We start from the raw sequence: 57,671 nt of genomic DNA on the forward strand, positions 1-57,671 counted from the left end.
TCTTTTTCCAGTCCATCCACAAAAATACTGCCTAACACTTTCTTTCTAAAACTCCTAGGCTAAGTGCGTTTAACCTAGTTTAAACTCATCTCCCAATAATGAAAAAATTACCGATGCCGAGCTTTTGACTATCTATTTTTACTGCCGTCGCTACGAAAATAAGCATAAAAAAAGCGAAATTTATGACTATGCAACTCGTTACATGAAGTCTTATTTTCCTCAATTGCCTAATTATGCCAATTTTAACACACGCATAAATGCACTCCATCACCTGATGTTAGCCCTGCTGCCAATTATGCTCCAACATATTGAAGAACAAGGCATTGTAAAAAATATTAGCCAAGAAATCGCCCTTGTCGACGCTTTTCCTATCATGCTTTGCTCTGGAAAACGTTCCGCAAAAATCGCGCGAGAAATTTCTGACAAAAGTTTTTGTGCCACTAAAAACATCTATTACTACGGCGTAAAAATGCACATGGTTGCTCGTCGAGTACCTCATTCAATCCCCTTAATGGATTTTATCAATATTACACCCGCCTCAGAAAATGACCTTATTAGCTTTAAGCCTATCCTGCCAAAACTCACAGGAAAGGCTATATTTGCTGATAAAGCATACTGTGATACGGAACTTAATAAGCAAATTCTCCAACAGCAGGATGCTTACATTTTCACCCCAGTTAAGTTGGTAAAAGGACAAAGTCAAACCCAAAGACACTTCAAAAAAGCCGCTGATGACTTATTTTCAACCGCTGTTTCCAGGGTAAGACAACCTATTGAGTCCTTATTTAATTGGATAAACGAAAAAACAGGGTTGCAAAATGCCTCCAAAGTCAGAGCAACAAACGGACTTTTTGTGCACATCTTTGGCGCATTAGCCACATCGCTATTTCACTATATTTTCTAACCCAATATTCGCATTATGAAGTAAAGTGTTGGTTGTGAGCAACCAACACCACAAATTAGGTAATAAAGTCTTGGTTGTGAGCAACCAACACTACGAATTAAGTAATAAAGTCTTGGTTGTGAGCAACCAGCACCACGAATTTAGCCTCCACTCACAGGGGGAATCAATACAATTTCATCGTTGGAATGGAGCAGTTGGGTATCGTCGGCATAGTCGGTATTGACAGCTACGCGCAGGGAAGCCAGTTTTTGAAAATCGGGGAATTGACCGACCAAATGGCTTTTCAAATCAGCCACCGTTGCTTCTTCGGACAGTTGTAAGGTCAGTTCGAGTTGGCCAATAATCTCCTTGGCAATCCCAAACGCTAATACAGTTATTTTCATATTCAAGTTTTATTCCTAACGTAATTGCTCAATGACTCGTTTCAAACTCTCCAAATTGTGGGCAGGAGCGTGTAAATCTAAATGGGGCAAAACCGCTTTTAACGCTTTCACTTCGGGGCGAAAATCGGGCGAACCCGCCAAAGGATTTAACCAAATCACCCGCCTCGCCTTTCGTCGAATTCGTTCCATATTTTTGGCCAAATCTTCCCCATCTCCTGTATCCATGCCATCGCTGACAATTAGGACAATCGTCCGTGAATTTAGCTTTCGCATCGCGTATTCGTCCACAAATTGCCGCAGCATGGTTCCAATATCCGTCCCACCCGACCAATTGGGAACGCGTTCCGAGAGGTTTTCAAGGGCTTGGGTATAGTCCATTTCCTTTAAATCCTCCGTAATTCGTACCAATTTTGTACTAAACACAAAGGTTTCGATGGACTGATACAACGTCTGAAAGGCATACATAAATTGCACCCAAAAGCGACTGTACAAATCCATTGATTTACTTACGTCACAAAGCAGCACCAAACGGATTTTATTTCGGGCGGGTTTTCGGTGAAAAAGGTCGATGATTTCCTCTCCTTTTCGAAAATTATTCCGCAAAACACGCCGTAAATCCAACTGCCCGCCATTTTTGGTAATTTCGTACCGTCGGCTCATGGTTTTGGCCATCCGCTGTACCATTTGGCGCACCAAACGGCGGGCTTCGTGGAGGTCTTCATCGGTGTAAGAGCCAAAATCTTTCAACGTCAGAGGTTCTCCCAAACTATACGACGCCAACTCTTCCGTCTGCGATTGTTTATTGCCGTTTAGCCAATTTTTGAGCGCCTCAAAAGCCGCTTCTCCATTTTGTTTCGGCTTCTTCTTTTTCTGTTCGCTTTCTTTGGCCTCGTCCTTAATTTTCGAATCAACTGCCTTGGCAAGTTCTTTCCAATATTTTGTATATAATTCGTCAAATTCCCGTAGTTGCTTTCGGTTTTGGGGAAAGACGCTCCGCATCGCCAAGTAAAATTGGTCTTCTTCTCCCAACTGAATTTCGGCCAATGCTTTCAGGGCATCGGCTTCGCGGTCGGGACCGACGGGTAAGCCTTTTCCCCTCAAAAAGCGGCTAAAAGCCACCACGTGGGCCGACAGCTCAACTTGACGCTGAATGAGGTTATCTTTCATAAATTCGGCGGAACATATCTCGGGGTAATTCACCAAAACGCCCTTCCGTGAGCATCGGATTGAGTTGATACGTCACGACGGCGTCCGCATTGTCGAGGTCTTCACCAAAAAGTTCTCGTTCCATGTTGGCCGTATATTGTCGTTTGGTTTGAATGAGTTTGGCATCCAGCGGCTTACCCCATGCTTCATTATCTCCCAAAACCAATTGAATTTTTCGCCAATCGTCGTAAAAATATTCTTGCAACAGCGGAATCACCTGAAAACGAAACAGTTCACACAACTCCTCAAAAGTCTGTACGTTCAGAAAATACGCATGGCCGATGACGTGATCACGGTCGTGCAAGAACTCTATCCGTTCGTTGAGCGTCGTCAAAAGCTTCCCCACATTGGTATTTTCAATCACCTTTTCGCTAAGGGCACTCACATCGGGCAAACATTCGTTAAAATAAAAACGACGACGTAGGGCGGTGTCCAACAAAGCAATCGAACGGTCGGCGGTATTCATCGTCCCGACAATGTACAAGTTGGCAGGCACCCCAAATTTTTCTTGCGAATACGGCAACGTAAGCCAAAGCTCATCGGCGGCCCCCAATCGTTTTGAAGGCTCAATGAGCGTAATCAATTCTCCGAGCACTTTTGAGACGTTGGCACGGTTGATTTCATCCATCACCATAAGTACAACAGGCGCTTGAGCAAATCGTTTTTGACGGCTCTCGGCGGTGTCAGCAATACAGCCTTCAAAACTTTGGTAATCGGCAGCCCGCAATGCCTCCAAACATGCTTCGTAAAAAACGCCTTTCCGAACTTTATACGTGATTTTATCACCAATTGTTTCGGGTCGAATCCCTTCCACAAACTCCTCATAACCAAACGATTGATGAAACGTCACTATCTTATGCGCATACAACTGACACAACCGCTGCACTTCGTAGGTTTTCCCCGTCCCTGGCGCTCCGTAGTAAATGTAATTGAGGGGAATGGCGGGGCGCTCTTTTCGCTTTTGGTACGTTTCGGTTGGTTCTGCAACCACTCGCGCCATTGACGTATTTTTAGCAAACAATTCCGAACGAAACGCCTCATCCTCAGCCGCTTGATAAACTGCTTTATTATGCAATTCACGATGAGTAGTTGTAGTGGCGATTTGCTTTAAATCTTGCAACGAATCAATCCAATACTGAACAATAGAATCGTTTTGGAGCAAATGTTTGTCTTGAAACTTGATTTTGCCCAACCAATAATCTGCATTCCCTTTTTCCTCGAACGTTATATTTCCTAGTTGAAGAGCGGGTTTCGAGAAGTACTCTTTCTTAAAAAGTAAGCTTAACGAAACATTTTTTTCCTTTCCGCTAACTTGTAAGGCTATGTAATTATTTAAGTTAGCCGTGATTTTTTGGTTTTTTCCGCTTACTGTAAACGCAATTTGAGGTGAGTTTTTGGGAATATCCAAACTCCTTATCATTTCATTCAGTAAGGAAAAAAAAAGCCGCACCGCATCATCTTGGTGTATGCGCTTGATTTGCTTTACGACAATTTCTCGCTCCGTTAAGGTACTTTGCATGTTATGTATTGAATTCTTACCCATTTCTTTCTCCAACCTAAGAAAAGGCTATGTATCTACTGTGAAAAAGTCTTAGTGTTCTATGTGTTTACTTTCAATATTTTACCCTATTCTTTCTCCCTGCAAATTACAAAAGTCTCGAAATTTTGTCTAATGTGATGGTTTTATGAAGCAAATGTTAAAATAAACCCTGTATGAGTCCGTTAAGGTATGCGAACGAAAGTTCTTATGTACAATTAGTCTCAATCCCGCTTGTAAACTTACTGGCGGGATTTTTGTTTTCGTTGATGGTATCTCATCAGTAACTGGTTATAACGTACCTAAAACCTAAAAATCCGCAGGAAGTAGTTCTTTTAGCACCTGATTGATAGAAAATGATGAAGTCAAATCATCTTCTTCCAATTCGGCCATATCGAGGGTAAAAATGTTTGTGCCAGGGGCACGCCAAAGTCGGTCCAACAACAACGACAGGTGTTCGGAGGTGCCATCGCTATGCAAAATACAGGCGTCAGCTTCAAGAGAGGCAATCCACGTTTTCCGCCATTCGTCAGCTTCTTGTTCGGGCGATAAATTTTCGAGCCTAAACAGGACGAAATGAGGTAAAAGCTGCGTTAAAGCAAGCAATACATTTTCTTTGTAAATTGAGATGCCAATAAAGTTGATGATATGACGCATAAAATACTTGTTTTTGTTGGTTTGTGGGGCTTGTTTAGCATCCTGACCGTAAATGTAATAGCTCAAACAATAAAAAAAGACCGCTTTATTGCCAACCAAGGCGTAGTGACTTGGGTCGAAACCGTTGAAATTAAAGACATGGACACCCCCATTATCGTGGAAGCCATGGCCGAATCGCTGCAAAAAAAAGGATTTATTCAGTTGGAAAGTAACAGAACAAACAATGTATTAACGGGCACACTCTTTCATGCTCCATCGCTTGGTCTGGCAAAGGCGACTTTTCGCGTAGATATTTTATACGAAAGCTACATTGTCTCGGTAACAGCCATTACATTACTGCCTTCTACCCCCATCGAAAAACTCATTTTAACACCTCAAAAACAGTTTGTTGGGGCATTTTCGCCCATCATTTCAACGCTGGATGAAGAGCTACTTCAAACGTTTAGCATTACGTTTTAGGCAAATAAAAACCCCGATAACTGACGCTATCGGGGTTTTTTGGTGACGAAGGCGAGATTCGAACTCGCACAGGCTAACGCCCACTACCCCCTCAAAGTAGCGTGTCTACCAATTCCACCACTTCGCCGTTCCCGTTGTTTGGGGATGCAAAAGTAGTGGTCTAAAATGATAATTGCAAATAGTTTTTTCAAAGAAATTTATTTTTTCAAATCAATTTCTTTCCCTCCCCAAAAGTTGCTCAAGTAAGAAGAGTCGCTTATATTGGGCTAAAATGAACCTTTTTTCCTCCATGCAACGTCGTAATTTCCTCCAAACCATTGCCGCTACTCCCGCCCTAATTCCTTCTTTGTCAAACCGTAATAAACCCACACTCAAACCTGCTCGACTCAAAGCGGGCGATACCGTGGGACTCGTTTGTCCAGCGGCTCCTGCTTACAGCAAACAAACGGTGCAAGTCATCGTCGAGTCCATGCAAGCCTTGGGTTTGAAGGTAAAATTTGGGAAACGAATGTGGGAAAGGTACGGTTACTTGGCAGGAAAAGATGCCGACCGAGCAGCAGACCTCAACGAGATGTTTGCCGACTCCTCGGTACAAGCGATTATTTGTGTGCATGGTGGCTGGGGTTGTGCCCGATTGTTGCCTTTGCTAGACTATGATACCATCAAGAAAAACCCCAAAGTGTTGTTAGGTTATTCCGACGTGACCGCCCTGCTGTTGGGCATCTATAGCCAAACGGGCTTGGTTACATTTCATGGGCCAGTGGGGGCAGTTAGTTGGAATGAATTTACCGTAGGGTACCTTAAAAAAGTCCTCATAGAAGGCGAAGCTGTGCGTTACGAAAACCCAAAAGGAGTGGGCGATAACCTCACGCAAGTCGCCGACCGAATTGACACCATCGTTGCAGGAAAGGCCAAAGGTCGATTATTGGGGGGAAACCTAACGGTCTTGAGTCATTTGTTAGGCTCTCCTTACGTGCCCGACTGGAAAGGAAGCCTATTTTTCTGCGAAGACGTGGACGAAGCCCCCTACCGCGTTGACCGAATGCTTACCCAACTCAAATTGAGTGGTATTTTAAACGACATGAATGGGTTTATTTTTGGTAAATGTTCGGAGTGCGAACCAGGCAACGGAAGCTATGGCTCACTCACGCTCGAAGACCTGTGGCTTGACCACATCCAACCTGCCCAAAAACCTGCCTTTTCGGGCTCGATGATTGGACACATTCGCCAAAAATTCACTATTCCCGTTGGCATTGAAGCCGAAATGGACGCCGCTACGGGAGTCATTCAGTTTTTAGAAAAAGCCGTGGTCTAACAAACATTTCTTATGCCGACAGGTAAGTACAGGATAAGTAAACAATTGCATTACAAAAAATTTGCTAGCCAACCCATTCTATGTCAAGCTATTTTTTATAAACCAACACCTTGAGGTACGCAACCGATTCGGAGCTATGGCAAGCCTTTAAAAATGGCGATAGAGCCGCTTTTACCCAACTTTACAACCTTCATATCGAAGATTTGTTGAGTTATGGTTACCGGGTCACGTCCGATAGGCAGCTAATCAAAGACAGCATCCAAGACCTTTTTTTACACCTTTGGCGTAGTCGTCAGAACTTAGCCGACACCGATAGTATCAAGTTTTACCTTTACCGCTCGCTTCGAAACAGAATTGTACGTAATAGCGAAAAAAACAACCATTCCCCCATTGATTCCGCAGGGTTATTTGAAAATATCATTGGAGAATTGTCTTTTGAGGACGATTTGATTGCCAATGAGCAACTTAGCGAACAGCATCAACGGCTCAAACGCGCCATTCACCAACTTCCTCGTCGGCAGCAAGAAATCATCCAGCTCCGCTATTACCACGATTTCGGTTTAGATGAAATTGGTGACATGATGCACATCAACCCCCAATCGGTTCGGAACCTCCTCCACCGAGCCATCACCGAACTACGTGAATGTTTTTCGGCTTGAAAAAGGCGTATTTTGGGATTGAAAAAAAATAAATAAAAATATTTCAAGAAAAATGAGTACAAAACCAAAGTGTTCCGATTTAGGGGATTGAATGAAGAACTTATGAACACATCATACGCTTCCTACACCATTGAAGATTTTATCGCTGATGATTATTTCATTCAGTCGGTAAAACACCCTGCCCCAGCGTCTGACGCTTTTTGGGCAGATTTTTTAGCGAAGCATCCTTCACAGCAAGAAAATGTCCGTCGGGCACGACTTGGGGTGGAACAACTTTCCGTAGCGGCAAAGCACGAAGTACCGTTCCAAGAAACCCCTGCAATATGGTCACAAATCGCTGAGGAACTGGAAGAACCGCCAAAACGTATAGTTGAAATCGTTCTAAATTTTTGGAAACCAGCGCTTGCCGCGGCTTCCGTTATTATTGCACTTGGTTTGGGATGGGGATGGTACAAAAGTGCTCCTAAAGGCAAATATGAGCAACTCATTTCAGCCGCAAAAAGTCCACTTGAAGAGGTAGCGAATACCACCTCTACGAACCTGACAGTTAATATGCCCGACGGGAGTCACGCTATCCTGAAACCCGAAAGTAAACTCAGTTATACCAAATCATTCACAGGCAATATCCGCGAAGTATATCTTTCGGGAGAAGCATTTTTTGACGTAATCAAAAACCCCAACAAGCCCTTTTTTGTTTACGCCAATGGACTGATTACCAAAGTATTGGGCACAAGTTTTTGGGTAAAAGCCTACGAGGCAGACAAACAAGTGACCGTACTGGTAAAAACAGGAAGAGTCTCGGTTTTTGCCCAAAAAAATACCCAAAATCCTGACCCCGAAACCAATGGGCTGGTTTTAACGCCTAATCAGCAGGTCGTTTTTGGCAAAGCAGACGAACGATTGACCCGTAAATTGATTGAGAGGCCCGTAATTTTGTTATCGCCCCAAGAACTTAAACAATTCTCGTTTACGAATGCATCTGTCACCGATATTTTCACCGCGTTAGAGAAAGCCTACGGCGTTGACATTGTGATTGACGAAGAATTGATGGCCAACTGTACCCTTACCACAACCTTGTCCAACGAAACCCTTTTCGAGAAACTAGATATCATTTGTGAAGCACTTGAAGCCACCTACAAAGTAGTTGATGCTCAGGTTATTATCACAAGCAAAGGCTGTAACTAAACCAACTATCCGCTTATTTCAAACCCTTATCGCATGAATATAAAACTTGACTTAGTACACTAAAAAAGCCGATAACGATTCCAGCGTTACCGGCTTTCAAAAGCCCTTTTGATGGTCTTCCAAACCACATCCGATTCCAGCGGATGTGAAAGGGTTGTTTTTGCTTTTCCAAATCACAAAAACCTTAGTAAACTAATGAAGAAAAGATTACAAATCCAAAAAAACCTGATTCGCCTTATGAAGTTCTCGCTAATACAATGCTGCATTGCGATGATTTTTGTGGGTGTCTCGCTCGCACGAGATGTGGTAGCTCAAGAATTATTGAGCCGTAAAATCAGCATTCAAATCGACAACCAAAGCATGTCCTCGGCGCTGGTTCTGATTGAAAAACAGGCAAATGTCAAATTTACCTACCGTCCTAAAATTGTTGAATCAACACAGAAAATTTCGTTGAATGCCACCAACGAGCCCCTTTCTCAGTTGCTAGACAGGCTATTTATTCCGTACAAAATCAAGTACAAAGTCATCAGTAATCAAATCATCTTGTCCAGGCTATCGGCCTCCGCTTCCAGTGAACTCAATCCACCCATCGAAGAGAAAAACTTCGAGCCCAACCCGTCATTAGAAGCGCTTGCTGATATTTCGGTTTCAGGGACGGTCGTGGATGACAAAGGCGGGGTACTTCCTGGCGTAAATATCTTTATAAAAGGTACGCAGAAAGGCGCCACTACCGACGAAAACGGTAAGTTTTCGATTGCCGTGCCCAATGCGCAAGCCGTATTGGTATTTAGTTTTGTAGGTTACAAACCCCAAGAAGTGATAGTAGGAAACCGTTCTTCCATCAATATCACGCTTTTGACCGACGAAAAAGCCTTGGGCGAAGTCGTGGTCGTAGGGTACGGTTCTCAACGTAAACAAGACATTACGTCGGCCATTTCGGTCATCAACATGAAAGACATCGGTGAACAACCTGCCAACAACATGAACCAGATGATTCAGGGACGTGCTGCGGGGGTCGTTGTCAAACAAAAAAGTGGTACTCCTGGCGGTGCTTTTGAAGTGCGTGTGCGGGGTATCGGTTCATTGGGTGCTGGTAGCGACCCACTGTACGTTATCGACGGATTTGCGGTGGGTACGTCGGTTGGCCAAAACCTTAACCCCAACGACATTGAAAGTATTTCTATCCTAAAAGATGCTGCCTCTACCGCGATTTACGGAGCGCGTGGTTCAAACGGGGTAGTACTTATTACCACCAAAAATGCCAAAGAAGGCAAAGTTGACGTCAATCTTTCGCTTGATTACGGCGTCCAAAACGTTCCCTCAACGCGTCGCGTAAAAATGCTCAACGGGGTAGAATTTGCCCAATTTAAGAAAGAAGTATTTGAAGATGGCATCCGCTATTTTCAGAACAGAGAGCCAACACTGGAAGAAGTACCCATTGGCTTTCGTTATCCTGAACAAACCAAGTATTCGACCGATTGGTTTGGGGCTATCATGCACAACAACGCACCTTATACTGATGCCAACTTAACCATTTCATCGGGCAAAGGGCCGCTCCGCTCCATGCTTTCTGTAGGTTATTATAAAGAAGAAGGTACCATTACCAAAACCAACTACGACCGTTTGTCATTGCGTAGTAATATCGGTGGTCAGGTCAATAAATTCCTCAACGTGGGCGTGAACGTCAACGGGAGTTATACCAAACAAAACCTTGCCAATACCGACGGCCGTAGCGCATTGGTGGGAGGGGCTTTGTTGATGGACCCGCGCGAACCTATTTACAATACCGATGGCTCGCTTCGTCCGTACATTGGCGGGGTAGATGGCGTTTTTGGCTTCCCTAACCCATTATTTGTGTTGAAAAATGTTCTTCGCCGACGCAACATCGCCGACATTTTGACCAGTGCCTTTGCCGAAGTTTCAATCATGAAAAACCTCAAATTTCGGACGTCTGCCAACATAAAACTCAATTATAACACCTTTAAAGAATACGTACCTTCTACCATCGGTTTGTCGGTGGCATCGGGTACGGCGGGAGCTCCCCCGCGCATTGCAACCGCACAAGAAGTGGTAGAACAATTGCAAAACTTATCTTTTGACCAGCTTCTGACGTATTCACCCCAAATTGGAAACAACCAAACCCTTGAAGCCATGGCTGGTTTTACAAGCCAACGCGAAATTTTACGCGGAACGGCGGGTAGTGCCAACACTTTTCCTGATGATTTGGTGCAGTATTTGGGCGCAGGCTCCATCCGAGCATCAAACTCTTACGAGAACGGTTGGTCGCTGCTTGCTTACTTTGCCCGGGTCAACTATGCCTTCAAAGATAAATACCTATTATCAGCCTCATTCCGTCGTGAAGGAAGCTCTCGTTTTGGTGCTCAAAACAAATACGGAGACTTCCCTGCGGCTTCGGTGGGCTGGCGCTTGTCGGAAGAGTCGTTTATGCCTAAATTCTCTTGGCTGAGCGACGTAAAACTACGGGCAAGCTGGGGAGTAACGGGTAATAACAACATCGGTAACTACCCAAGTTTGGCCTTCGTAGGTGCCAACAACTATATTTTAGGCAATGCTTTTGCCCCTGGGAAGGTGATTAGCTCTTTTGCTAACTCTGGCTTAAAATGGGAAAAATCAAACCAATTGGACATCGGTTTGGATATTGCTACCTTCAATAACAAGTTGCTGTTCACCTTTGAGTATTATAACAAACTCACCAACGACATGTTGTTGCCAGTGTCTATCCCTGCTGTTTCGGGCTTTACAACGAGTTTGGATAACATCGGAAAAGTACGCAACCGTGGCGTAGAAATTGGGGTGGATTTTCGCACCAGCCTTGGTGCTGTTAATTTTCGCACCAACGGTAACATCACCTTCAACCGCAGCCAAATCCTAGCCATCAAAGGCGTCAACGACATGCTATGGTACGGTAGCTTCTACGGCGGCTACAACGTACAAAAAGTAGGTCGCCCCATCGGGATGATTTATGGCTACAAAAAGATGGGCATTTTCAATACCCAAGCCGAAATCGACGGATGGGCAAAACAAGACGGCGTTATTCCTGGTGGGATGAAGTTTGCCGATACCAACGGCGACGGCGTCATTACGTACGATACGCAAGACATGGTGGAAATTGGCAATCCTAACCCTGCCTTCACATGGGCATGGACTGGCGCAGCAGATTACCGCAGCTTCGACTTAAACGTATTGTTTGTAGGTGCTTATGACTTTGACATTTATCGCAACATCGAAGCATCAACGATGAACATGGACGGCGTATTCAACGTGTTGGACAAAGCCAAAGACCGCTGGCGCTCACCATCAAACCCAGGCTCTAATCCTGACGCCAAAAACTCACAAGGGGGTACCAACTACTTCAAATGGTCACGCGAGAGTAGCGAACGTTATGTCTATGACGGAACATATACGTGGCTAAAAAGTGTCACCTTGGGTTATACATTACCTAAGTTTAAGTCGGTGCTAAGTGGCGCACGGGTATTTGTGACGGCCAACAACTTGCTTTTGTTCTCTAAATATCCAGGCAACAACCCCGACGCTGGAGTACGCGGTGGAACCGAACTCAACAACGACGATGAGTCATATCCAGTGCCAAGAACGTGGGCAGTAGGCGCTAAGTTTAACTTCTAATCTTCACGACAATGAAAAAAATAACTTCTTTCTGTATTCTCTTTCTTGGTTTGGTGCAATGGTCGTGTAAAGATGATTTTTTGGTAACCACTGACCCTACCCGCATCGGAACGGACATTTTTTACAAAACCCAACCGCAGTTTGAACAAGCCCTCAACGGGGTGTACGGCCAATTGCAAGGGATTACAAGCACAGCTTACATTTTTCAGGAATTTACGTCGGACAATACCACGCTCGATTTCAACCCCCTCGACCGTGGGGGAGCTGCGGGTTGGGAAGCGTTTGAGTTTTCGACCGTCAACCCTGGCAATGGTGAAATCGCCAACTTGTGGAATATCCACTACGCTGCGATGTACAACATCAATTATGCGTTGGAAAAACTAGAACCAGCGACGATTGATGCCACAGCGAAAAAGGAAATCGAAGGGCAACTCAAGTTTATCAGGGCTTACCATTATTTTAACCTAACCCGCTATTTTGGGGATGTCATTTTGGCAACTAAAACCCTTAGCAACCCCAACGAAGCGTTTGATTTGGTTCGTACTCCGCAGGCAGATGTTTATAAGCAAATTGAGGCCGACCTTAAAGACGCTGTCAACCTCCTTCCTGTTAAATATCCAGCAACTGGGTTAGGACGTGTAACAAAAGGAGCAGCATTGAGTTTATTGGGCAAAGTTTATTTGACACTCAAACGCTACCCAGAAGCAGTTAGTACCTTGAAACAAGTGGTGCCGTTGGGTTATTCACTTTATGCCAACTACAAAGACAACTTTGACCCTGCCAAGAAAAACGGCGTTGAGTCCGTCTTTGAGGTGCAATACCAAGGTGGTAACGACTTGGGTGAGCAAAGTAACTTTGTGTATGTGTTTGCGCCGCGTTTGTCGCAAGGTGCGGTTACTGGTTTTGCCAATACGGCTCCAAGTGGTCGGAATATCCCTACCAACGACATGATTGCAGCCTACGAAACGGGTGACTTACGCAAAGACATTTCGCTTCAGTTGGGCTATACCCTCAATAACGCCTTCGTCGCCATTCCGTTTGTCAACAAATACCGTTATCCGCACACCATCACAGGGCGCTCGGACAACAACTGGCCTATTTTGCGCTATTCGGATGTGTTGCTGATGTTGGCCGAATCTATCAACGAAGCCACAGGCCCTGACGCTGAGGCGCTGGGCTACCTCAACCAAGTGCGTAAACGCGCAGGATTGGGCGAATTAACGGGGCTAACAAAAGACACTTTCCGAGCAGCCGTTCTCAAAGAGCGCCGTGTGGAATTGGCTTTTGAAAACCACCGCTGGTTTGACCTCCAACGCACCAAAACTCCCGCCGAATTGGCCGCTTTTATGAACGCTTATGCCGCCAAAGAAAAAGCCAACCCGACCGTATCGCGTGGAGGAATTGCTTTCAACGCGTTGGACTATGTATATAGCGATTTCGAGTATTATTTCCCGATTCCAGCACCACAAATTTTGATCAACTCAAAACTAACTCAAAACCCTGGTTATCAGTAGAAATTGATGTGCAGGTGGTTTCTCACCAAGTGTGCAGGTGGTTTCTCAAAACCACCGCAGAGGTTTCTCAAAACCTCGTTTTCGGCTCACAATGACTCGAACATTAAGTTTTGAGAAACCAAACTCCAACTATCAGATTTGAGAATCTGATAACACGTAGTGCAGGTGGTTTCTCAAAACCACCCCAAGCATCAGATTGAAGAATCTGATAGACATAGTGATTAGAATTTTGTAGTCTTTGAGTTTTTAAGTAGTACATAATTACTCCCCCACCGTATGTTGGGAAAACCCTTCATCGGTGGGGAAGTACTCAGGTTCCACCCCCTCTTTTCTAAATTAATATCGTGCAAGAAACAACAGAAACCTTCTGGCTTTGGCTTTTTTTAGGACGACTACACCCCTTGGTTGTTCACTTCCCAATCGGCCTACTTTGTGTGGCTTTCATTTTAGAGCTTTTCGACTGGCGGCGCAAATCCAACGAGCTCCAAGCAGGCATCAAAGCCTTGGTATGGATTGGCGCAGGTAGTGCCGTCTTAGCCGCTATTTTTGGGCTATTTTTAATCAATTTTGAAGACTACGGTGGCGATGCTGTAAGCCTACACCAATGGACAGGGCTGGCAACAATGGCTTTGTCACTGGCAGCGGTTTGGGCTTTGCGTTCCCAAAAACAGCAGCTTTTCCGTGGGCTTTTAGGCGTTACGGTGTTAGGAGTTACCGTGGCAGGGCATTATGGTGCGCTGTTGACCCACGGCGAAACCTACCTGACCGAAGTCTTACCTTTTAATAAATCGTCAGAAAACGAACCTTCTGGCGGTACAAACTTTACGTTCGCCAGCAATGGCCAACCCTTGAACGAACAGCAACTGAGCGAACTCAACGTAGAAGTGCGGTCGATTTTGGCGCACAATTGTTACAGTTGCCACGGCGAAGCCAAAACCAAAGGTGAGCTTCGTCTCGATAAAAAAGAATTTATATTTAAAGGAGGCGAACACGGCCCCATCATTGTGGCTGGGAAACCCGAGAAGAGCGAAATCATTCGTCGTATCACGCTTCCAGTTGGTCATAAAGAGGCTATGCCAACCAAAGGTAAACGCCTCTCAGAAAAAGAAGTGGCGACCCTTGAATTTTGGATAAAACAAGGTGCTCCTTGGCCCGACGGCCCCGAAAAAAGTATTTATCGCGTCGCGGAATTAGCGCCTCGTTTGCCTGCCCTTCCTCCTGCTACTGCCGACGCTACCCAGCCCATCGACCGCTTTGTGAATGCGTATTTCCAACAAAATAAAATTTCGTGGAAAGGCGTAGTCGATGACCGCACGTACATTCGTCGGGTGTATTTAGATGTGATAGGCTTACTACCAACCCCCGAGGCCATCAAAGCCTTTGAAACCGACGCTCGCCCAAACAAGCGTGAGCTGTTGGTAACGTCTTTGCTCAACCGAAATGAAGATTATGCCCAACATTGGCTTACGTTTTGGAACGATGCCCTCCGCAACGATTATTCAGGAACGGGCTACATCACAGGCGGGCGTTTTGATATCACCAAATGGCTGTATGCTTCGCTCAAAAGCAATAAACCGTATAATCAGTTTGTAAAAGAACTAATCAGCCCAACCAAAGAATCGGAAGGGTTTATCAAGGGCATCAAATGGCGCGGCACGATTAACGCAAGTCAGCGTACCGAAATGCAAGCAGCCCAAAACGTAGCGCAGGTGTTTTTGGGACTTAACCTCAAATGCGCTTCCTGCCACGACAGCTTTATTAGCGATTGGAAATTGGAAGATGCCTACGCTTTTGCCAATATTTTTGCCGATTCTACCCTCGAAATCCACCGTTGCGACAAGCCTACGGGCAAAATGGCAGGGCGTCGGTTGTTGTTCAAAGAGCTAGGCGAAATCAAAGAATCCCCCGTGACGGCGGAGCGTTTGAAAGAACTTGCCGACTTTTTGGTACAACCCAAAGATGGCCGTTTATACCGTACGTTGGTCAATCGGGTGTGGGCGCAGTTGATGGGTCGTGGTATTGTTGAGCCCGTTGACATGATGGATAACGCTCCTTGGAGTCAAGATTTATTGGACTATCTCGCCTATGATTTTGACCAAAATGGCCACGACATCAAAAAACTTTTATTCAACATCCTGACCTCCAAAACCTACCAACTCCCTTCCATTGGAATAAAAGATGCGGGTTTGCTTACTTCCAACGATTTTGTATTCCAAGGGATGGTTCGTCGTCGGATGAGTGCTGAGCAGTTTGCCGATGCCATCAGTGTGGCTTTTAATCCGATGTATGGCGATTCGGTGATGGCGTTAAAACGTTTGCCCGAAACCATCAAATCGGAGATACCGTTTCCACGGGCTTCGTTGGTCATCAACGACCCATTTATGACGGCTTTAGGCCGCCCCAATCGCGAAACCGTAAGTACAAGCCGAAATTCGCAAGCCAATTTGCTACAAGCATTGGAACTTACCAACGGTACCAAGTTTAACTCCACCCTCAAAAACGGTGCGATAAAATGGCAGGCAAAGTACCCAACTTCTGATTTGTTGGTAAAAGAATTATATCGAAAATCACTGGGACGAGAACCCCAACCCAAAGAGTTGAGTGTCGCGCAAAAAATCGTTGGTACTAAACCGAGCGTAGAAGGGATTCAAGATTTGGTCTGGGCCATTGCTTTACACCCTGAATTTCAGTTAATTTATTGATAGTTATCGGTTATTCGTTACTGGTTATCAGTTACTGGTTATTTGGAAACAGGAAATTCTAAACCCAAAACAGGAAACTCTAAACAGGAAACCCAAAACAAGAAACAGAAAATGACAAATAGATGGAATAGAAGGGAGTTTCTCCAAAAAACAAGTGCCGCAACCTTGGCAGCCATGGCCGCAAGCGCCCCCCTCCCAAGTTTATTATCGGGCTGTACCAAAAAAATAGGCCAAACCAACGGCACTGCCGATACCGTCATTCTATTGTGGATGGCGGGGGGAATGGCACATACCGAGACTTTTGACCCCAAACGATATACTCCTTTTGAAAAAGGCATGGAAGGCAATCGGGTGTTGAGTACCTTTAAATCACACCCCACAGTGCTTGACGGTATTCATTTTTCGGAAGGATTGCAATCTATTGGCAAAGTGATGGACAAAGGCACTCTAATTCGGTCGTACGTCGCGGCTGACTTGGGGCATATCCTTCACTCTCGTCACCAGTACAACTGGCACACTTGTTACGAACCCCCACAAACGGTGGCAGCACCGCACATTGGGGCTTGGATTGCCAAAGAACTAGGCCCGAAAAACCCCGTCATCCCTGCTTTTATTGACATCGGTCAACGTTTTACCGTAGGTGAAGCCGAAGAGTTAAAGGCATTTCATACCGCAGGATTTTTGGGCAACGAATACGGGCCGTTCTTTATTCCCGACCCCAGCCAAGGACTAGAAAGCGTTCGTCCGCCCGTTGGGATGGATGCCAAGCGTTTTGAGCGTCGGAATCAGTTGTACAATGACTTGATTAGCAACAGTGCTTTTGGCGAATTTGGCAGCGATTACCAAAAAGAATCGCTTCGGCGGTCGATGGAACAGGCGTATATGTTGCTCAATTCGCCCGAGTCCAAAGCCTTCAACCTCAGCACAGAACCCAAAGAAAGCTTTGACATTTACAACACAGGGCGGTTTGGATTGGGTTGCTTGTTGGCGCGCCGCTTGACCGAACAAGGTGCTCGCTTCATCAGCGTGACAACCGAGTACGAACCGTTTTTTGGCTGGGATACCCACGAAAATGGCCATACGCGCTTGGTGGACATGAAAAAGATGATTGATGGTCCCATTGCACAGTTGATTAAAGACCTTGATAAATCGGGTCACCTCGACCGTACGCTCATCATTTTGGCCAGCGAATTTAGCCGCGATATGATGGTGGAAGGCCGCCCCGATGCGAAGGTTCAAGAACAGGTGAACCAACCCGAGATTTTATCAGACATGAAGTTTTACGGAATGCACCGCCACTTTACGGACGGCTGTTCGGTGTTGATGTTTGGCGGAGGAATCAAACGCGGGTTTGCCTACGGAAAAACCGCCGATGAGCGCCCTTGCAAAACGATTGAAAATCCGATCAAAATTGACGGTCTCCACCAAACGATTTACCACGCACTTGGCATTTCCCCTGATACTCAATACGAAATTGAAAAGCGTCCGTTCTACACAACCCCCGATGGAAAAGGAAAAGCTGTAATGGATTTGTTTGCGTAACCTGTTTCCGTATGAAAAAAGAAACGTTTTTCTTGACCTTCGTTGTGGCTGGTATGCTTACCTACCTGCAAGCTTGCAAGGGTAGTTCGACTCCTACCGAGGAAGAACTACCCGATGAGATAAGCTACAACTTTAACATTCGGCCTATTCTCTCTGACAAGTGTTTGGCCTGCCACGGCCCTGACGCCAACAAACGACAAGCAGGACTTCGTCTGGACGATCCCGTAAGTGCTTTTGCCGCGTTGAAGGAAAACCCATCGGCCCACGCACTTGTGGCAGGAAAGCCCAGTATGTCAGAGGTATTTTTGCGGATTACCACCAAAGATACCTCCAAAGTGATGCCGCCGAAAGAATCAAATTTGACACTCAGCCCTCGCGAAGTTTCTCTCATCGAACGCTGGATTGAGCAAGGCGCTAAGTACGAAAAACACTGGGCGTTTGTAGCTCCCAAAAAAGCCGCACTCCCCGAGGTGGACAATGAAAAATGGGTCAAAAACGAAATTGACTACTTTGTTCTCCAAAAACAAGAACAAAAAGGGCTGACTCCCAACGACGAAGCCGACAAAGAACGCTTGTTGAAACGCGTCAGCCTTGATTTAGTGGGCCTTCCTCCTACCCTTAAAACAATGGAGGGTTTCTTAGCCGACAATAGTCCCAACGCCTACGAAAAAGTGGTGGACGAATTGTTAAAAAACCCTTCGTATGGTGAAAAAATGGCCATTTATTGGCTCGATTTAGCCCGCTACGCCGATTCACACGGTTACCAAGACGACGGCTACCGCACCCAATGGCCTTGGCGCGACTGGGTGATTCATGCACTGAACAAAAACATGCCTTATGATCAGTTTGTCACGTGGCAGCTCGCGGGTGATTATCTCCCAAGTCCCGCCAACGACCCTGAAAACAAAGAGCATTTGCTGGCAACGGGTTTTAACCGCAACCACAAAATCACGGAAGAAGGCGGGGTAATTCCTGAAGAATATCGGATTAGCTACGTCACCGACCGAAACGATTTGTTTGGGAAAGCATTTTTGGGACTTACGATGGAATGTGCTCATTGCCACGACCACAAATACGACCCTTTTTCCCAAAAAGATTATTACCAGTTATTTGCCTTTTTTAATAACGTCAACGAAGTCGGTATCGAATCGGTGATTGGGGGGCCAGAAACTTACGCCAAAAAACCGTTGATGCAAATCAGCAATCAGGACGTTAAAAGCATCCTGAAGTTTATCAACAAACCCGATACCAACGGGCTGATTGTATCGGTTATGACGGACTTGGACACGGTACGTAAAACCCACATTTTGCGGCGAGGGTCGTACGATGCTCCAGGCGACGTGGTAGAGCCCAATGCGCCCAATATCATTTTGCCTTTTAACAAAAACTACCCCAAAAACCGCCTTGGGTTAGCCAAATGGCTATTTGATAAAAAAAATCCACTGACGGCTCGGGTGTTTGTCAACCAAATCTGGCAAGAGTTTTTTGGAAAAGGTATCGTAAAAACAACAGGTGATTTTGGAATGCAGGGAGAACTTCCTTCCAACCCTGCCTTGCTCGACTGGCTGGCGGTGGATTTGATGGAACATAATTGGAACATCAAACGCCTCGTCAAACAAATCGTCATGTCGGCTACTTATCGCCAATCGGCCGTCGTTTCCCCTGAAAAATTGGCCGCCGACCCCGACAACATTTACCTTGCCCGCGCTCCTCGCTATCGGATTCATGCCGAGTTTGTACGCGATGTTGTTTTGTCGAGCAGTGGTTTGTTGGTGCGCACCATCGGTGGGCCGAGCGTTAAGCCTTACCAACCACCTGGGCTGTGGGAAGGAGCGACTTCGGGACGTGGGCTGCTGTCGATGTATGTGCAAGACCATGGCAATCAGCTTTATCGTAGAGGGATGTACACCTTGATAAAACGCACGGTTCCCCCTCCGATGTTGACCATTTTTGATGCCAGTACCCGCGATATGTGCGAAGTGAAGCGATTGAGAACCAACACGCCGCTTCAAGCCCTTATCATGCTCAACGACCCCACGGTGTTGGAAGCGTCAAGGGTGTTGGCTGCCAAGCTTCTTGAAGAAAAATCGGCAACGAAAGAGAAAATCACCAAGGCTTTCCGCCTCATCGTGTGTCGAAAACCTACTGAGAACGAGGTCGAAATCTTAGAAAGTTATTACCAAAAAGAGCTTAAAAAACTCAACCCAACACGGGCGGAGAAAGCCCTTGCCGTTGGTGAGTATCCTATTCCAGTACAGATGGATAAAGTGCAATTGGCGGCGTTGATGCGGATTGTGAATACCATTTATAATTTGGAAGAGACTTTGATGAAAACGTAGATAATTTTTTACCCGCAGACTACGCAGATTCAAAGCGCAGATTTTCGCAGAGCGAGTATTCAGCGCCAGTCTGCGGTTTTTAAATCTGCGCTTTCTGCGGGTAAAAAACCAAATGCGGATTGTGAATACCATTTATAATTTGGAAGAGACTTTGATGAAAACGTAGATAATTTTTTACCCGCAGACTACGCAGATTCAAAGCGCAGATTTTCGCAGAGCGAGTATTCAGCGCCAGTCTGCGGTTTTTAGATCTGCGCTTTCTGCGGGTAAAAAACCAACTAAAGCAACATGTTTGATTTTATCCTTTGAGATACATGAGCAAAATTGACAAAGAAATCCTTGAACATGGTCTGACCTTCAATCGTCGTCGCTTCTTGTCCACCATGAGTTTGGGACTAGGAAGCGTGGCGCTAGGTTCGTTGATGATTCCTAATTTATTGAACGGTGGCGACCAAGACGGGGCAAATTTTGTTCCAGGCATTCCTCACTTTGCGCCCAAAGCCAAGCGGGTCATTTATTTGTTTCAAAACGGAGCTCCTTCCCAAATGGAAACGTTTGATTACAAACCCAAACTGCGCGAAATGGTGGGGCAAGAATTACCGCCATCCGTGCGAGGGATGCAGCGACTGACGGGGATGACGGCCAACCAAGCATCGTTTCCGTTGGCAGGCTCATTCACCAACTTTAAACAATACGGCCAATCGGGAGCGTGGATAAGCGACTTATTGCCCTATACTTCCAAAATCGTCGATGACCTTTGCATCGTGCGCTCGATGTACACCGAAGCCATCAACCACGACCCTGCGCTGACCTTTTTGCAGACAGGCTCGCAGCAGGGAAACCGCCCGAGCATGGGGGCTTGGTTGAGTTATGGATTGGGCAACGAAAACAAAAACTTACCCGATTTTGCAGTGTTGCTCTCCCGTGGCATTGGCAACGGACAAGGGGTCTATTCCAAACTTTGGACCAATGGCTTTTTGGATTCTATTCACCAAGGGGTACAGTTTAGCAAAGGTGAAGACCCAGTGCTTTATTTGCGCGACCCCGAAGGTATGAACCGCGAAGAACGACGGGATATGCTAGACAATTTGGCTTCACTCAACGACCTGTCTTACAAAGAGTTTGGCGACCCCGAAATCACGGCCAAAATCAAACAATACGAAATGGCGTATCGAATGCAAACGGCCGTTCCCGAAGTAATGGACGTGTCAAAAGAACCCGATGACGTGGTCAAACTCTATGGCCCCGATTGTTTGGTTCCAGGCACGTATGCAGCCAATTGCCTGTTAGCCAGAAAATTATCCGAAAACGGCGTTCGTTTTGTGCAATTATACCACCAAGGTTGGGACCAGCACGGCAACCTTCCTTTTGAAATTACGAGCCAAGCCAAAGACGTGGACCAAGCCTCGGCGGCGTTGGTAACTGACCTTAAACAACGAGGTTTGCTCGACGAAACCCTCGTCATTTGGGGTGGAGAGTTTGGCCGCACAAGCTACAGCCAAGGCAAACTGACGGCTGACAACTATGGCCGCGATCACCACCCTCGTTGCTTTAGTATTTGGATGGCAGGAGGTGGCATCAAGCCTGGCACTGTTTATGGTGAAACCGACGAGTTGGGATATAATATTAGCCGTAATCCCGTTCACGTACACGATTTTCACGCCACGGTACTGCACCTTCTTGGCCTTAATCACGAACAACTGACCTTCAAACATCTGGGTCGCCGCTACCGCCTCACCGACGTAGCTGGCAGAGTAGTGCGCGACATTATTAGCTAATCATTCAAGCAATTTCACACAAGTAGCATGGGCAATAAGGTCAAAGGCATAGCAGAGCAATTATTGATTGTTGCGAATATTTTCATTTTATTCTTACTTTTTTTTGAGCGTCAATGGGTAGTTCCGCTCTGGATTCAGCCCATTGGGAGAATGCACCCACTGCTTTTGCACTTTCCGATTGTCCTACTGTTGTTGGCGCTTGGAATGGAAGTGTTTCGGTTTAAACCCGAAAACTCCGCCAATAATTTTTATGAAAAATTTCTGTCCTCATTTTGGTTAGCGGGTACGTTTACCGCCGCAATCACCGTGGTTATGGGACTATTTTTGGCCAAAGAAGATGGATACGCAGGAAACACGCTTGCTACGCATAAATGGCTGGGAATAGGCACGTTGTGGACAGGAACGGCTATTTATTTTTTCCGTAAAGCACCTTGGTACACCCCTACCCTCGCCCGTATTGGTGCGGCTTCGGTGGCCATTGCGCTGTTAATTGGAGGACATTACGGAGCGACCCTTACTCACGGTGAAAATTTTGTTTCAGAACCACTTACCCGCAGCGAAAGCGTACCGTTGGACAAAGCCTTGGTATTTGACCATGTCATTCGACCCATTTTGGAACAAAAATGCGTGAGTTGCCATAATCCCGAAAAATTGAAAGGTGAATTGTCGCTAGTCAACGAAGCGGCATTGCTGAAAGGCGGCAAATCTGGGAAGCTTTTTGTGGCGGGCAAACCTGAAATAAGTTTGTTGCTCCAGCGCATTCATTTACCCAATGATGACAAAAAACACATGCCTCCCGTTGGCAAAGCCCAGTTGACCGATTCGGAACAACTTTTGTTGGCGCTTTGGATAAAATCAAACGCGGTGTTTAACAAAAAAGTAATCGACCTCCCCGCGCGCGATTCGTTGCGCTTGGTGGCGGCAAACCTCTTTCAAACCACCGAAACACCCGAAGATAAGTTTGATTTTGGGGCGGCCGACGAAGAAACCATCAAAAAGTTGAGCAACAACGACCGTACCATTGCGCCGCTGTCGCTTTCATCGCCTGCGCTATCGGTTAATTTGTACAACAAAGCTGCCTATTCTCCCGAAAAAATTCAAGAATTGAGCGCGCTTAAAACCCAAGTAGTTTCCCTCAATCTGAACAAATTGCCCGTCAAAGATGGCGACCTAAAAGCGGTAACTCAGTTTGAAAATTTGCAAAAGTTAGACTTAAACTTTACTGACATTACGGGTAAAGGACTTTCAGAACTCACTGGTTTAAAGCAACTTAAAACCTTAAACATCTCGGGCACTAAAATTACCTTGGCAGAACTTCAAGCGTCGATTGGCAAGCTAAAAAGTCTCAAAAGTTTGTCGGTTTGGAATACGGGCTTGACGCCTACTGAAATTCAACAATTACAGAAAACGTACAAAAACGTTGAGTTTATCGCTGGTTTTAAAGACGACGGCAGTAACCCCATCAAGTTGAACACTCCGCAAGTCAAAAACAGCTCAATGGTGTTTAATCAGGAACTTTCGGTGAAGCTCTATCACCCCATCCGAGGCGTAGAAATCCGTTACACCACCGATGGAACGGCTCCAGATAGCCTTCATTCGCCGCTTTTTACCAACCAAACGGTGTTAAAAAACAGCACAAAAATTCGCGCCAAAGCGTTTAAAAAAGGGTGGTTTGGCAGCGATGAAGTCGTTTTTGATTTTTATAAAAACACCTACCAGCCCGACAGCATCAGCTTGTTACTTCCCCTCAACCGAGTCCACCAAGCAGCTGGGGCGAAGTCTTATTTTGACGGAATCTTGGGAACATTTAACGCCAACAGCCCCGCTTGGGCCAACAATTGGACGGGAGTTCGTAACAACGATTTGGCCATTTATTCGGAGTTCAAAAAGCCCATTTTGCTTTCATCGGTGGGGTTGCGCATTATGGAAGAAACCGAAACGGGCATTTTTCCGCCTGAATCAATTGAAGTATGGGGCGGCACTAGTCCTACCCAACTGAAACTCATCGGTAAATTGAAACCTACCATGCCGACGCAAGTCAGAACGCATTCTTTATTGAGCGTTACCTGTCCAGTAAAACCCCAAAACATTACTTATCTAAAAATAGTAGCCAAGCCCCTACAAAAAATCCCCGATTGGCACGGAAGCAAGGGACGTACTGCGTTGTTGTTGGTGGATGAACTGCTGTTGAATTAAGCCCTAAATGGGTGTATGAAACTTTGCAGTTGACTAAGCAAAGGTAAACACATAGACCACAAAGAGTTTTCACATAGAAAACAATAGGAAGGCAAAAGCGTCTTTCTTATACATTTACTATGTGTTTATTCTATTGTGCTCTATGTGTTTTAAAAGAAATGCTACTAAATCTTGCATTGATTCGTACACCCGCCTAAATTATTTCAACAACCCTAACAATTCCTTTACCATGGTTTCGGCACCGATGTACAACGGTACGCGCTGGTGAAGGGAATCGGGTTTGATGTCAAGCACGCGCTGTGAGCCGTCGGATGCTTTGGCGCCTGCTTGTTCGGCAATCATCGCTAAAGGATAACATTCGTACAAAAGGCGGAGTTTTCCGTTGGCATCTTTGTGCGTAGGTGGGTAGAGATACACGCCACCTTTGAGCAAATTTCGGTGAAAATCAGCCACTAACGAACCAATGTAGCGCGACGAATAGCCTCGGTCACGGCAGTGATTGAGGTACGTTTTAATCGGTTCGGCGTACTGATTGTAATTCCCTTCGTTGTACGAAAAAATCTTGCCGTCTTTGGGGCTTTTGATGTTTTGGTGCGACAAAATAAATTCTCCCAACGACGAATCATACGTAAATCCTGCAACGCCATTGCCAGTCGTATAGACCAAAATTGTGGACGAACCGTACAAAATATACCCTGCCGCCACTTGTTCTTCGCCCCCTTGCATAAAATCTTCCAGCGAAGGTTGCGTTCCCAAAGGCGTTATGCGGCGGTAAATGGAGAAAATTGTACCAATCGACACGTTGACATCGATATTCGACGAGCCATCAAGCGGATCCATCGCCACCACGTATTTAGCATTATTGTTGCCCGTATAAATGATGCCATCGTCTTCTTCCGAAATAATGGCGCATACCTCCCCGCCATTGATGAGGGCACGGATAAAACGAATGTTAGCAACAACGTCGAGCTTCTGTTGGGCTTCTCCTTGGACGTTGTTCGTCCCGAAGCCACCCGTAATGTCAATAAGCCCCGCACGATTGATTTCGCGGTTAATAATTTTTCCTGCCAAAGCAATGTCCCGAAGGAGTTGGGAAAGCTCTCCTGTAGCGAAAGCAAAGGAGTTTTGGTTGTGCATGATGTAACGGTCGAGCGTCACACCCACGGGCACGGCGAGGTGGTGGTCCATCTTGGTTTCCATTCTAAACTGATGTGTAAATTTTTGGTAAAATAGAGATTAACAAAGCTAAACCTGAACTTTGTAAAATACAATACTTTAAGTACTTTTTAAATCCATTTCTTTGTTTTTTTATAAACTTACGCTGTATTAAAGAAATATTTTATTGAAGGTAAAAAGTAAAATTTTGAGGAGAAATTTTAAGCGTTTTTGCTCAATCATAAATGTTTGTCTCTAAGTTTGCGGCAAACTATCCCACGAAAATCGAAAAATGAAACAGTTTTTCACTCCCATTTTACTAAGTTTAAGTGTCATTACATTTTCGTTTGCGCAAGTCCCAACCAAGAAAAAAAACCTCGAATTAGACACCCTTTATTTAAAAGAGGTGATTGTATCGGCCTCCCGCACCGCCGAGCCGCTCATGGAAACTCCCGTTTCGGTCGAACGCCTCACTGCTGCTCAACTCAAACGTCTGCCTTCCACCGAATTTATTTCCTCACTCGCCCGCCTCAAAGGCATTGACGTAAGCCAATCGAGCTGGTTAATCACCAGTTTTAGTACCCGTGGTTTCAACAGTTCAAAAGCCGAACGCGTCGTACAGCTCGCCGACTACGTCGATGTAGCGTCTCCAACGGCCTCGCTTTACTACGGAAACTGGGTAGGTGTTTCGGAACTGGACATGGAAAGCGTGGACGTGGTATTTGGTGCCAACTCCGCTTTGTATGGTTCCAATGCCTTCAACGGCGTACTGCTCATGCACTCCAAAGACCCATTCAAATACCAAGGACTTTCGGCTTCGTTGCGAGGCGGGAATCGCAGCATGATTGACGGTCAACTCCGTTATGCCAAGGTTTTTGGCGACCGTTTTGCGTTTAAAATCAGTGCCAACTACTTTGAAGCCGACGAATTTTTGGCTTCCAACAGCGCCGCCATCAAACGCGTCACGTCAGGTGGTTTGGCTGGCTCCGACCCTCTGAACAACGCCGAAGGAAGCAATACAGGCTGGAACGCCATCAACCGTTATGGCGAGGTTGGCAGCACCGTCACCACACCCGCACTCACGGCTTTGAACAACAACCAGAGCTACCGCATTTATACACGAGGTTATACCGAAGCCGAAATGGCCAACTGGCCCGAGTCGTCGGGAAATCCGTTTAAATTGTTCAATAATGGCAATTACAAAGCAGGAAATTACCGCATCAATCCGTCGTTTCATTGGCAAATAACCCCCAAACTCCGCGCGGTCTATGAATACCGCTTGTCGGTCAGCAACGGTATCTTCCAAAGTACCAGTCGCTACGCCCAACGCGGCATGAAATACGACGTCCATCGGGTCGAACTTAAAACCGACAAATGGTTTTTGCGCGCTTACACTGTATTCGATTACGGCGGTAAAGCGTACGACTTGGGTTCGTTGGCCAGCGGGTTGATGAACGCCCCTATGGCTGCAGGCAACCAGCCCAACGGCACGCGCTATCCTACTTTTGCCCAAAACTATTTTTCGGTTTGGAACCAAGTCTTTACCGCCGCGCGTAGCAATGGCCTAGCAGCGGGCACAGCCTTAAACGCCTTTGCTCCAAATTCGGCAGGAGGAACGCCAACTCCGTACGTTCTTCCTCAGTCAATTGCTGGAAACCAAAGCATCGAAGCCGCTCAAGCTTTGGCCACCCAACTTGCTGCGGGGGCCCAGTTACCTGTAGGAAGTCCCCTTTTCCAGCAACTTAGAGAGCAAGTGGTGGCAGGAATCGGTTTGATTGACGTCAACGGTACCAAAACAGTGCGCGGAGCAGCTTTTGCCAACACCGCTCGTTTTTGGGATATTAGCGGCCAACGCGAATGGAACATTGGCAAACTCAACGCCATCGCTGGGGCCTCATACCGTACTCATTTGTTGCAATCGGCAGGAACGTTGTTTTCGGACGGGCCTAATTCGCCTATTGCCGCTAATACCAACGAAGTTCAGTTCCGCGACCGCATCGTCAACTGGGATGGAGGAGCCTACGGACAGCTTCGATATAGCCTCTGGAAAGACCGCTTAAAACTTGCTGCCGCAGGACGTTTTGACCAGTTCCGCAATTTTGGGGGTCGTTTTTCGCCGCGCCTTTCGGCTGTACTTTCGCTGGGTGACAACCGCCAACATAATTTCCGCCTCAACTACGCCCAAGCATTCCGCCAACCTGCTCAATTAGACCAGTTTATTTACCTTGATTTTGGTACGTTGTTGGTGGCAGGAAACGTCACAAACGGCTACCAAGGCTTGAATGCGGTATCGGCCTTGCCCAATGGACAAGCGAATCCTGATTTTTTGAAACCCGTCACGATTAAGAAAATTGCCCCCGAACAAATGAATACGTGGGAGATTGGCTATAAAGGCCAAATTGCCAAAGGTTTGTACGTGGACGCAAGTTATTATCGTTCGGTTTATAACAATTTTATTGGCACCCTACGTTTTTACGGTCGTGAAGATGGGCTGACTCCAACGGGCGTTCCACTGCCTTCGACCACGGGTGATTTTGCCAAACCTACCACCGACCGCACGCGTGGACGTTTGATGCAGACTTGGGCCAACGCCGACAAAAAAGTGCATACGCAGGGAGCCATCGTGAGTCTTGAGTATTTCTTCTCCAAAAAATTAAACATCAATACCAACTACACTTGGTCGAACATCAACGAAAACGATGTTCCTGGCTTGATTTTAGGATTTAATACCCCTACCCACAAATTCAACGTAGGAGTACAAGGTGAGCCAGTCAAAAACGTTTCGTACGCGTTTAACTACCGTCACACCAGCGGATACACGTATTTTATGCCCGTTGATGAGGGTTACATCCAAGCTTTTGGAACGTTGGACGGGCAAGTGAGTTACCGTTTACCCAAAATCAAAAGTGCCCTTCGCCTTGGTGGCACCAATTTACTGAACACCAACGCCGTGCAAGTTTATGGAGCAGCACCCATCGGCCGTATTGTCTATTTGGGCTGGGTGTTTGAGTAAATTTTTCTAAGCACTTGAAAGACGAGCGAGTTTTACGATATTTATATCCTAGAACTCGCTCTTTTTATTCACACTAACCGCTGCCGTCTATGGAATCGTACGTAGCCCGCTGGGCCTCTCAATACACTCGACCAGCCATTTTGGCCATTGTACTCTGTGAACTAACCAATGCTTGTATTGGGATATCACTTGGTAGTACCTTATTCGCGGAGCTATTACCTTTGCAACTGTTGGTGCTCGTCGGAAGTGCTTTTGTAATTCGATCTTTGATTTTACAGTATCAAAAAACTGAATTTCGGCACCTTCGTTCAACTACTCGGTTTTTGTTCCAAAAGCGAATTTTTGTTAGCCTTTTTTTGCTCAATTTATGGATTTATACCTTAGGCGGAGCTGTACTAGGAAACATGGTGCAGTCCCCCCAACCCAACTCCAGCCTCCACAGCAGTATGACGGTGATAACAAGCGAGCAGCATCTCAGTTTTTCTAAAAAAATACCTCCAAAAGAAGAAGATAAAAAAGCAAAATCGTCGAATGAGGGATTGCTACGTCTGGGCTATATTTTCCTGTTTGTCGCAGGCGTGGCGCTCGCTTACATTAGTGCCATCTTAGCCTGTAACCTTGCTTGTGCGGGTATCGGTTTGGCAGCGGTGGCCGTGCTGTTGTTGGGTTTAGGCATTTTGGCGGGTGGTTTTTATTTCTTAGGACGGGCCATTGATAAAAATATGAAACCCTTCAAAGAAATGACAGCTGACGAACGCAAACGAGAGAAGCGACGGTATTGGCGCACGGCGTTGGGGACTGTTTTAGTGACCGCTTTTTTGGTGTTGATTTCCTCGCTTTCATAAAGTTCTTGTTGGCTATCCACCTTACCCCTTTGAAAATGAAAAATTATCTACTCGCACTATTGTTAGTCGTAGGAGGTTACTGTCGGGCACAACCCTCCAAATTAATTTATACGGATCCAAACCAATTAGTCGAAATTGGGGGGTCTGCTGGATATTTTGTAGATAGTAGCAATCAACTTTCCCACTTGGAGGTGGCAAAGATTCCCGATGCCCAATTTGTAACTATTCCTGACAAAATCATCAACTTGGGTTTTTCACCTTCGCGGATATGGTTCAAGTTTGATTTACAGAACCGCACTAACGAAACCCTTTATGCACTTTTTCTTGCGCAAGACATTGATTATATTGATGCTTATGTGGTAAGTGAAGACACCACTTATTTTCTGGAAACGGGGGCATTACGCCCATTTGAAAACCGCTACTTCTCCTTCAATAGCATCGTTCTCCATCTGGGTAAGCATCCGAAATACTTATTTGTGGGCCTGAAAGACATGAATGGCTTGGTATCCCAAATCGAATTGGGAGGCATTCGGCCACTGGTTGCACGGGTCTATCGTGAAACACGTGTCAATTTTTTTGTATTGGGAGTTATGGTATTGGTGGCATTGCTTAGTTTTTTTATGTACGCCACGCTCAAAGAGCGCACCTATTTATTGTATGGACTCCACGTCGTTTTTTCGGCGCTTACTTTTCTTAGTTTTGAAGGGTATTTGTTTGACTTTTTGTGGCGCGAAATGCCTTTTATGAACAACGGCATTAATTCGAGCCTGATACGTTTATGTGCGCTTCTGACCAGTATTGGGTTTTCGGTTTCGTTTCTTAATATCCCCAAAGTATTACCACACCTGCATCGGCTATTTCAAGGACTGGGTACGTTGGCAACGCTTATTATTTTAGCGAAACTCTTTGGTGTTCAAAAAGCCGAAATGGTTTTCAACATTGTGGTTTTGATTACTTTTTTGTCTTATTTGATTGTAGGCTTTTGGCTCTATCAGCGTGGTTTTAGCCCAGCGCGTTTCTATTTGTGGGGATGGGGCATTTATATTATCGAAATCCTTCTCATTGTATTGACCTTATTCAATATTCTCTCTTTTGAGCATGTTTTCACTTATTATGGTTACCACATTGGTATTCTGATTCAAGCAACTTTTTTGACTTTTGCCCTGATGGATCGGGTCAATACCCTGCGTAAAGAAGGAAAAGAAGCCCAAGAATTGGCCATTCAACGCCTTATAGAAAACGAACGGTTGATAGCCGAACAAAACCAAATGATGGAAAAAGAGCTGACGCAACAGCCCACTGCTGGAGAAGATTTGCAGCGGTTTCTTAGAATGATGCGCGACGAACGAGAAAAGGTCAAGAAAATTCCGATTGCCACTTTAGAAGGCGTACTACTTTTTCCCGTAGCCGACATAGTGCGTATAGAAGCAATGGGGAGTTATACCAACGTTTATTTTTTCAATCGTCAAAAAATGGTGGCTTCGCGCTCATTGGCAGAATTTGAACAGCAACTGAAAGAATACGACAATTTTTTCAAAGTGCATAAATCGCACATCATTAATCTCAACTTCGTGACCAAATACGTAAGGGGCGATGGAGGCGTTGTATTTATGGAAGATGGCAGTGAAGTGGACGTAGCACGTCGCGTAAAACCCGATTTTCTACGGGCAATGGGGCTGGAAAGTTGACGATTTTCTGCCGAAGATAAACCAATTGCTGCCGTTGGAAAACAGGCGATGGCTTCGTAAGAGAAAGAAAGTGATTTTTGATTCGAGTTTTACAAACCTAAACCAACGAATCTTATGTTCCGACTCTTTCGCTTCTCTTTGGGTTTATATACCCGTGATGTAACCACTCGTTCCGAAAATGTAGCTGCCCGAATCTCATTCGTCGCAGGGGTAATCAGTGCCGCTTTAGTAGCCATTAGTTTTATTTTTTCATCCTCTTCTTCTTTTGTTTTTGCCGCAGTTTTGGGCGGAGTTGCCGTAGGCTTTGGAATAAGCGGGTTGATACACCGAAAAGAGCTATTGTCTTCTAAATACGTTAATCACCCCAATGTAAGCTCGTTACGATTGGGGTATAAAAAATCCTACACGGGGATTGTACTGGGCACAATTGGCGTTGGAACTGGCATTTATTTCTACTAAACCTTACGAACATGGAACAAATTACTTTTTCTACCCAAAACATTTACACCCTTCTCACCCCGCTGGCGTTGTTTTTCATAGCGATTGAAGTAGGTCTGTGTCTTTATTACAAACGGAATTATATTTCGTTCGCCGAAGCCATTGCCAACTTTGGAACGGCACTTGGCAATCAGACAGTCAATGTCTTGGTAGCAGCGGGGGTCTATGTAGTTTATGGCTACCTGTGGGACAACTATCGGTTAATTGATGATATTCCGATGAATGTACCCAACTTTTTGCTTTTGCTCCTTGCTATTGATTTTATCTTTTATTGGGTACACCGCTGGGGACATGAAATCAACATTATGTGGGCGGCGCATTCACCACATCATAGTGCCCAAGAAATGAACTTTTTTGTGGCTTTACGAGCAAGCGTAACGCAACGTTTGTTTTCTTTTGTATTCTTTTGGCCGCTTACGATCATAGGTTTTAAGCCGTTTGATATTTACATGATGACGGGTATTCACTTGTTTATTTCGTTTTTGCACCATACCGAATTGATTCCTAAACTCTGGCGTTGGATTGAGTTTATTTTTACTACGCCTTCGCATCATCGGGTACATCACGGGGTAAATTTTAAGTATTTGGACAAAAACTACGGGGAGTTTCTCATCGTTTGGGACCGTTTGTTTGGTTCTTTTGAAGAAGAGACCGACAAAGTGATTTATGGTATGTACGGACAAGCCCAAACTTGGAACCCAATTGTGATTAACTTTCACTATTACAGTATTCTCTGGAAAGATGCGGTAGCAGCTACGAACTGGTGGGACAAAATCAGGATTTGGTTTATGCCCTTAGGTTGGCGTCCCGCCAACTTGCCACCAAAACCGCCATTGGAGGAGATTACGCTGCAAAATCAACAACGCATTGCCCTCAACCCTTTCCCACAATCAAAACTGTATCTGATACTGAGTGCCGTTTTTGGTATTGTGCTGATGTTGCTCATTATTAGTCCTAATTCTTCATGGTCAACAGTAGAAAAGATCGTAGGAAGCGGCTTACTTTGGCATTTGATTATCAATTGGAGTGGCATATTAGAATCAAAACGGTGGTTATTTGCCTCCGAAATTACTCGAATTTTGATGACTGTGCCTGCCTTGTTCTTGTTTAGCAACATGTCTGATAAGCCCGTTTGGTTGGGAGTTTGCTTGGTGTACCACATGTATTGTTTGGTGTGGACGGCGATGTTTTTTAAGAACAATTCAAACTAAAACAATGAACTATTTATCCCTTTTGCTACTGACCTTTCTTTTGTTCATAGCATCTAAAGCACAATCGGCTAACTACGTTCCATCGGATAGTATATTTTATCCCAAAAGAAGTGCAGATTCTACGATTGTAAAGGAAGCGAAAAATAGAAGAGAGGCAACCATTTTGGGCATTACTGGCGCTGCTGTGGCCGTAACAGGTATTTTGTATGGTGGCATTCTGGTGGCTGTCCTTGGAGGAATATTGATTATTGTAGCCATAATTAAAACGAAAAATAGGTCTAAAAATCAGCCTCAAAAAATACCACATTCAAGTTCTTCGGATTCATCAAAAAAAGGAATTGCATCCACAGGACAAGCCATATTGCTTGTGCTTGCTGGAATTGGAATTGCCGCATTGGCTCTTAGAGGGTTGACATATCTAGTACTTTCTAATGGTTTCTAATCTCTTCAACAATGAAACTTCTCCTCTACCTCTATTTGGGCTTTTTTGTCTTGACCATTTCTGCCAAAGCAGCAAATACTCCTTTGGTTAATAAAGAAGCCACAGTTGCGATGTACCCCTCCGATTCAATCAATAAAAAGAAACCTCGGAAAACAGTGCAACTGCAGGTTCTAAGTGCCGTTTCGTTTAATTCTGCAATTATTGCTATCATTTCGGCTTTTTCAGGAGTGATGGTTGGTGCTATTGTCTTGGGAGTAGCTGCTATTTTAGCAGGGTATTTCGGTGAAACTTTAGCTAGAAAAATCGCAAAAGAACAACTTCAACCACCCGCCATAAGTCCATCAAAGAAAGTCAAAGCAAGATGGGCAACTTTAGGTATGGTCTTAGGGGCGTTGGCCATTGCCGCTACCCTTTGCATTGCTCTTGCAAATAGTTTTTTTGGCTTGTTCAAATTAGGGGGTTAATTCACATAATTCTATGCACTATGGTTTATTTGACCGATTTTCTTCATTAATTCTAAACTACATTACTATGAAAAATACACTTCTATCCACCTTCTTTTTATTAGTTGCTCTTTCCACTTTTGCCCAACCTTCTCAAACCGTTCGCGGCAAAATTGTTGATAAAGAATCAAAATTTCCATTGGTCGGCGTGACAGCCCTTTTGGTCAATAATGCTACGCAGCCCGTCGGGACGGTGACGGACGTGGATGGCAATTTTCGGCTTCCGAACATCCCCGTAGGCCGACAAACGTTGCGCTTTACATTGGTAGGTTACAAAGAAATTTTGCTCAACAACATCGTCGTAGAAGCAGGTCGCGAAACGGTTTTGAACCTCGAAATGGAAGAATCTGTGACAGAACTCAATACGGTGGTCGTGAAAGTGAAGCGCAATGGCGAAGCAGCCAACGAAATGGCGACGGTCAGCGCGCGTCAATTTTCGGTAGAAGAAACGGGGCGGTACGCGGGAAGTCGCGGCGAACCTGCTCGGATGGCCTCCAACTTTGCGGGTGTACAAGGGGCGGATGACTCGCGCAACGACATCGTGATTCGGGGGAATTCGCCATCGGGCGTGCTTTGGCGACTGGAAGGCATCAACATTCCTAATCCCAACCACTTTGCCATTTCGGGAACGTCGGGCGGGCCAGTGGGGATTATCAACAACAAGTATTTGGCCAATTCCGACTTTTTTACGGGCGCATTTCCTGCCGAATTTGGCAACACAACCTCAGGCGTTTTTGACCTAAAACTACGCAACGGCAACGACGAAAAGCACCAACTTTCGGCCCAATTTGGCTTTCTGGGCACTGAATTTTTAGCCGAAGGGCCGTTGTCGAAAAAAAGCAAAGCTTCCTACTTGGTGACAGGCCGCTACGCCAACTTATGGCTGTTCAAAAAAGCGGGCATCGACATCGGCACCGAAGCCACCCCAACCTACGCCGACGGCTTTGCACGTTTTAATTTTCCACTAAAAAAAGGCGGAAACATTGCTATTTGGGGCGTGGGCGGCGCCAGCACGATTGATATTTTGATTAGCGAACAAGAAGCATCCGACCGTAACATTTTTGGGCAAAACGACCGCGACCAGTACTTCTCTACCAACATGGCCGTGGGCGGAATCACCTTAAATAAACCCCTTAATAAAAGTACATTTTTTAAAGCAACCGTAGCCGTTTCTGCCAACAGCCAAGACGCTAATCACGATTTTTTGTTTTTACGCAAAAATGCCCAAGGAGACCCACTGATTGAAAACAAACGCTTTGTGATTGACTCACTTCGGCCATTATTGGATTACAAGTTTACCGAAAACAAATATTCATTGGCTACGTATTTGAACAAAAAATGGGGTGCAAAAAGTACATTAAAAGTAGGATTAACGGCTGATTTATACAGCTTTACGGCTTTTGACCAAGCCCGTTCTTTTAATGAAACCACCCAAAAATGGAACGCTTGGGTAACCCGTTGGAACACCAACAACGCCACCTATGTATTACTACAGCCTTACGTTCAGTTCAAACATTACCTCACCGAAAACTTTTCATTCAACGCGGGACTGAGCAGCCTTTACAGCTCCATCAATACCAATAGTTACTCCCTTATCGAACCAAGAGTTGGGTTTGCTTTGGAACTTCCCCACCGTCAAAAACTCACGTTTGCCACAGGCTTACACAGTCAGGGGCTGCCTTCTTACCTTTATTTTTACGACCAAAGTGGGGCAAATGCCAGTACGCGATTCCCCGTCAAAAACGTAGGTTTCTCCAAAAGTTGGCATTTTGTGGCGGGGTATAGTAAGATGCTAGCGGATAATTTGCGCTTGCTGGTAGAAGCGTATTACCAAAATCTCTTCGATATTCCCGTTGAAAAAACCATTTCTTCGTATTCCTTGGTCAACTCGGGGGCGGGCTTTTCACGATTATTCCCCAACCAACTTCAAAATGGTGGCATCGGTCGGAACTACGGAGTTGAAATGACCTTGGAAAAGTTTTTCAGCAAAAGCTACTATTTTTTGGTAACGGCGTCGTTGTTTGATGCCCAATACCAAGGCTCGGATAAAATTTGGAGAAATACCGATTTTAACGGAAAATACGCCTTCAATGCGCTGTTTTCCAAGGAATTTACGTTCAACAAACGCAAGAGTCTCAACCTCGGTGCGAAGTTCACGGCTACGGGTGGTCGCTGGTACGGCCCTGTGGATGCAACGCAATCGCGGTTGGCACAGGAAATTATTTATGCCGATGCCACGCGTAATTCACTGCAATTCAACCCCTACAAGCGCTTTGACCTAAAAACAGAATACAAAATCAACAAAAATCGCTTGACGCATACCATTGCGGTGGACATCGTGAATGTACTGGGCAACAAAAATCAGTTGAGTCTAAGCTATATCCCGCAAGCGCCATACTTTAAGCAAGAATACCAGCTTGGGTTTTTGCCTGTATTCTTTTATCGGATTGATTTTTAAGAAATCAGCCTTGATTCGCTGTTTTGGTCGGGTTTTGAGAAACCCTCTTGCACGGTTACTCGGGTTTTGAGAAACCCTCGGCACGGTTACTCGGGTTTTGAGAAACCCTCTGCACGGTTACTCGGGTTTTGAGAAACCCTCTTGCACGGTTACTCGGGTTTTGAGAAACCCTCCTGCACGGTTACTCGGGTTTTGAGAAACCCTCGGCACGGTTATTCGAGTTTTGAGAAACACTCGGCACGGTTATTCGGGTTTTGAGAAACACTCGGCACGGTGGGTCGGGTTTCTCAAAACCCGACCACTCCGCCGAGTACCAGCGCCAAGGGTTTCTCAAAACCCTGTTCGCGATAAACGATATTTAGCCGAAATAAAAATACCTGAAGTCTGAAGTTTAATTTTCCCAAAGCCCACTTCGGCCATAGGAATTTTCCAAAACGGCTCAACTTGGAGAGAAAAATTACGACCAATTTGTCGTTCTACTCCCACCGAAGCATTCAACACGCCCAACCAATAATTGCCCGTTGAGCCCTCCCAGTTCATCCATTTTGGATAAGAATGTGGTGGGTAGGTATAGTCATACCTCTCATTTATCATCTTGTAGCTCGACACACCCGACGATACAAACCACCGACTTCGGCGGCCTTCCAATACATCAAATCGGATATTAATTGGAATGTCTAATACCTTACAATTCGCCGCCACCTCGGTAGGTCTGGCTTTTTGAGAATTCCAAATTTCAGGCCATTTGTACTGTTCGCCCGTGGCAGTATAGACTTTATCACTTTTTATAACGCCCACCTGAATGCTCCAGCGGCGTGCAAAACGGTGCTCCAACATCACACCCAGAGCCAAACGGGGGTTTTTAAGCATTTCGCTCGACGAGATAAAACTCAAATCGGGCGTTGCTACCACACGCCCACTCAATCCTTTTTGAAAAGCGGTGGAAGGTTCGGCCGATTCTTTTTTCTTAACAACAGGAGGCGGAGCGGGTGGTAAATACGCTACCGTTGGCTCTGCAACGGGTACAGCAAGCAGCTTCCAGTTTTTAGCCAAAAGTTCATTTAATGTAACATTGGAATTTATAGATTCTTGAGCTTCATTGGAAGAAGCCTGAGGCACACGCTCGTCGGGTTCTGTATCTTTTGGCACAACCGAAACCATCGTATTCCTCTTTTTAGCTTGCTTGCTTTCTGAGGAAATAACATCCGACAGAGACGTCGAACTTACCTTTGCTGCCGTAACTCGTTTGTTTTTTGAATCCTTTACCCAGCGGGCCGTTTGGCTCTCTTCATCGGTTTGTTTTAAAACAGGCTCCCGCGTATTTTTAAGGGCAAACGATTTTTGGCGGGTTACACCTACTGAATTGGGCTGCTTTTTACTAGACGCAATGGACTGTTTTTTAGCTTGTTGTACTGGTGTTAACTGCTCTTTTTCTTTTTTCTCCAACGCTAGGCGCGGTTTTTCATTCGGTGTAGAGCCTTCTTCGTGACCTGCCTCAGGATTAACTTTTCCCGTTTCAGAAGCATTGACTTCTTCAGCTTCCTTTTGTGATTGGCTTGGGTCACTTACCTTAGGAGCATTTCGTTGAGACTCCTTTGGCATTATTTCGATTTTCGGACAAACAAACTCTATTTCACTTGTATTAGGCCAAAACAAATAACTTCCCAAACCTAAAAGCAACACCATGCCTCCGATGACCCCTGCGCGGCGCCACCACCAAGCTCCTGGCTTTTTGTCCTCGTCGTCCAACTTACGACGCATGGCTTCCCATGCTTTTGGGTTAAACTCTGGCTCAAACTCCTCAGACGATTTTCTGAAGAGTTCGTCCAGTCTGTCATCTGGTAACTCTTGCATACTCATCGTTTCCCTTTTTCAGTAACATACTTCTTAAATTTTCGCGGGCCCGTGCCAAGTTTGACTTGGAAGTACCCTCACTAATACCCAGTTTTTGGGCTATCTCTTCGTGTGAATAACCGTCGATTACGTATAAGTTAAACACGGCTCGGTACGAAGGCGTCAGTTGTTGAATCAACCCAATCAACTCATTGTATTCCAATTGGCTATACGCAGAATGACTCTCCGAGGCTGCTGCCGTGTTCTCAATGCTGCTAATGTCATCGTGATTTTGAAATTTTACGTTTTGTCGATAAAAATCCAATGCCGTATTAATCATGACTTTTTTGAGCCACGCTTTGAAAGGTTTATCGGCATCGTACATCTGCACTTTTTGGAAAACTTTTAAAAAACCATCGTTGACAACCTCCAGCGCCTCATCTCGATTGGGCACATAACGCATACACACTCCCATAGCGTAGCCATAAAATTGCTTGTAAAGCAATTCTTGACACTTACGGTCATTGCGCAAGCAGCCCTCAAGAAGTTCCGGTAATGTTTTCAACGCACGAGAAAATAACATTCAATATAGCGTTACGGAAAGAAAGTTGGAAAGGTTGCGTCGAGATTGAAAAAAAACAAAATTTTCATCTATGGTCAAGTTGAGACATTTTTAGGTAAATTTCCACAAAACCGTTGGATAATTTTCAATGACTTGGCGTACTATCTGACTAAACTATTGATACCTTACACTGATTTTTAACAAACAGTCCTTTCCATGAAGACGAGGCTATTACTACTATTATTTATGCTTACTGGAGCTTTTACGCAGTTACAAGCGCAAGAAGAAGCCAAAATCATGTTTTTGACGTTTAAAATCTCCAAAGTGAAAAACGGGGATGACTTTCAAATTCAACTTCTTGACAAAAAAATTGTGAATGGAAAAATCAAAAACGAAAGGGTGCATTCGCATACTCCCGACAAGCTTGTCTTTTCCATTCTGGACGCGCAACAGCAATTGGCCAAAAGCCTTGAAATTGATAACCCACTGAGCACGTCCATTGAATCGTTTGAGCCTGATGGCACCATTCATCGGCACGTTGCTACACAAGAATCCTCCGAGTTTATGGTCCGTTTGCAATACACCAGCCAAATGAAAAAACTCACCTTGCAACCCCAGAACAAACGAGCAAGGGTACAAAATTTTTCCACCTTTAGCATGGACTTATAAAATGAAAAAATATATACTCCTATTTGGGTGGCTGGTAAGTGCTAGTCTCTCGTTTGCCCAAACTTTTCCGACAGAATCTCTGCTTAACAACGGCGACAGAAGTAAGCTGATAAATATCGTCGTATTGGGCGACGGATATACCGCAGCGCAACAAGACCAATTTAAAACCGATGCCCAAAACATCACCAATTACTTATTCTCAGTTACTCCGTTTAAAGAATACAAAAACTACTTCAACGTCGATATTGTCAAAGTGCCTTCCAATCAATCGGGTGCCAAACACCCTGCGACGGCCACCGATGTGAATGAACCCGTCATTCCTGCTTCAAACCCAGACAATTATTTTGGTTCAACTTTTGACTATGGCAACATTCACCGACTTTTAGTTCCGACCAAATACGCCGCTATTTCTTCGGTATTGGCCAGTAATTTTCCTGATTACGACCAAGTTTTAATCATTGTCAACTCCACCGAATACGGCGGTTCGGGAGGCGCTTATGCCACTACTTCCATCAACGCTAATGCTTTTGAAATTGCAGTACATGAGCTAGGCCACTCTTTTTCAGCTCTTTCTGACGAATATTGGGCAGGAGATGTTTACGCCCGCGAATCGGCCAACATGACCCAACAAGCCAACCCTAGTTTGGTTAAATGGAAAAACTGGTACGGGCTCAACAGCGTAGGCGTTTTTCAACATGGTACAAGCGGAAACCAAGCCCTTTGGTATCGCCCCCACCAAAACTGCAAAATGCGCTTTTTGGGCGTCAATTTTTGCTCGGTGTGTCGAGAGTCCATCGTTGAGCAAATCCACAACTTGGCTAGTCCCATTACGGGTTTCAGCCCCGCTAACAGTGCCACCCTTACGGCCAATTCCAACCTTAACTTTGCACTATCTACTTTAAAACCAGTCCCAAATACGCTCGAAATCACGTGGACGCTCAACGGCAATCCGTTGGTAACCAATAGCGACACCTATCTTTTAAACACCAGTAGCCTCGTCTCTGGCAGCAACACCTTGGTGGCAAAAGTGATTGATAAAACGACCTTATCTAAATCTGACACTCACCCAACCACCCATCAGTACTTGGTTTCGTGGAATATTCAGTACACACCCTGCCCCGATGCCATCGTAATGGCAAGTCCCATCGACAACATCCCCGCAGGAACCACCACCAAGAAAGCCAACAAAACAGTAAAAGCCACCAATAAAATCAGTGGGAATGCGACCAATGTCATTTATCGAGCAGGCCAAGCGATTACGTTAGAGCCAGGGTTCTCGGCCGAAAACACAACTGTTTTTACGGCTGAAATCAAGGTAAATCCGTGTAATTAGGATTAAAGCCTCGGCGGGGCAGGTTTGTTTGGTGCTCCCCACGGTGTCGCCCCTTTTACTTTCACTTTGCGTTTATACACTTTATCGCCGCAAGTAGCGTACAAGACATCGAAATTTTCGCCCCCAAAACACAGATTAGATACGTCGCCGTTGGGAGTCGGAATGATGGCATTCACCCGCCCCGCTTGGTCGCACACTTGAATACCCAAACGGGTCGCCACGTATAGGCGGCCATCTCGGTCGGTTTTCATCCCATCTGCCCCTGCGTCATCGGCGGTGTCGGGCGCGTGTAACCAGTAGTATTTTTGTTTGTTTGCCAACGTACCATCCGATAAAATCGAATAGCTATATACCCAATGAGAACGCGTATCAGAAACATACAGCAGCGTTTGGTCGGGCGATAGGGTAATTCCATTCGGAAATTTTAGTCCCTCGTCCACCACCAATTTTTGTCCATTTGGACGCACCAACCACACTTTACTTGGCACTTTTGGGTCAGACGACGGGCTTGTAACGTAGGTATTTCCGTTGCTGGCTACTACCAAATCATTTCCTGCAAACCCTTCGGTGATTTTTGTACGTTTTCCCCCCGCATCGTACGCATTGATTACTTTGGTTGTTAGGGTAGAAGAAAACAGCTTCCCGTCGGGACTGAAAGCTAACCCGTAAGAGTTTCCCGTATTTTGGGCAAATACCCCCACTTGGTTGTTAGTACCCACTTTCCAAAGCGTGGCGGCCTCGCCATCCGCAAAAAACACCTCACCTTTGGCATTCACGGCGGGGCCTTCGGCAAATTTATACCCTTCGCCTACCAATTGCCAGTCTTCGTTGGGGAGTAAAATATCGTTGAGCATGGGGTTCTTGGTTGAACCAATGTTGGGCTTTTGAGGCCAGTCTTTCCATAAAAAACGCATGGCATCCGCAAAAATAGCCGTACCATGCTTGCCATTGTGCGCTCCTTCGCCCCACACGTGCTGCACTTCATAACCCGAAAAAAACAATGCCCGCTCCATCGTCTGATTGGCCATCCACCAATCACCCGCGTAGATATTCAAGTCGTTGGTGCCGTCTTGCAAAAAGATGCGTAACGGTTTGGGTTCGTATTTTCGAACCAGCGTCGCATAACGGTCGGCCCCACGCAAGCCCACATACGTACCAATTGCGCTAAAAACCCGACTGAAGGCATCGGGGCGTTCCCATGCCGCCGTAAACGCACACACGGCTCCACTACTCGACCCACCGATGGCGCGGTCATTGCCGTTTTTCGACAGTCGAATAGCTCTTCCATCCGACGTTTTTTTAGTTTCTACCTCGGGCAGAAGTTCTTCCAGTAAAAAACGAGCGTAGGTATCGCCGAGGCCGTCGTATTCAAAACTACGATTAAAACGATCTAAGGCTTTCTCTGGCTGTTCGGCTTTGACGCGCCCGTGCATCACAAATACCCCAATGGTAACGGGCATTTCTTTTTGGTGAATAAGGTTATCAAAAACCGTAGGCGCCTGCCACTGAATCCCATCTTGGTTGACATACACACAAGCAGGTTGCGAAGGCGTGTATTGGGCAGGAACATACACCCAATACTCCCGCCAAGTACCTGGGAAGAGTTTCGAGTTTTCGAACGTAAATTTAAGAATTTCCCCTTTCGGCACTCCCTCTTTGACTTTTGCATCGGGATGAACGGGATACTCTTCAGGCACTTGGGAGTAAAGCGAAAAGCTTACGAGAAAGAGACTAACTATCAAAAAGGCTTTCATGTTGGCAACGTTTGTGAGTTACCCATGAAAGCCTTTTTTAAACAACAATTACCTGTAATTCAACACATTGTTAAGCAAATAATTTCATTATTTCGCCTGCAGAAGTCCGCAGATTAATACAACCGCAGCTGTTCGCTGAAAAAGAAATTACATCTGCGGTTATCTGCGCTTCTCAATCTGCGCTAATCAGCGGGTAAAACTTTTAACAAACTTAGCTAACACGCCGTTCAGGAGTTATCCCCAATGTTCTTGAATCACTTCTAGCAATTCGGTCTGAGCAGCGCAGCCCGCAATTACGTCACCTCCAAACAACCAATTCTGGCCACCTGAAAAGTCGGTAATTTGCCCACCTGCTTCTAAAATAAGGAGTGCTCCCGCCGCCATATCCCACGAATTGAGATTATATTCATAAAAAGCCTCAAAACGACCCGCCGCCACATACGCCAAGTCGATGGCGGCAGCTCCCATGCGTCGCAAACCGTGGCAGCGCTGCATGAGTGTTTCCAAAATTTTGAGGTAACGGTCTTGCTTTTCAAATTTATAATAAGGGAAACCTGTCGCTAAAAGGCTATCTCCAAGCGTTGACGCCGCCGACACTTTCAGGCGATTGGCATTTTGTAAAAATGATTCGTCCAACGGTAATCCACCCAACATATACCGAAGGCTCAAACTCCACGCACCACCGCCTTGCCAGCCATAAAAAAGTTCTTCTGTCCCTAAATGATAAATCACACCAGCGATTGGAATGCTATTTTGAACCAGCCCCACACTTACGCAATAAACAGGCAAGCCGTGGATAAAATTGGCAGTTCCGTCCAAAGGGTCAATGACCCAATACAACTCATTCGGGTTTGATTCTTCACCCGCCGTACCTTCTTCCGTAATGAAACCTGCTTCTGGTAAAATTTGGCGCAAACCTGCAACCAACATTTTTTCGGTTTCTTTGTCAACGTACGAAACGAGGTTGTTGGCAGCTTTGTATTCGGTTTGTGAGCGGTCAAATTTGGCCGCTTCTTGTTTGATAAATCCTCCCGCTTGGCGGACAATTTCTATGGTTTGTAACGTGATGTTTTCGAGATTCATGTACAATGATTTTAACGCTTTGTTTTAAGTAAAAAGAACAACCGATGCACAAGGCAGAAAATGAGTAACCATGCCTCTACAGGCATCCCAACAAATGAGCCTTTGATGACGCTTCCCACTGCTACAATGAGTAAATAAAGCCCCACCAGCCCAAAAGTAATTTGTAGGTATTTTAGCACCCAGCCCCCTTGTTGAACGCTAGCAAAGAAAAAAGCCAAAGGCAAATGAAGCGGTAACATCCAGAGAATGTGCGGATTCCAAGCCGTGACACCGTGGTTGGTGGCGGTGGCTAGTCCAAACAAAACCCATCCCATGAGTCCAACAATCGTGAAGAGTATTTTATCAAAGGTATAGCCGATTTTTACCTGTTGTTGTTGTCGGCGGGTATGCCAAATGGTACCTAACACCAACAAAATCAACAAAAACAGCGGACTAAGATACCACGGTTGCGACCGTTGTGCCATGTGCGAGAAGTTGGTCACTACCAAAGGCTGCGTTGCACTTACGAGCGGCTTACCTCCGACTTTGGCTTTGTCAAAATGGTGCATCAAATTGTACGGCAAGTACATTTCTTGCATCGGCGTAGCGACATCATCCGAAGGAAGTCCTAAGGCCAAATTCATCAAAAATCGCTCCCAAGGTTTTTCCACCAAATAGTCGTTCATCCATTCCCGAAAACTTTTGGCCTCTCCTTCGATAGGCTTGTTATAATACACCAAACTATCGCCACAAGCCGCCGTGAGTGCATCACGCAAACGAGTAGAACAGTTGTCAAAAAAGAAACGGTATTGGTATTCACGGTTTTGGGGTAAGGCATTATTTTCGAGAAAGTCGTACAGACGCTGTTTTTGCATTTGCGAAAGGTTCAGCACTTGTTCGGTCATGTCCCGTCGCTCGGCTTCGTAATGCGGCACTACGTATTCCATCGGAATCACCGAAATGGTGTACGGCAACGTCCCTTGCACAAACTTCAGTAAAAAGTTACCCGTTTGAAAAGTGAAGGTACCGTAATTGTAATTTTTGTTGATACCATTGGCTGGGTCCGAAACCCACAAGGAACTGTGTCCAAAACCACTTCCTTCGAATACGCTGTTTCCAGGAGCAATGGTCACCAAGCTGATTTTGGCGTCTTTGGTAAGGGTTTGAGCGGAGAGGGTTGAAGCGGTCAGCAGACAGCAAACAGCGAACAGTGAGAAAACGGATGGAGTTAGATACCTCCTTCGTCGGTATGACAGAAATAATAACTCCGAAACAGCAAACCCCAAACTGGAAACAGGAAACTGGAAACTCCTATTTCCCTGATACGACAATAACGATTTCACCTTTGATTGTTTTTTCGGTAAAGTAAGCAATAATTTCGGTTAATGTTCCTCGAACGGTTTCTTCAAACATTTTTGTCAATTCTCTAGAAACCGACGCCTGACGGTCGCCCCCAAAATACTCCGCAAATTGTTCCAACGATTTCAAAAGGCGATGCGGTGATTCGTAGAAAATCATCGTTCGTTCTTCTTCTTTGAGTTCGGTCAAGCGCGTTTGTCGGCCTTTTTTGTGGGGTAAAAAACCCTCAAACGTAAATCGGTCAGAAGGCAGTCCCGAATTGACCAAGGCAGGTACAAAAGCCGTCGGGCCAGGGAGACACTCAATTTCAATGCCGTTTTTGAGGCATTCGCGTACCAACAAAAACCCTGGATCTGATACCGCAGGCGTTCCCGCATCCGACACCAAGGCCATGCTTTCTCCTTTCAAGATTCGAGCGATGATTTTTTGAACAGTTTGGTGTTCGTTATGAATATGGTAGCTCTGCATGGGTTTTGAAATCCCGAGGTGTTTGAGCAGATTTCCAGATGTACGGGTGTCTTCTGCCAATACCACATCCACGCTTTTGAGGACATTAATGGCGCGTAGGGTAATGTCTTCTAGGTTGCCAATGGGCGTAGGTACAAGATATAATTTCGGACTTACCATAAATAAAGATCAAATACTAAATTCAATTATTTCACATAAACAACTTTTTCACGTTTTTCTACCAGTTTTCCAAAGGTTTGTAGTTCAAAGCCACGTACTTCCATCAATGCCTCAAATTCCTCTTGGGCATCTGGTTCTACGGCAATGAGCAATCCACCACTGGTTTGAGGATCTGCCAAAATGAACTTTTGCAATTCTGACACCTCCCCTATTTTATGACCGTAGCTATCCCAATTCCTAACTGTCCCACCTGGAAACGACTTTTGGGCCAAATAATCTTCTATAAAAGGCAATTTGGGTACTTTTTCAAAATCAATTTCAGCACTCAGCCCACTTCCTTCGGCCATTTCAATTAAATGCCCTAGCAACCCAAAACCCGTTACATCGGTCAAGGCGGTCACGTAGGGCAACGTACCCAATACTGCCCCGATTTGGTTGAGTTTCATCATTTGCTGAGGTGCAGTATCGGCGTGTTCGTCCTTGAGAATCCCTTTTTTCTGCGCCGTTGTCAGAATACCCACGCCAAGTTTTTTGGTCAAATACAACAAGCAGCCCTCAGTGGCGGTATCGTTCTTTTTGAGGTTGGGAATGGCGACTTTACCCGTCACGGCCAAACCAAAAATGGGCTCAGGGCTATCGATACTATGCCCGCCAGCCAACGGAATACCTGCTTCCGCACAAATCGACCGACTTCCTTCTATTACCTGCGCCGCCACTTCAGGCGGGAGTTTATCAATGGGCCAACCCAAAATAGCAATGGCCAAAAGCGGCATTCCACCCATGGCATAGACATCCGAAATGGCATTGGCCGAAGCAATTCGACCAAAATCAAAGGCGTCATCAACGATGGGCATAAAAAAATCGGTGGTACTAATAATCGCTTCCCCATTTCCTAAATCCATCACGGCAGCGTCATCCCGAGAGTCATTTCCGACAAGGAGCGATTGAGCCTTGTCGTTGGTAAGCTGTGGACTGCCAACTGTGGACTGTTGACTTAAAATTACATCCAGCACTTTAGGGGATATTTTACAGCCACAGCCCGCTCCGTGGCTGTATTGGGTCAACTTGTACGATTTTAAGTCAGTTGTCATCAGTGATTCAAATCTTCGGTCTAAAAGAAGTGCAAGTAAACATTTTTTACGTGACACTGTTGTATGTTCAACCAAATAGGTTTAGAAATAAGTTGAAGGTAACAATTTTTTAACCTACTTTTTTTGAAATTTTGTGATAAAAAATTGGTTTATTCCAATAAATCAAGCAGTTCCCAATGTTAACTTGGTATTTTATTAAGAATTGGCTTTTGTTTGTCAATCAATTTTCTTGTTTCTTTGCACCGCATTTCATTGCTTATCAGCAATTAAAAACCAAATCATAATTCTAACCAACTTCCCAAATTGTATGAACTTTCAACTTCTACGAAAGAGCAAAGCAGTAATTGGACTTTTCGCAGTCATTGCCGCTGTTTTTATGGGTTTATCTTCCGCCAACGCACAGGTGACGGCCTCTTCAATCAGAGGTGTTGTCAAAGACACGAAAGGCTCTGAGTTGCCTGGTGCTACTGTCGTGGCTATCCACACACCATCTGGTTCTAAATACGGAACTGTTACCAACGACAAAGGACGTTTTGTTCTTCCTTCGGTTCGTGTAGGTGGTCCTTATAAAGTTGTTGTCACATTTGTCGGTTTCAAAGAGCAATCTAAAGACGATATCTACGCCAACTTAGGAGCCGCTGCCGATGCAAACTTCAGCTTGGTTGAAGACGGAAAAGAACTTCAAGAAGTAGTAGTAACAAGTGGTCGTTCGGACATCTTCTCATCGGGACGTACGGGTGCTGCCACTACGTTGGGTTTGAATGCCGTTAACAGCTTGCCAACCATCGGTCGTACCATCGATGATATTACAAAATACAATGCTTACAGCAACGGCCGCTCATTTGGTGGTCAAGATAGCCGTTTGAACAACTTTACCATCGACGGTTCGGTGTTCAACAACGGGTTCGGTTTGGGTTCTTCTTCACAAGCTGGTGGCCGTACAGGAACAACCGCCGTTTCTTTGGACGCGATTGAGCAAGTTCAAATCAACATCGCTCCTTTCGACGTTCGTCAGTCAGGATTTGCAGGTGCGGGTATCAACGCCGTAACTCGCTCTGGAACAAACGAAGTAACAGGTTCTGCCTACTATTTGACAAGAGGTAGCAGCCTAGTTGGTAAAAAAGCAGACGGACAGTCGCTTCCAACGGTAAACCTTAACGAAAAGACTTTTGGTTTCCGTATTGGTGCGCCTATCATCAAAGACAAACTTTTTATCTTTGCCAACTTTGAGAACTTCGTAAGTTCTACGCCTGCTCTCAACTGGGTAGCTAACCGCTCAGGTGCTACAGGTAACGTATCACGCGTGACAGCAGATGATTTGAATGACATTGCGAACTTCATGAAGACCAACTTCAACTACGAGTCAGGTGCGATTGATAACTTCAACAACGATGTAACAAGTAAAAAAGGCCTTGTTCGTCTTGATTACAACATCAATAACAACCACAAATTGTCGGTTCGCTATTCACACCACAACTCACAGTCGGGTTCAATCATCAGTAACAGTAACAGTAGTAACACCGCAGGTAACGGTAACCGTACTAACTCAAACTTGGCACTTTCACCAGAAAATACGGGTTACTTAATCGCTGATAACACTCGTTCGTTTGTAGCCGAATTGAACTCTAACTTTGGTGGTAAATTTGCCAACAACTTCATCGCTACCTACAACAAGCAAATCGAAGATCGTCAGTATAAAAATGATATTTTCCCAACGATTGACATCTTAAAAGACGGTAGTACTTATACTTCAACAGGTTTTGATCCATTTACGCCTAACAACAAGTTGAACTACTCAACGTTGAACTTTACCAACAACTTGAGCTACTTCGCTGGGAAGCACACCATCACTTTAGGTCTTTCGTACGAACACTTCACATCAAACAACGTGTTCTTCCCTGCATCAAACGGGGTATGGGTATTTAACTCAATCGCAGATTTCAAAACGGCAGCGTTGGCCTACAAAGCCAATCCAAACTTGGCCACTTCACCAGTACCAGTAGCACGTTTCAACTACCGCTATTCACTCTTGCCAGACGGAGCTGAGCCATTGCAAACATTGAAGCAATCAACGTATGCTGCTTATCTCCAAGATGAATTCCAAGTAAGTGACAAATTCAAATTGACTGGTGGTGTTCGTTTCGATTTGTTTGACTACAACGATGACTTGGCCAAAGATTTTAACAACCCAGTTGTGGCAGGTTTGACCTACAAAGACGAAAATGGTAAAGACCTTAAAGTAAGCACAGGCGCTTTCCCAAGCAACAAATTGTTGGTTTCTCCACGTCTTGGATTTAACTACGATGTAAAAGGAGACAGAACCACACAGGTACGCGGAGGAACAGGTATTTTTGTATCTCGTATTCCACAAGTATTGGTATCTAACCAATTGGGTAACAACGGGGTAAACACTGCCGTTCTTAACTTCACTAACACTACGGCTTATCCTTTCACAACTGACCCTAGCCGTTACAGACCTGCTACGACTGACATTACCAAATTACCTGCATACGTAATCAACGCTTCGGTAGATGGTTTGAAAAACCCAGTAATCTGGAAAACCAACTTGGCGATTGACCAAAAACTTCCTTTCGGTTTGATTGCTACAGTAGAAGGTATTTACAACAAAAACGTACAAGCTCTTCGCTACATCGACGCCAACTTGAAAGGCTCAAGCACAACATTTACTGGCCCAGATACCCGCGGTCGTTTCCCTGCATCAGGTTTGTCAGGTGCAGCAGTGAACCCAGCTCGTTTTATCAACGCTGCTAACACCAACGCCTTCATTTTGACGAATACGAAAGAAGGATATTCTTACTCATTGACAGGTAAGTTGGAAAAAACAGCAACGCAAGGATTCAGTGGTATGTTGGGTTACACCTATGCAGTAGCCAAAGACATTCAGTCAGTAGCAAGTACGGTATTGGCTAACATTCCAACGGTAGCTGGTCAAAACTACTTGACGCCATCATGGTCTGACAACGACCTTCGTCACCGTATCGTAGGTTATTTGAACTACCGTATCAACTACGGTGGCAAATTAGGTGGTTCTACCATGTTCACGTTGGGTATGGTATCAAACAGTGGTTTCAAAGTATCTTATATTTCTGGTAGCGATATCAACGGTGACGGTCAGAACAACGACCTTATCTTCGTTCCTAACAAAGGTTCTGATTTGACTTTCACATCGCTTACTTCAGGTGGTAAAACATTTACGCCAGAACAACAAGCCGCTGCTTTTGACGAATACATCACCAACCACCCTTACTTGAGTACTCGTCGTGGTCAATATGCAGAACGTAACGGTGCTGCTGTACCTTGGTTGACTCGTTTCGACTTCACAGTTGAACAAGATTTCAACATCTCTGTCGGTTCAAAAGGCAAGAAAAACATCCTTCGTTTCCGTTTCGACCTTCTTAACGCAGGTAACTTGCTTAACAACAAATGGGGTGTAGCTTACACAACTACTGGTACAAACCCATTGACAATGGCAAGCGTAAGCGCACAAGGTGTTCCTGTTTATCGTATGGCAACGCAAGTTGTAAACAGCGAAACAATCTTGTTGAAAGATGCTTTTGTAAAGAGTATCAACGTCAATAACGTATGGCAAGGCCAATTCGGTATCCGCTATATCTTCAACTAATCGGTTGACTCTCATACCAAAAAATCCCGCACTTAGGTGCGGGATTTTTTGTTTTTACCCCTCCCCTCGCCCTTTAAAAGGTGTAGGTAAAATTGTGTTGATTAAGAAAAGCGCTAACTTTTACATTTTACATTTTTCAGTTTAAAATTTTTCGGCTTACTTAGTGTCTCATTTCTTTGAACGTTTGCCAAGCAAAGCTTTAAACCACCAAAAACTTCCTATTACCATGTCGCAAAAGCGCGTACTTATTGCCGAAGACAGTTCTGTAATCCAAAACCTAGCAAAGAAAATTTTGGAGTTCCAAAACTTTGAAATTACCGCCGTCAAAAATGGCGAGCAAGTGCTACAAATTTTGGATAAAGAAGATTTTGAGATCATTTTGCTCGACATTAACATGCCTATCATGGATGGTATGGAATGTGTAAAGGCAATTCGGGGACTAGCCAACAAAGCTAAAGCTCAACTTCCAGTGGTAGCTATTACTGGAAATGCTAAAAACTACTCTGAAGAAGATTTTACTACCGCAGGATTCAACGATGTACTCGTAAAACCGCTCAATTTTGACCGCCTCGTTGAAATTGTAAATGAACTGACTGCCGCAGAATAATAACGAACGATGGGGATGCGTAAAAATGCTTTTGCGCATCCTCACTATTTTATAACGAATGGTCATTACGCTCCTTGGGACAGGGACATCTTCGGGAATTCCATTGATTGGTTGTCGTTGTGACGTTTGTCGGTCGTTGGACTACCGCGACAAACGCCTACGGGTGTCTATCTATGTCGAAACACAAGGCAAGTGTTTTGTCATCGACACAGGCCCCGACTTCCGTCAGCAAATGCTGCGTGAAGATATCACCCAACTGGATGCCGTCATTTTTACGCACCAGCACAAAGACCATACCGCGGGCTTAGACGATGTCCGTGCCTTTAATTTTCTTCAAAACAAAGACATGCCCGTCTATGGGCGTTTGCAGGTCTTAGAACAGCTAAAACGCGAGTTTGAATACGTATTTGCCGACTACCGCTACCCTGGTATTCCGCGACTTCAGCTCCACGAAATTACCAATACCCCCTTCGACGTCTTGGGCGTTACGTTTACCCCCATCGACGTGCTTCACCATCGCTTGCCCGTTTTTGGCTTCCGCATTGGCAATTTTGCCTATCTAACCGACGTTAATCATATTCCCGAAGCAGAACTGGCGAAACTTCAAAACCTTGATGTTCTGATTTTAGGAGCCTTGCAGCGCGAAACGCACATTTCGCATTTTAATTTGCAACAGGCCATTGATGTTGTGTCAATTTTGAAGCCCAAAGTGACCTATTTTACCCATCTGAGTCATAAAATGGACCGCCATGCCGAAGTAGAAAAAGAACTACCCGCTCACATTAGGTTGGGATTCGATGGGCTAAAAATTAAGCTCGAAGACTAATTTTTAGTGATTTTTTCTATCAAAATTTTTGGCGTAAATTTTGCACCAAATTGCAGTGTCTCCTGCTTTACTTTTATCTTAGATTCAGATGTACGCAAAACTCAGCCACGGAATTTTCATCTTGTTGATTGCCTTTGTATCAACCGCTCAGGCCCAACACCTTCACCGCAAAGGATCATTAGGAATTGACTACGTCGAAGCACCAGATTCTCTCCTCAATGCCCTCAAAATAGAGGAAGCCCATTGTATTTGGGTAAAAAGCGTTCATCCAGAATCAACAGCCGCACAGTTGGGTATCCGTCCAGACGACATTTTGGTATCCATCAACGAAACAGACTCGCTCTATCTTTTTGACTTCCACAACCTCGAACAACAGCTCAAAGAAAACGACCCTATTTCCATTACCTATCTCCGTAAAAACCGCAAAACGCGTGCCGTGGGCATCGTCAAACCTGCCCCCCGCGAAAACTCCGCAGGCGAAGTGTTTTACGACGAAGTTCCGTACCAACGTGGGTATTTGCGCACCATCGTGCACCGCCCCTCCAGCACCAACAAAGTTCCTGCCGTATTTTATATCCAAGATTTTGATTGTGGTTCCATTGATTTTTCAAAAGATAGCCTCTCTCCTACCAAACAATTGGTTGATGGCTGGGTGAAAGCAGGCTATGCCGTGGTGCGGGTCGAAAAGCCTGGTGTGGGCGAAAGTGCTGGCACCAAAGACTGTGCAAGACTGGATTACCAAGAAGAACTCGCCGCTTTTCAGAATGCGTTTCGTTTTACCCAAAAACTTCCCTTTGTTGACAGCTCAAAGGTTTTTATTTTTGGACATTCAATCGGTGGAACAGCTGTACCTATTGTTACTCTTAAAGCGCGTCTCAAACCACGTGGTGTGATGGTGTATGGCACGGTAGTAAAACCTTGGTTTGAGCACATGCTTGATGTGTTTCGCAAGCAACCCCTGCTCTATAAAGAATCGCTTTTACCTTCTGATGTCAATGCCCGCATGATGACGCCACTCTTGTACGAATGGCTAGTACAAGGCCGTAGTGCTACCGATTTGCTCAGTGTCCCCGATTTTGAAGCCATACTTACTTCCAAAGAAAATCCGCTTGGCTATCGGAGAGGGACATTTTGGGGACGTTCGGCGGGATACTTTGCCGATTTAAACCGCGTCAACCTTCTACAAACGTGGGCACAAGCGAATGTACCTACCTTGGCCATCCACGGAGAATTCGACAGCCAAGCGATTAGTCCAGAAGCAGCGCAGCAGATTGCCCAAATCGTGAATGAGTCGTTGCCTAACAAAGGTACTTACAAATTACTGAGAAATGCCGACCACTTTATGGCAAGGGTAAATTCATTTACGGAATACAAACAGCTCCAACAAAAGGGGAAATACAAAGATTTTGCTTCCCACAATTTCAACGCTGCCATTATCGAAATGACCGTCAACTGGATGCAGCAGCAGTAAACCTACTGACGAACGGTGTAGCTCACGCTGGCCACCACTGGTTTACCACCGTAGGTGAGCCCTTCAAAATAAATGCTGTACAGCCCATTTTTTGGTGGCTTAGGGACTTTAATGGTCGTTATTGCCGACGATGAAGGAAAAACGGAGGGGTTCCAATACGCGACCAACTGACCCAACTTTGGTGTCAATTTCGGAGACACCCCATCGACCATAAACTTTTGAAATCCTTTGGGTTCGTTGGTGCTTACTTCTCCAAGTCCTGTACCCGCGTGCTTAGTAATAATGGAAATAACCCCTACATAGCCCCTAAGCCCCAACAAGGACTCAGCTCGGTTGACCACTTCCACCCGTTCTACTTGAGAAGCGGGTATTTGAGAAATAAGGTTAATGTTATCAAATCCGACCCCATCTACCAGTACCAGCGGTTGAGGTAGTTTTGTTCGCACAAAACCTCCCGCCGATGCCCCCATTCGCATCGTAATGACCAATTTGGTCAGTCCGTTGTCCTCAGGAAATTCTACAATTCGTAGCCCTGGCACTCGGCCCTGAATCGCGGATAGAATATTCATTCCAACCGCATTTTCATATAAATCTTTTCCCTGAAGTACGTAATCGGCCTCTTTATACATTGAAGTAATGGGTTTGGGAGGTATTTTTGCCTTTACTTGCACTTCATTCAACTGCACGGTAATGCCTTTGATTAACCCATCGTAATACATCGGCGCGATTTTCCACTGGTTTGAGGAAAGTACGGGCAACCACTTGGGCGAAACCAACGAATCGACGCTAAGGGTGGCTTCAAGTGCGGGCTTGCCTTTGGCATTGGTTACTTGCAATAGTACAGGTTGTTTCCCTTCCAACGGTAAATTTGTAAACTGAAAATGGCCTTTGGAGTTGATAGAAGCAAAAAAGCTCAAATTGGCACTGGGCAATACCATCAAGACCGACTCATGTTTATTGGGGCGATAATTTGGTACTTTTCCCGAAACCACCATTCCTCGTTCAATAGGGCCATTACGCCAAGCAACCAGCTCATTGAGGCTCGTGAGTGGATGCCTTGCCCCAACATTCCCCCTAAGAACGGTCATTGTACCCCAAGAAAAGCCCTCAGAGGGTAATGAAACAACCAAGGAATCATGCAACTCCTCCACTTTTATCGACATCGAATCCGTGGATACAGTGGGCAAGTACACCGCCATTTCCTCATTTTTCAGCACGGGAATCCAGCGGTAGGAATAAGTACTATCCGACTGATGTTTCCCCCATTTGGTATAAGCGCGGAGCAGGTACGTATCAGGTGTAATCAAAGAATCCTGTAGTAAAAACTGGGCAGTAAAGTGGCGATTTTCCAGCGATAATCGCTGTTGTACAAGCACCTTTTTAGTCGCAAGTTGCACCAATTCGACATACACCAATTGGCTCAGTGTATCCGCTCCCTCTTCGACCGAATAGCGCATTTGACCGCTTACTTGTACGACGTCATTGGTAAAATAGTAAGGCTTGTCTGTCGTAAAATAAGCCGCTTCACTTAGACTAATATGAGATTTTGGCGGATTGTATGTAGCGTTTATAGGAGGCGTATAATCCAGCGGCAAGAGCGTAGAAACACGGTTTTCGGCCAAATATCCAGAAACCGAACACGCTTGTGGATTCAAGATAATGCCCTGACTGTTAAACAATAAAGGCTGACCATTGGTCTCAATCCAAGCCACTTGACAAGCTTTGTCTTTGTAAATCGAAAACACGCCTTCTTTCCCATTGTAATGCACCTCGATGCGCGCAGGCAAGGCCAAACTGTAAAAGTTTTTCACCGCTTTCACGGCACTATCGAGCTGTATTTTTGATAGTTTTTTTACTTGATTTTGGTGAAAGAAAGGCGTTCGTTTGGTTGGGTCTTCGCCTGGTTTATCGACAAAAAACTCAAAGCCTTCTTGGGCAGAAGTTTTACCTTGTAATGATTTAAAAAAGTGAACATCCGAACCACGGTAAGCTTCTGCTCTATGCTGTTCCCAATCTGCCTTTTGAGAAGCCTCATTGGTATATAACGACGTAAATTCGGCCAAACCACTAAAAAATACTTGGGCACCATCGTAGCGAAATTCATTCAACGAATAACGTATCTGATACCCTAGCCATTGGTTGTTGATTTCGAGTATGTCTTTGGCTTTGGCAGTGAGTACGTTTTTTTCTTCGCTAAACTCCAGTACCCACGGATTGACGATACGGCACTGGTTTTTAGCTAATTTGTCACCCAAAAACTGCTTTTCAAATTGCTCAAATTGTTGCTCCCAAACTTTGTCTTTTTTCTGAGATACTTTTACCTCTTCCAGCAATTTTTCATCTGTCAGCAACCTGACATCTAGTTTTAACTCCGTGTTGTTTTCAACGACAATTCTTTGGGTAAAAGGTTTGAACCCGACTTGACGAACGACGAGACTGTAGGTGCCGACAGGAATATTTTTTAGCAAATAGAACCCCTCCAAGTTTGTCTCGGACGCAATAGAGGTATTGTTCAAAAATACGCTCACAAAAGGCAATTTTTCGCCCGTCGTTGCCGCGCTTACCGTCCCCGAAATACGCTGCCCCCACACCCAAGCCGATGGCAGCACCACGAGCAAGAGAACAGCGATAAGTAGCGTTTTAGGATACATCGTTTTTAATCCATGTCCACTTCTTGGCCCAGAAAGCAATCCACCACATAGCGAATTGAGCTGAAAGAGTTGACAAGGGCTTGCCGCGCTTCCGCTTCGGTCATCCATACAATCTGCTCAATTCCTTCCTCGTGTTGCGGCGCCATTTTTTTATCATTGACGTTGCGCATCAAGTACCACTTTGTTCGTTTGAGGTATTTTTGATTATTTTGGCTGTAGGTATGCCACGTGGTACAAATTTTTTCAACCAATTCGGCTTTCACGCCTGTTTCTTCTTCTACCTCACGCAAAGCGGCTTTTTTGGACTTTTCGTCCTCGTCCAATTTTCCTTTGGGCAAATCCCAGCAACCACGCCGAAACATCATCAAAAACTGCTCGCCTTTGGTCACTACCCCACCCGCAGCTTTTACTACCGTAAACATCTTTTTGAGGCGCTTTTCAACGGCCTCTTTATCTTTTGGCACCAAATAAACCGACTGTAAATCAGGCAAATCGAAGTTGTTCAAAAAATGAAACAACTTTTCAACCGTGATGGGAGTGGCGTTTAAAATCAGCAAATGGCCGCGCAAACTAGCCACTTTCAACATCTCTAGGTTAGCATCCACTACCTTGTCAAAAGTGCTTCTATCGGGAAGCTTTTGGGCAGCCTTTTCGCTTAAAATTCGGATAGGTCGGTCTTTGATAAAAATAATCATTCTGCTATGGAAAGTAAAACTTGACAAAATTAGCAAATGCGATTGTTTTGGATAGCAAATAGTTTTGATAATTTTGCAATTGTACCAACCATCCCCCCTTCGTGGAACTACTTGTAATCGTTCTACTCGTTCTCATTAACGGAATTTTCTCCATGTCGGAAATCGCGCTTGTCTCATCGCGAAAGTCGAAATTGGAAACCGCGGCCCGCAACGGTGACCGTCAAGCCCAGCACGCGCTTGAACTTGCCAACTCTCCCAATCGCTTCTTATCCACAGTACAGATTGGTATCACGCTCATTGGTATCCTCAACGGGGTATTCAGTGGCGAACGTATTACAACTGATTTTCAAACGTACATCGAACAGTTTGAGTTGCTTAAACCCTACGCCCACAGCATTGCCGTTGGGGGTGTTGTTCTTTTTGTCACTTATCTCTCGTTGGTACTTGGGGAACTTGTTCCTAAACGAATCGGGATGGCCAACCCCGAAGCTATTGCCAAGTTTATGGCAACGCCAATGAATTGGCTTTCGACCCTTACGGCCCCGTTTATTTGGTTGTTGGCCAAATCGAGCGATTTGATTATGAAATTGCTGCGCATTAAGCCACAAAACCAAGCCATCACGGAGGAAGAAATTAAAACAATTATCCAAGAAGGAACCACGGGAGGTGCCATTGATGAAATCGAGCAAGAGATTGTTGAAAACGTATTTCACCTCGGCGATCGCAAAATTGTTTCATTGATGACCAATCGCCAAGAAGTGACTTGGCTAGATGCCGCCGATGAACCCGACGTGAATAGGGCAAAAATCTTAGAATCCAAACATTCGGTATATCCCCTTTGTAATGACGGAATCGACAATATTGTTGGTTTAATTTATGTCAAAGACTTGCTCGGCGAAGACCTCGACGGTCAGCTTCGACGGTTGGAGACGTTGGCGAGAGAAACTTTATACATTCCCGAAAATATAAAAGCGTACCAAGCTTTAGAAAAATTTAAGGAGCGACGCGTGCACTTTGGCATCATCGTCGATGAATACGGCGCCATGCAAGGCATTGCCACCCTCAACGACATTATGGACGTTCTGGTGGGAGATTTGTCAGAAACGAATGAATTTAACTACGACATCGTTGAGCGCGAAGACGGAAGCTTTTTGGTGGATGCACAGCTTCCTTGGGAAGATTTCCTCGACCACTTTGATATTGTGGTCGAAGACAACAAAGAACTGACTGGGTTTAATACCCTCGGCGGATTTGCCTTGCACATTATCAAGGATATTCCTGCCACTGGCGAACATTTTACTTGGCAGGAATATCGCTTTGAAATCATCGACATGGATAAAAGTCGTATTGACAAAATTCTTGTACAACGTACCCCTGACGAAGGTATTCTTTAACAACTGCAAACTTTTGCAATGTTTTTAGATGAGTTCAATACCTTGCTGTCGAAACGCATTTAAAGTGACGTCAGAAGGCTTTAAACTTGTTATCAAAATATCAATATCTTGTAAGTCGCATACCTTATAGGTTTCTACCGTATGCAGCTTTTCAGTAATGGCGCAAATAGCTACTTTTTTGGCTGCTTGCGCCATTTTCTGTTTTAAGACCGACTCTTCATAATGGCGTAGCGTAACGCCCACTTCGGGATCTAGCCCAT

The 57,671-nt window shown here is 45.2% G+C and carries 42 protein-coding genes and 1 tRNA gene (1 of these 43 running past the window's edge); 27 read left to right on the forward strand and 16 right to left on the reverse strand.

Annotation, left to right across the window (positions count from 1 at the left end; all coding sequences use genetic code 11):
- Positions 1-124 precede the first annotated feature (124 nt).
- The gene (locus AC23N5_RS22600; protein ID WP_487757361.1) at positions 125-904 is read left to right on the forward strand and encodes a transposase; all 780 of its coding nucleotides are present in this window, start codon (positions 125-127) and stop codon (positions 902-904) included.
- A 140-nt stretch (positions 905-1,044) separates the two neighbouring features.
- On the opposite strand, the gene AC23N5_RS22605 is transcribed toward AC23N5_RS22600, so the two are convergent.
- The 4 genes from AC23N5_RS22605 to AC23N5_RS22620 form a co-directional block, all read right to left on the reverse strand.
- On the reverse strand, positions 1,045-1,287 hold the full coding sequence (locus AC23N5_RS22605; protein WP_487757362.1) for a MoaD/ThiS family protein: 243 nt from the start codon (positions 1,285-1,287) through the stop codon (positions 1,045-1,047).
- A gap of 15 nt (positions 1,288-1,302) precedes the next feature.
- A complete protein-coding gene (locus AC23N5_RS22610) occupies positions 1,303-2,454 on the reverse strand; it encodes a vWA domain-containing protein (RefSeq protein WP_487757363.1) in 1,152 nt (383 codons plus the stop codon).
- Positions 2,444-4,012, reverse strand: a complete 1,569-nt coding sequence (locus AC23N5_RS22615) for an McrB family protein (RefSeq protein ID WP_487757364.1) — start codon at positions 4,010-4,012, stop codon at positions 2,444-2,446. Before AC23N5_RS22615 ends, AC23N5_RS22610 begins: the two co-directional genes overlap by 11 nt.
- Positions 4,013-4,339: 327 nt before the next feature.
- On the reverse strand, positions 4,340-4,687 hold the full coding sequence (locus AC23N5_RS22620) for a hypothetical protein (RefSeq protein WP_487757365.1): 348 nt from the start codon (positions 4,685-4,687) through the stop codon (positions 4,340-4,342).
- Here AC23N5_RS22620 and AC23N5_RS22625 point away from each other — a divergent pair.
- A complete protein-coding gene (locus tag AC23N5_RS22625) occupies positions 4,679-5,146 on the forward strand; it encodes a hypothetical protein (protein ID WP_487757366.1) in 468 nt (155 codons plus the stop codon). The two genes, AC23N5_RS22620 and AC23N5_RS22625, sit on opposite strands and share 9 nt — an antisense overlap.
- 40 nt (positions 5,147-5,186) lie before the next feature.
- On the opposite strand, the gene AC23N5_RS22630 is transcribed toward AC23N5_RS22625, so the two are convergent.
- Positions 5,187-5,273 (reverse strand) — tRNA-Leu (locus AC23N5_RS22630).
- Between the two features lie 162 nt (positions 5,274-5,435).
- On the opposite strand from AC23N5_RS22630, the gene AC23N5_RS22635 reads away from it, so the two are divergent.
- From AC23N5_RS22635 to AC23N5_RS22680, 10 genes are all read left to right on the forward strand, one after another.
- A complete protein-coding gene (locus AC23N5_RS22635; protein ID WP_487757367.1) occupies positions 5,436-6,461 on the forward strand; it encodes a S66 peptidase family protein in 1,026 nt (341 codons plus the stop codon).
- 110 nt (positions 6,462-6,571) lie between these two features.
- Positions 6,572-7,120 (forward strand): RNA polymerase sigma factor, encoded by a 549-nt coding sequence (locus AC23N5_RS22640; protein ID WP_183976659.1) that lies wholly within the window; start codon positions 6,572-6,574, stop codon positions 7,118-7,120.
- 102 nt (positions 7,121-7,222) lie between these two features.
- Positions 7,223-8,305 (forward strand): FecR family protein, encoded by a 1,083-nt coding sequence (locus tag AC23N5_RS22645; protein WP_487757368.1) that lies wholly within the window; start codon positions 7,223-7,225, stop codon positions 8,303-8,305.
- Positions 8,306-8,500: 195 nt separating this feature from the next.
- Entirely contained in the window at positions 8,501-11,950 is a 3,450-nt protein-coding gene (locus tag AC23N5_RS22650; RefSeq protein ID WP_487757369.1) for a TonB-dependent receptor, read from the forward strand.
- An 11-nt stretch (positions 11,951-11,961) separates the two neighbouring features.
- Entirely contained in the window at positions 11,962-13,464 is a 1,503-nt protein-coding gene (locus tag AC23N5_RS22655) for a RagB/SusD family nutrient uptake outer membrane protein (RefSeq protein WP_487757370.1), read from the forward strand.
- 344 nt (positions 13,465-13,808) lie between these two features.
- On the forward strand, positions 13,809-16,166 hold the full coding sequence (locus AC23N5_RS22660; RefSeq protein WP_487757371.1) for a DUF1549 domain-containing protein: 2,358 nt from the start codon (positions 13,809-13,811) through the stop codon (positions 16,164-16,166).
- 111 nt (positions 16,167-16,277) lie between these two features.
- The gene (locus tag AC23N5_RS22665) at positions 16,278-17,708 is read left to right on the forward strand and encodes a DUF1501 domain-containing protein (RefSeq protein WP_122931010.1); all 1,431 of its coding nucleotides are present in this window, start codon (positions 16,278-16,280) and stop codon (positions 17,706-17,708) included.
- A gap of 11 nt (positions 17,709-17,719) precedes the next feature.
- Positions 17,720-20,047, forward strand: a complete 2,328-nt coding sequence (locus AC23N5_RS22670; protein WP_487757372.1) for a PSD1 and planctomycete cytochrome C domain-containing protein — start codon at positions 17,720-17,722, stop codon at positions 20,045-20,047.
- Positions 20,048-20,370: 323 nt separating this feature from the next.
- A complete protein-coding gene (locus tag AC23N5_RS22675) occupies positions 20,371-21,825 on the forward strand; it encodes a DUF1501 domain-containing protein (RefSeq protein ID WP_183976664.1) in 1,455 nt (484 codons plus the stop codon).
- Between the two features lie 27 nt (positions 21,826-21,852).
- Entirely contained in the window at positions 21,853-24,021 is a 2,169-nt protein-coding gene (locus tag AC23N5_RS22680) for a c-type cytochrome domain-containing protein (protein WP_487757373.1), read from the forward strand.
- 198 nt (positions 24,022-24,219) lie between these two features.
- Here the strand turns inward: AC23N5_RS22680 and fbp are convergent, their stop codons facing one another.
- Positions 24,220-25,221 carry a class 1 fructose-bisphosphatase gene (fbp, locus tag AC23N5_RS22685; RefSeq protein WP_487757374.1) on the reverse strand — a complete coding sequence of 334 codons (1,002 nt, stop codon included), beginning with the start codon at positions 25,219-25,221 and terminating at the stop codon, positions 24,220-24,222.
- A 247-nt stretch (positions 25,222-25,468) separates the two neighbouring features.
- Here fbp and AC23N5_RS22690 point away from each other — a divergent pair, with 247 nt between their 5' ends.
- From AC23N5_RS22690 to AC23N5_RS22725, 8 genes are all read left to right on the forward strand, one after another.
- On the forward strand, positions 25,469-28,189 hold the full coding sequence (locus AC23N5_RS22690) for a TonB-dependent receptor (RefSeq protein ID WP_487757375.1): 2,721 nt from the start codon (positions 25,469-25,471) through the stop codon (positions 28,187-28,189).
- A gap of 89 nt (positions 28,190-28,278) precedes the next feature.
- Complete coding sequence (locus AC23N5_RS22695) at positions 28,279-29,034, forward strand: hypothetical protein (RefSeq protein ID WP_487757376.1); 756 nt, start codon at positions 28,279-28,281, stop codon at positions 29,032-29,034.
- A 35-nt stretch (positions 29,035-29,069) separates the two neighbouring features.
- Positions 29,070-30,722 carry a 7TM diverse intracellular signaling domain-containing protein gene (locus tag AC23N5_RS22700; RefSeq protein WP_487757377.1) on the forward strand — a complete coding sequence of 551 codons (1,653 nt, stop codon included), beginning with the start codon at positions 29,070-29,072 and terminating at the stop codon, positions 30,720-30,722.
- A 114-nt stretch (positions 30,723-30,836) separates the two neighbouring features.
- The gene (locus AC23N5_RS22705; protein ID WP_487757378.1) at positions 30,837-31,181 is read left to right on the forward strand and encodes a hypothetical protein; all 345 of its coding nucleotides are present in this window, start codon (positions 30,837-30,839) and stop codon (positions 31,179-31,181) included.
- Between the two features lie 11 nt (positions 31,182-31,192).
- Positions 31,193-32,431: a sterol desaturase family protein gene (locus tag AC23N5_RS22710; protein WP_487757379.1), complete on the forward strand. Its 1,239-nt coding sequence runs from the start codon at positions 31,193-31,195 to the stop codon at positions 32,429-32,431.
- Positions 32,432-32,435: 4 nt separating this feature from the next.
- Entirely contained in the window at positions 32,436-32,873 is a 438-nt protein-coding gene (locus AC23N5_RS22715) for a hypothetical protein (RefSeq protein WP_487757380.1), read from the forward strand.
- Positions 32,874-32,884: 11 nt separating this feature from the next.
- A complete protein-coding gene (locus AC23N5_RS22720) occupies positions 32,885-33,337 on the forward strand; it encodes a hypothetical protein (RefSeq protein ID WP_487757381.1) in 453 nt (150 codons plus the stop codon).
- A 67-nt stretch (positions 33,338-33,404) separates the two neighbouring features.
- Positions 33,405-35,834 carry a carboxypeptidase-like regulatory domain-containing protein gene (locus AC23N5_RS22725; protein ID WP_487757382.1) on the forward strand — a complete coding sequence of 810 codons (2,430 nt, stop codon included), beginning with the start codon at positions 33,405-33,407 and terminating at the stop codon, positions 35,832-35,834.
- 330 nt (positions 35,835-36,164) lie between these two features.
- Here AC23N5_RS22725 and AC23N5_RS22730 read toward each other — a convergent pair whose 3' ends face one another.
- Positions 36,165-37,688 (reverse strand): porin family protein, encoded by a 1,524-nt coding sequence (locus AC23N5_RS22730; protein WP_487757383.1) that lies wholly within the window; start codon positions 37,686-37,688, stop codon positions 36,165-36,167.
- Positions 37,669-38,250, reverse strand: a complete 582-nt coding sequence (locus tag AC23N5_RS22735) for an RNA polymerase sigma factor (protein WP_487757384.1) — start codon at positions 38,248-38,250, stop codon at positions 37,669-37,671. Before AC23N5_RS22735 ends, AC23N5_RS22730 begins: the two co-directional genes overlap by 20 nt.
- Positions 38,251-38,445: 195 nt before the next feature.
- Here AC23N5_RS22735 and AC23N5_RS22740 point away from each other — a divergent pair, with 195 nt between their 5' ends.
- The gene (locus AC23N5_RS22740) at positions 38,446-38,898 is read left to right on the forward strand and encodes a hypothetical protein (RefSeq protein WP_487757385.1); all 453 of its coding nucleotides are present in this window, start codon (positions 38,446-38,448) and stop codon (positions 38,896-38,898) included.
- Between the two features lies 1 nt (position 38,899).
- Positions 38,900-40,231, forward strand: coding sequence for a M64 family metallopeptidase (locus AC23N5_RS22745; protein ID WP_487757386.1), 1,332 nt, complete (start codon positions 38,900-38,902; stop codon positions 40,229-40,231).
- Between the two features lie 2 nt (positions 40,232-40,233).
- Here AC23N5_RS22745 and AC23N5_RS22750 read toward each other — a convergent pair whose 3' ends face one another.
- From AC23N5_RS22750 to selD, 5 genes are all read right to left on the reverse strand, one after another.
- Complete coding sequence (locus tag AC23N5_RS22750) at positions 40,234-41,985, reverse strand: SMP-30/gluconolactonase/LRE family protein (protein ID WP_487757387.1); 1,752 nt, start codon at positions 41,983-41,985, stop codon at positions 40,234-40,236.
- Between the two features lie 234 nt (positions 41,986-42,219).
- On the reverse strand, positions 42,220-43,068 hold the full coding sequence (locus AC23N5_RS22755; protein WP_487757388.1) for an inositol monophosphatase family protein: 849 nt from the start codon (positions 43,066-43,068) through the stop codon (positions 42,220-42,222).
- An 11-nt stretch (positions 43,069-43,079) separates the two neighbouring features.
- Positions 43,080-44,390: a lipoprotein N-acyltransferase Lnb domain-containing protein gene (locus AC23N5_RS22760; RefSeq protein ID WP_487757389.1), complete on the reverse strand. Its 1,311-nt coding sequence runs from the start codon at positions 44,388-44,390 to the stop codon at positions 43,080-43,082.
- The gene (rsmI, locus tag AC23N5_RS22765; protein ID WP_487757390.1) at positions 44,359-45,033 is read right to left on the reverse strand and encodes a 16S rRNA (cytidine(1402)-2'-O)-methyltransferase; all 675 of its coding nucleotides are present in this window, start codon (positions 45,031-45,033) and stop codon (positions 44,359-44,361) included. Before rsmI ends, AC23N5_RS22760 begins: the two co-directional genes overlap by 32 nt.
- A gap of 26 nt (positions 45,034-45,059) precedes the next feature.
- Entirely contained in the window at positions 45,060-46,124 is a 1,065-nt protein-coding gene (selD, locus tag AC23N5_RS22770) for a selenide, water dikinase SelD (protein ID WP_487757391.1), read from the reverse strand.
- Positions 46,125-46,431: 307 nt separating this feature from the next.
- On the opposite strand from selD, the gene AC23N5_RS22775 reads away from it, so the two are divergent.
- The 4 genes from AC23N5_RS22775 (at position 46,432) to AC23N5_RS22790 (ending at position 52,671) form a co-directional block, all read left to right on the forward strand.
- Complete coding sequence (locus AC23N5_RS22775) at positions 46,432-49,767, forward strand: TonB-dependent receptor (protein WP_183976619.1); 3,336 nt, start codon at positions 46,432-46,434, stop codon at positions 49,765-49,767.
- Positions 49,768-49,993: 226 nt separating this feature from the next.
- Positions 49,994-50,374 (forward strand): response regulator, encoded by a 381-nt coding sequence (locus AC23N5_RS22780; RefSeq protein WP_028526095.1) that lies wholly within the window; start codon positions 49,994-49,996, stop codon positions 50,372-50,374.
- Positions 50,375-50,432: 58 nt separating this feature from the next.
- Positions 50,433-51,200 carry an MBL fold metallo-hydrolase gene (locus tag AC23N5_RS22785; RefSeq protein WP_487757392.1) on the forward strand — a complete coding sequence of 256 codons (768 nt, stop codon included), beginning with the start codon at positions 50,433-50,435 and terminating at the stop codon, positions 51,198-51,200.
- Between the two features lie 88 nt (positions 51,201-51,288).
- The gene (locus AC23N5_RS22790; protein WP_487757393.1) at positions 51,289-52,671 is read left to right on the forward strand and encodes an alpha/beta fold hydrolase; all 1,383 of its coding nucleotides are present in this window, start codon (positions 51,289-51,291) and stop codon (positions 52,669-52,671) included.
- 2 nt (positions 52,672-52,673) lie between these two features.
- On the opposite strand, the gene AC23N5_RS22795 is transcribed toward AC23N5_RS22790, so the two are convergent.
- Positions 52,674-55,322 (reverse strand): carboxypeptidase-like regulatory domain-containing protein, encoded by a 2,649-nt coding sequence (locus tag AC23N5_RS22795; protein ID WP_487757394.1) that lies wholly within the window; start codon positions 55,320-55,322, stop codon positions 52,674-52,676.
- A 5-nt stretch (positions 55,323-55,327) separates the two neighbouring features.
- On the reverse strand, positions 55,328-56,017 hold the full coding sequence (locus AC23N5_RS22800) for an NUDIX hydrolase (protein ID WP_183976611.1): 690 nt from the start codon (positions 56,015-56,017) through the stop codon (positions 55,328-55,330).
- 101 nt (positions 56,018-56,118) lie between these two features.
- Between AC23N5_RS22800 and AC23N5_RS22805 the strand changes: the two genes are divergently transcribed.
- A complete protein-coding gene (locus AC23N5_RS22805; protein WP_183976609.1) occupies positions 56,119-57,411 on the forward strand; it encodes a hemolysin family protein in 1,293 nt (430 codons plus the stop codon).
- 24 nt (positions 57,412-57,435) lie between these two features.
- Here AC23N5_RS22805 and AC23N5_RS22810 read toward each other — a convergent pair whose 3' ends face one another.
- Positions 57,436-57,671: the 3' end of a DeoR/GlpR family DNA-binding transcription regulator gene (locus tag AC23N5_RS22810; RefSeq protein WP_183976607.1), read on the reverse strand. Its footprint extends 514 nt past the window's final position; the window shows 236 of its 750 coding nt (coding positions 515-750); its start codon lies beyond the right edge, outside the window; its stop codon occupies positions 57,436-57,438.

The sequence above is a fragment of the Runella sp. R5_40 genome, assembly GCF_057652295.1.

Coding starts and splice junctions, on each gene's coding strand:
- AC23N5_RS22605 (WP_487757362.1), bottom strand. CDS start 1,287: ATGAAAATAACTGTATTAGCGTTTGGGATTGCCAAGGAGATTATTGGC.
- AC23N5_RS22610 (WP_487757363.1), bottom strand. CDS start 2,454: ATGAAAGATAACCTCATTCAGCGTCAAGTTGAGCTGTCGGCCCACGTG.
- AC23N5_RS22615 (WP_487757364.1), bottom strand. CDS start 4,012: ATGCAAAGTACCTTAACGGAGCGAGAAATTGTCGTAAAGCAAATCAAG.
- AC23N5_RS22625 (WP_487757366.1), top strand. CDS start 4,679: ATGACGCATAAAATACTTGTTTTTGTTGGTTTGTGGGGCTTGTTTAGC.
- AC23N5_RS22620 (WP_487757365.1), bottom strand. CDS start 4,687: ATGCGTCATATCATCAACTTTATTGGCATCTCAATTTACAAAGAAAAT.
- AC23N5_RS22635 (WP_487757367.1), top strand. CDS start 5,436: ATGCAACGTCGTAATTTCCTCCAAACCATTGCCGCTACTCCCGCCCTA.
- AC23N5_RS22645 (WP_487757368.1), top strand. CDS start 7,223: ATGAACACATCATACGCTTCCTACACCATTGAAGATTTTATCGCTGAT.
- AC23N5_RS22650 (WP_487757369.1), top strand. CDS start 8,501: ATGAAGAAAAGATTACAAATCCAAAAAAACCTGATTCGCCTTATGAAG.
- AC23N5_RS22655 (WP_487757370.1), top strand. CDS start 11,962: ATGAAAAAAATAACTTCTTTCTGTATTCTCTTTCTTGGTTTGGTGCAA.
- AC23N5_RS22665 (WP_122931010.1), top strand. CDS start 16,278: ATGACAAATAGATGGAATAGAAGGGAGTTTCTCCAAAAAACAAGTGCC.
- AC23N5_RS22670 (WP_487757372.1), top strand. CDS start 17,720: ATGAAAAAAGAAACGTTTTTCTTGACCTTCGTTGTGGCTGGTATGCTT.
- AC23N5_RS22680 (WP_487757373.1), top strand. CDS start 21,853: ATGGGCAATAAGGTCAAAGGCATAGCAGAGCAATTATTGATTGTTGCG.
- fbp (WP_487757374.1), bottom strand. CDS start 25,221: ATGGAAACCAAGATGGACCACCACCTCGCCGTGCCCGTGGGTGTGACG.
- AC23N5_RS22690 (WP_487757375.1), top strand. CDS start 25,469: ATGAAACAGTTTTTCACTCCCATTTTACTAAGTTTAAGTGTCATTACA.
- AC23N5_RS22695 (WP_487757376.1), top strand. CDS start 28,279: ATGGAATCGTACGTAGCCCGCTGGGCCTCTCAATACACTCGACCAGCC.
- AC23N5_RS22700 (WP_487757377.1), top strand. CDS start 29,070: ATGAAAAATTATCTACTCGCACTATTGTTAGTCGTAGGAGGTTACTGT.
- AC23N5_RS22705 (WP_487757378.1), top strand. CDS start 30,837: ATGTTCCGACTCTTTCGCTTCTCTTTGGGTTTATATACCCGTGATGTA.
- AC23N5_RS22710 (WP_487757379.1), top strand. CDS start 31,193: ATGGAACAAATTACTTTTTCTACCCAAAACATTTACACCCTTCTCACC.
- AC23N5_RS22715 (WP_487757380.1), top strand. CDS start 32,436: ATGAACTATTTATCCCTTTTGCTACTGACCTTTCTTTTGTTCATAGCA.
- AC23N5_RS22720 (WP_487757381.1), top strand. CDS start 32,885: ATGAAACTTCTCCTCTACCTCTATTTGGGCTTTTTTGTCTTGACCATT.
- AC23N5_RS22725 (WP_487757382.1), top strand. CDS start 33,405: ATGAAAAATACACTTCTATCCACCTTCTTTTTATTAGTTGCTCTTTCC.
- AC23N5_RS22730 (WP_487757383.1), bottom strand. CDS start 37,688: ATGCAAGAGTTACCAGATGACAGACTGGACGAACTCTTCAGAAAATCG.
- AC23N5_RS22735 (WP_487757384.1), bottom strand. CDS start 38,250: ATGTTATTTTCTCGTGCGTTGAAAACATTACCGGAACTTCTTGAGGGC.
- AC23N5_RS22740 (WP_487757385.1), top strand. CDS start 38,446: ATGAAGACGAGGCTATTACTACTATTATTTATGCTTACTGGAGCTTTT.
- AC23N5_RS22745 (WP_487757386.1), top strand. CDS start 38,900: ATGAAAAAATATATACTCCTATTTGGGTGGCTGGTAAGTGCTAGTCTC.
- AC23N5_RS22750 (WP_487757387.1), bottom strand. CDS start 41,985: ATGAAAGCCTTTTTGATAGTTAGTCTCTTTCTCGTAAGCTTTTCGCTT.
- AC23N5_RS22755 (WP_487757388.1), bottom strand. CDS start 43,068: ATGAATCTCGAAAACATCACGTTACAAACCATAGAAATTGTCCGCCAA.
- rsmI (WP_487757390.1), bottom strand. CDS start 45,033: ATGGTAAGTCCGAAATTATATCTTGTACCTACGCCCATTGGCAACCTA.
- selD (WP_487757391.1), bottom strand. CDS start 46,124: ATGACAACTGACTTAAAATCGTACAAGTTGACCCAATACAGCCACGGA.
- AC23N5_RS22775 (WP_183976619.1), top strand. CDS start 46,432: ATGAACTTTCAACTTCTACGAAAGAGCAAAGCAGTAATTGGACTTTTC.
- AC23N5_RS22780 (WP_028526095.1), top strand. CDS start 49,994: ATGTCGCAAAAGCGCGTACTTATTGCCGAAGACAGTTCTGTAATCCAA.
- AC23N5_RS22785 (WP_487757392.1), top strand. CDS start 50,433: ATGGTCATTACGCTCCTTGGGACAGGGACATCTTCGGGAATTCCATTG.
- AC23N5_RS22790 (WP_487757393.1), top strand. CDS start 51,289: ATGTACGCAAAACTCAGCCACGGAATTTTCATCTTGTTGATTGCCTTT.
- AC23N5_RS22795 (WP_487757394.1), bottom strand. CDS start 55,322: ATGTATCCTAAAACGCTACTTATCGCTGTTCTCTTGCTCGTGGTGCTG.
- AC23N5_RS22800 (WP_183976611.1), bottom strand. CDS start 56,017: ATGATTATTTTTATCAAAGACCGACCTATCCGAATTTTAAGCGAAAAG.